The sequence below is a fragment of the Tateyamaria sp. syn59 genome, assembly GCF_007995245.1.
Lineage (GTDB): Bacteria > Pseudomonadota > Alphaproteobacteria > Rhodobacterales > Rhodobacteraceae > Tateyamaria.
Map to the genome: position 1 here is coordinate 55,408 of NZ_VCBA01000002.1, position 57,671 is coordinate 113,078.

General features: G+C 61.8%; 47 protein-coding genes and 1 tRNA gene (2 of these 48 only partly in view). 25 read left to right on the forward strand and 23 right to left on the reverse strand.

The genetic code is table 11. The features are described from left to right. Positions 1 to 201, forward strand: partial view of a translational GTPase TypA gene (typA, locus tag FD715_RS03610; RefSeq protein ID WP_147105393.1) — the end only. The gene continues 1,617 nt to the left of window position 1, outside the view; 201 of the gene's 1,818 nt are visible here — the last part of the coding sequence; the start codon falls outside the window, past its left edge; the stop codon is at positions 199 to 201. A gap of 55 nt (positions 202 to 256) precedes the next feature. Here typA and FD715_RS03615 read toward each other — a convergent pair whose 3' ends face one another. From FD715_RS03615 to recA, 3 genes are all read right to left on the reverse strand, one after another. Beyond that, the gene (locus FD715_RS03615) at positions 257 to 544 is read right to left on the reverse strand and encodes a DUF1330 domain-containing protein (protein ID WP_147105396.1); all 288 of its coding nucleotides are present in this window, start codon (positions 542 to 544) and stop codon (positions 257 to 259) included. Between the two features lies 1 nt (position 545). Beyond that, positions 546 to 3,200, reverse strand: a complete 2,655-nt coding sequence (gene alaS / locus FD715_RS03620) for an alanine--tRNA ligase (RefSeq protein WP_147105399.1) — start codon at positions 3,198 to 3,200, stop codon at positions 546 to 548. A gap of 168 nt (positions 3,201 to 3,368) precedes the next feature. Then, positions 3,369 to 4,448: a recombinase RecA gene (gene recA / locus FD715_RS03625; RefSeq protein WP_039687797.1), complete on the reverse strand. Its 1,080-nt coding sequence runs from the start codon at positions 4,446 to 4,448 to the stop codon at positions 3,369 to 3,371. A gap of 197 nt (positions 4,449 to 4,645) precedes the next feature. Between recA and FD715_RS03630 the strand changes: the two genes are divergently transcribed. Next, a complete protein-coding gene (locus FD715_RS03630) occupies positions 4,646 to 5,245 on the forward strand; it encodes a gamma-glutamyl kinase (RefSeq protein ID WP_147105402.1) in 600 nt (199 codons plus the stop codon). Between the two features lie 2 nt (positions 5,246 to 5,247). On the opposite strand, the gene FD715_RS03635 is transcribed toward FD715_RS03630, so the two are convergent. The 3 genes from FD715_RS03635 to guaB form a co-directional block, all read right to left on the reverse strand. Next, positions 5,248 to 7,452: an ATP-binding protein gene (locus FD715_RS03635; protein ID WP_147106679.1), complete on the reverse strand. Its 2,205-nt coding sequence runs from the start codon at positions 7,450 to 7,452 to the stop codon at positions 5,248 to 5,250. Between the two features lie 251 nt (positions 7,453 to 7,703). Then, positions 7,704 to 8,864: an RsmB/NOP family class I SAM-dependent RNA methyltransferase gene (locus FD715_RS03640; protein WP_147105405.1), complete on the reverse strand. Its 1,161-nt coding sequence runs from the start codon at positions 8,862 to 8,864 to the stop codon at positions 7,704 to 7,706. 44 nt (positions 8,865 to 8,908) lie between these two features. Next, positions 8,909 to 10,357, reverse strand: a complete 1,449-nt coding sequence (guaB, locus tag FD715_RS03645; protein ID WP_147105408.1) for an IMP dehydrogenase — start codon at positions 10,355 to 10,357, stop codon at positions 8,909 to 8,911. 114 nt (positions 10,358 to 10,471) lie between these two features. Between guaB and speB the strand changes: the two genes are divergently transcribed. From speB to FD715_RS03675, 6 genes are all read left to right on the forward strand, one after another. Next, complete coding sequence (speB, locus tag FD715_RS03650) at positions 10,472 to 11,428, forward strand: agmatinase (protein ID WP_147105411.1); 957 nt, start codon at positions 10,472 to 10,474, stop codon at positions 11,426 to 11,428. A gap of 166 nt (positions 11,429 to 11,594) precedes the next feature. After that, complete coding sequence (locus FD715_RS03655) at positions 11,595 to 13,631, forward strand: ASKHA domain-containing protein (protein ID WP_147105414.1); 2,037 nt, start codon at positions 11,595 to 11,597, stop codon at positions 13,629 to 13,631. Further along, positions 13,628 to 14,464 carry a class I SAM-dependent methyltransferase gene (locus FD715_RS03660; RefSeq protein ID WP_147105418.1) on the forward strand — a complete coding sequence of 279 codons (837 nt, stop codon included), beginning with the start codon at positions 13,628 to 13,630 and terminating at the stop codon, positions 14,462 to 14,464. The genes FD715_RS03655 and FD715_RS03660 overlap by 4 nt, the downstream gene beginning before the upstream one ends. A 36-nt stretch (positions 14,465 to 14,500) precedes the next feature. Then, positions 14,501 to 14,574: transfer RNA gene (locus tag FD715_RS03665), tRNA-Gly, on the forward strand. Between the two features lie 87 nt (positions 14,575 to 14,661). Continuing rightward, positions 14,662 to 14,904, forward strand: a complete 243-nt coding sequence (gene nrtS, locus FD715_RS03670; protein WP_147105421.1) for a nitrate/nitrite transporter NrtS — start codon at positions 14,662 to 14,664, stop codon at positions 14,902 to 14,904. A gap of 6 nt (positions 14,905 to 14,910) precedes the next feature. Next, on the forward strand, positions 14,911 to 16,554 hold the full coding sequence (locus FD715_RS03675; RefSeq protein ID WP_147105424.1) for a sulfatase-like hydrolase/transferase: 1,644 nt from the start codon (positions 14,911 to 14,913) through the stop codon (positions 16,552 to 16,554). A gap of 3 nt (positions 16,555 to 16,557) precedes the next feature. Here FD715_RS03675 and FD715_RS03680 read toward each other — a convergent pair whose 3' ends face one another. The 5 genes from FD715_RS03680 to zwf all read right to left on the reverse strand — a co-directional run bounded on the left by FD715_RS03680 (position 16,558) and on the right by zwf (position 23,806). Beyond that, a complete protein-coding gene (locus FD715_RS03680) occupies positions 16,558 to 18,177 on the reverse strand; it encodes a long-chain fatty acid--CoA ligase (RefSeq protein WP_147105426.1) in 1,620 nt (539 codons plus the stop codon). A 187-nt stretch (positions 18,178 to 18,364) separates the two neighbouring features. Beyond that, entirely contained in the window at positions 18,365 to 19,849 is a 1,485-nt protein-coding gene (locus FD715_RS03685) for a peroxidase family protein (protein ID WP_147105429.1), read from the reverse strand. Between the two features lie 258 nt (positions 19,850 to 20,107). Beyond that, the gene (gene pgi, locus FD715_RS03690; protein ID WP_147105432.1) at positions 20,108 to 21,685 is read right to left on the reverse strand and encodes a glucose-6-phosphate isomerase; all 1,578 of its coding nucleotides are present in this window, start codon (positions 21,683 to 21,685) and stop codon (positions 20,108 to 20,110) included. Between the two features lie 4 nt (positions 21,686 to 21,689). Beyond that, positions 21,690 to 22,358, reverse strand: coding sequence for a 6-phosphogluconolactonase (pgl, locus tag FD715_RS03695; RefSeq protein ID WP_147105435.1), 669 nt, complete (start codon positions 22,356 to 22,358; stop codon positions 21,690 to 21,692). Continuing rightward, a complete protein-coding gene (gene zwf / locus FD715_RS03700; RefSeq protein ID WP_147105438.1) occupies positions 22,355 to 23,806 on the reverse strand; it encodes a glucose-6-phosphate dehydrogenase in 1,452 nt (483 codons plus the stop codon). The genes pgl and zwf overlap by 4 nt, the downstream gene beginning before the upstream one ends. 208 nt (positions 23,807 to 24,014) lie before the next feature. On the opposite strand from zwf, the gene FD715_RS03705 reads away from it, so the two are divergent. After that, entirely contained in the window at positions 24,015 to 24,956 is a 942-nt protein-coding gene (locus FD715_RS03705; protein ID WP_147105441.1) for a radical SAM protein, read from the forward strand. A 3-nt stretch (positions 24,957 to 24,959) separates the two neighbouring features. Here the strand turns inward: FD715_RS03705 and FD715_RS03710 are convergent, their stop codons facing one another. Beyond that, the gene (locus FD715_RS03710; RefSeq protein ID WP_147105444.1) at positions 24,960 to 25,229 is read right to left on the reverse strand and encodes an usg protein; all 270 of its coding nucleotides are present in this window, start codon (positions 25,227 to 25,229) and stop codon (positions 24,960 to 24,962) included. Positions 25,230 to 25,420: 191 nt separating this feature from the next. Between FD715_RS03710 and gyrA the strand changes: the two genes are divergently transcribed. Continuing rightward, positions 25,421 to 28,162 carry a DNA gyrase subunit A gene (gene gyrA, locus FD715_RS03715; protein ID WP_223274722.1) on the forward strand — a complete coding sequence of 914 codons (2,742 nt, stop codon included), beginning with the start codon at positions 25,421 to 25,423 and terminating at the stop codon, positions 28,160 to 28,162. Positions 28,163 to 28,164: 2 nt separating this feature from the next. On the opposite strand, the gene FD715_RS03720 is transcribed toward gyrA, so the two are convergent. From FD715_RS03720 to FD715_RS03735, 4 genes are all read right to left on the reverse strand, one after another. Next, entirely contained in the window at positions 28,165 to 29,790 is a 1,626-nt protein-coding gene (locus FD715_RS03720) for a hypothetical protein (protein WP_223274723.1), read from the reverse strand. Between the two features lie 92 nt (positions 29,791 to 29,882). Further along, a complete protein-coding gene (locus FD715_RS03725; protein ID WP_147105449.1) occupies positions 29,883 to 31,358 on the reverse strand; it encodes a carboxypeptidase M32 in 1,476 nt (491 codons plus the stop codon). Beyond that, the gene (ctaA, locus tag FD715_RS03730; RefSeq protein ID WP_147105452.1) at positions 31,358 to 32,503 is read right to left on the reverse strand and encodes a heme A synthase; all 1,146 of its coding nucleotides are present in this window, start codon (positions 32,501 to 32,503) and stop codon (positions 31,358 to 31,360) included. Before ctaA ends, FD715_RS03725 begins: the two co-directional genes overlap by 1 nt. Before the next feature lie 59 nt (positions 32,504 to 32,562). After that, positions 32,563 to 33,291, reverse strand: coding sequence for an RNA methyltransferase (locus FD715_RS03735; protein WP_147105454.1), 729 nt, complete (start codon positions 33,289 to 33,291; stop codon positions 32,563 to 32,565). A gap of 137 nt (positions 33,292 to 33,428) precedes the next feature. Here FD715_RS03735 and FD715_RS03740 point away from each other — a divergent pair, with 137 nt between their 5' ends. Continuing rightward, positions 33,429 to 34,043 carry a thiamine phosphate synthase gene (locus FD715_RS03740; RefSeq protein WP_147105456.1) on the forward strand — a complete coding sequence of 205 codons (615 nt, stop codon included), beginning with the start codon at positions 33,429 to 33,431 and terminating at the stop codon, positions 34,041 to 34,043. Here FD715_RS03740 and FD715_RS03745 read toward each other — a convergent pair. Then, complete coding sequence (locus FD715_RS03745; RefSeq protein ID WP_147105459.1) at positions 34,040 to 35,233, reverse strand: HupE/UreJ family protein; 1,194 nt, start codon at positions 35,231 to 35,233, stop codon at positions 34,040 to 34,042. The genes FD715_RS03740 and FD715_RS03745 overlap by 4 nt on opposite strands. Between FD715_RS03745 and FD715_RS03750 the strand changes: the two genes are divergently transcribed. The 4 genes from FD715_RS03750 to FD715_RS03765 all read left to right on the forward strand — a co-directional run bounded on the left by FD715_RS03750 (position 35,232) and on the right by FD715_RS03765 (position 38,710). Continuing rightward, positions 35,232 to 36,035, forward strand: coding sequence for a DUF4198 domain-containing protein (locus FD715_RS03750; RefSeq protein ID WP_147105462.1), 804 nt, complete (start codon positions 35,232 to 35,234; stop codon positions 36,033 to 36,035). The two genes, FD715_RS03745 and FD715_RS03750, sit on opposite strands and share 2 nt — an antisense overlap. A gap of 45 nt (positions 36,036 to 36,080) precedes the next feature. After that, positions 36,081 to 36,974 carry a PfkB family carbohydrate kinase gene (locus FD715_RS03755; protein ID WP_147105465.1) on the forward strand — a complete coding sequence of 298 codons (894 nt, stop codon included), beginning with the start codon at positions 36,081 to 36,083 and terminating at the stop codon, positions 36,972 to 36,974. Then, a complete protein-coding gene (locus tag FD715_RS03760; RefSeq protein WP_147105468.1) occupies positions 36,971 to 37,891 on the forward strand; it encodes a pseudouridine-5'-phosphate glycosidase in 921 nt (306 codons plus the stop codon). Before FD715_RS03755 ends, FD715_RS03760 begins: the two co-directional genes overlap by 4 nt. Positions 37,892 to 37,963: 72 nt before the next feature. Beyond that, the gene (locus FD715_RS03765; RefSeq protein WP_147105471.1) at positions 37,964 to 38,710 is read left to right on the forward strand and encodes a DUF502 domain-containing protein; all 747 of its coding nucleotides are present in this window, start codon (positions 37,964 to 37,966) and stop codon (positions 38,708 to 38,710) included. Between the two features lie 55 nt (positions 38,711 to 38,765). Here FD715_RS03765 and FD715_RS03770 read toward each other — a convergent pair whose 3' ends face one another. Together FD715_RS03770 and FD715_RS03775 are read right to left on the reverse strand one after the other, a co-directional pair. Beyond that, entirely contained in the window at positions 38,766 to 39,797 is a 1,032-nt protein-coding gene (locus FD715_RS03770; RefSeq protein ID WP_147105474.1) for a patatin-like phospholipase family protein, read from the reverse strand. A gap of 72 nt (positions 39,798 to 39,869) precedes the next feature. Beyond that, positions 39,870 to 40,655, reverse strand: a complete 786-nt coding sequence (locus FD715_RS03775) for a 3-hydroxybutyrate dehydrogenase (protein WP_147105479.1) — start codon at positions 40,653 to 40,655, stop codon at positions 39,870 to 39,872. A 400-nt stretch (positions 40,656 to 41,055) separates the two neighbouring features. On the opposite strand from FD715_RS03775, the gene FD715_RS03780 reads away from it, so the two are divergent. The 3 genes from FD715_RS03780 (at position 41,056) to FD715_RS03790 (ending at position 43,780) form a co-directional block, all read left to right on the forward strand. Continuing rightward, the gene (locus tag FD715_RS03780) at positions 41,056 to 42,789 is read left to right on the forward strand and encodes an extracellular solute-binding protein (protein ID WP_147105482.1); all 1,734 of its coding nucleotides are present in this window, start codon (positions 41,056 to 41,058) and stop codon (positions 42,787 to 42,789) included. 1 nt (position 42,790) lies between these two features. Next, on the forward strand, positions 42,791 to 43,447 hold the full coding sequence (locus FD715_RS03785) for an MIP/aquaporin family protein (RefSeq protein WP_147105485.1): 657 nt from the start codon (positions 42,791 to 42,793) through the stop codon (positions 43,445 to 43,447). 114 nt (positions 43,448 to 43,561) lie between these two features. Beyond that, positions 43,562 to 43,780 carry a hypothetical protein gene (locus FD715_RS03790; protein WP_147105488.1) on the forward strand — a complete coding sequence of 73 codons (219 nt, stop codon included), beginning with the start codon at positions 43,562 to 43,564 and terminating at the stop codon, positions 43,778 to 43,780. A 5-nt stretch (positions 43,781 to 43,785) separates the two neighbouring features. On the opposite strand, the gene FD715_RS03795 is transcribed toward FD715_RS03790, so the two are convergent. Beyond that, entirely contained in the window at positions 43,786 to 44,409 is a 624-nt protein-coding gene (locus tag FD715_RS03795) for a helix-turn-helix domain-containing protein (RefSeq protein ID WP_147105491.1), read from the reverse strand. A 44-nt stretch (positions 44,410 to 44,453) separates the two neighbouring features. Here FD715_RS03795 and FD715_RS03800 point away from each other — a divergent pair, with 44 nt between their 5' ends. From FD715_RS03800 to FD715_RS03810, 3 genes are all read left to right on the forward strand, one after another. Beyond that, entirely contained in the window at positions 44,454 to 45,974 is a 1,521-nt protein-coding gene (locus FD715_RS03800) for a class I adenylate-forming enzyme family protein (RefSeq protein WP_147105494.1), read from the forward strand. 2 nt (positions 45,975 to 45,976) lie between these two features. After that, the gene (locus tag FD715_RS03805) at positions 45,977 to 46,621 is read left to right on the forward strand and encodes a DsbA family oxidoreductase (RefSeq protein ID WP_147105497.1); all 645 of its coding nucleotides are present in this window, start codon (positions 45,977 to 45,979) and stop codon (positions 46,619 to 46,621) included. Between the two features lie 125 nt (positions 46,622 to 46,746). Next, positions 46,747 to 47,958: a multidrug effflux MFS transporter gene (locus FD715_RS03810; RefSeq protein ID WP_223274726.1), complete on the forward strand. Its 1,212-nt coding sequence runs from the start codon at positions 46,747 to 46,749 to the stop codon at positions 47,956 to 47,958. On the opposite strand, the gene mfd is transcribed toward FD715_RS03810, so the two are convergent. Together mfd and FD715_RS03820 are read right to left on the reverse strand one after the other, a co-directional pair. Continuing rightward, complete coding sequence (gene mfd / locus FD715_RS03815; RefSeq protein WP_147105503.1) at positions 47,955 to 51,416, reverse strand: transcription-repair coupling factor; 3,462 nt, start codon at positions 51,414 to 51,416, stop codon at positions 47,955 to 47,957. The genes FD715_RS03810 and mfd overlap by 4 nt on opposite strands. A 57-nt stretch (positions 51,417 to 51,473) precedes the next feature. Then, on the reverse strand, positions 51,474 to 52,001 hold the full coding sequence (locus FD715_RS03820) for a component of SufBCD complex (protein WP_147105506.1): 528 nt from the start codon (positions 51,999 to 52,001) through the stop codon (positions 51,474 to 51,476). Between the two features lie 146 nt (positions 52,002 to 52,147). On the opposite strand from FD715_RS03820, the gene FD715_RS03825 reads away from it, so the two are divergent. From FD715_RS03825 to FD715_RS03835, 3 genes are all read left to right on the forward strand, one after another. After that, complete coding sequence (locus FD715_RS03825; protein ID WP_147105509.1) at positions 52,148 to 52,381, forward strand: hypothetical protein; 234 nt, start codon at positions 52,148 to 52,150, stop codon at positions 52,379 to 52,381. 50 nt (positions 52,382 to 52,431) lie between these two features. Next, on the forward strand, positions 52,432 to 53,442 hold the full coding sequence (gene hemB, locus FD715_RS03830; RefSeq protein ID WP_147105512.1) for a porphobilinogen synthase: 1,011 nt from the start codon (positions 52,432 to 52,434) through the stop codon (positions 53,440 to 53,442). Between the two features lie 242 nt (positions 53,443 to 53,684). Further along, positions 53,685 to 54,251, forward strand: a complete 567-nt coding sequence (locus tag FD715_RS03835; protein ID WP_147105515.1) for a YSC84-related protein — start codon at positions 53,685 to 53,687, stop codon at positions 54,249 to 54,251. A 243-nt stretch (positions 54,252 to 54,494) separates the two neighbouring features. Here FD715_RS03835 and FD715_RS03840 read toward each other — a convergent pair whose 3' ends face one another. Further along, a complete protein-coding gene (locus tag FD715_RS03840) occupies positions 54,495 to 55,367 on the reverse strand; it encodes an NAD(P)-dependent oxidoreductase (RefSeq protein ID WP_147105518.1) in 873 nt (290 codons plus the stop codon). A 108-nt stretch (positions 55,368 to 55,475) separates the two neighbouring features. Here FD715_RS03840 and FD715_RS03845 point away from each other — a divergent pair, with 108 nt between their 5' ends. Next, positions 55,476 to 57,671: the 5' portion of a penicillin acylase family protein gene (locus FD715_RS03845; protein WP_147105523.1), read on the forward strand. The gene runs 270 nt beyond the window's last position; only the first 2,196 of its 2,466 coding nucleotides appear in the window; its start codon is at positions 55,476 to 55,478; its stop codon lies beyond the right edge, outside the window.

The following is a 57,671-nucleotide window of genomic DNA, read 5'->3' on the forward strand; positions in this document are numbered from 1 at the left end:
AAGGGCAAGAAGCTGACCAACGTACGCGCGTCGGGTTCGGACGAAGCCGTACGCCTAACCACACCTGTCACAATGTCGCTGGAAGAGGCGATTGCCTATATTGATGACGACGAGCTGGTCGAAGTCACACCCAACGCAGTGCGGCTGCGTAAGCGGTATCTGGATCCGCATGAACGCAAGCGGATGGCGCGGGCATCATAGGATAGGACTGGGGCCCGCCCCCAGACCCCCGTCGTATTTTTCGTCAGAAGAAGACCTATTCGGTGGTCTCGACGATCAGAAGCTCGCGATCGGATGCGCCGCGGGCGTGTTCGAGTGCGGCCTGATATGCGTCCGAATGGTAGCAACGCTCCGCCGTTTCTACGTCCGGAAAGCGGGCCACGACATTGCGCGGACGGTCTTTGCCCTCAAGCTGTACGTAACGCCCGCCTCGGGCAATAAACGTACCGCCATGCTCGGCTATGGCGACTGTCGCACCGGCGGCGTATTTCTTATACGCCTCTTCGTCCGTTACCGTGACATGCGCAATCCAGAGTGCTGGCATCTTACCCTCCCATTGCGGCTTTGGCCGCCGCGATGGCAGCGTCCGCGTTGCTTGCATCCCTAGCGCCGCCCTGCGCCATATCCGGGCGGCCGCCGCCACCCTTGCCACCCAACTCGACCACGGCGGCCTTGACCAGATCAACCGCATTGACGCTGTCGGTCTTGTCCTGCGTCACACCGGCTGCCACGGCAACTTTACCATCGGCATCCGCGATCAACAGGATTGCGCCAGAACCGATGCGGCCCTTGTGCTCGTCAATGAGCGCAGGCAGGTCCTTGCCCGTCACGCCGTTCAGCACTTGGGCAAGGAAGGGCGTGCCGTTCACGTCCTCCGCCTCGGGCGCGGCCTGACCGCCGCCTGCCATGGCCAGATCACGGCGCAACTGTGCCACCTCGGCTGCCAGGGCTTTGCGTTCATCCATCAGCGCCTTAACGCGGGCCGGTACGTCCTGCGCCTGCGCTTTCAACTCGGCCGCCGTCTCGACCAACAGGTGATCCTGACCGCGCAGATAGTCCATTGCCGCCTGTCCGGTCAGCGCCTCAATCCGGCGGACACCAGCGCTCGACGCGCTGTCTCCCAGCGTGACAAACGCCCCAATATCGCCCGTCTGCCGCACATGCGTGCCGCCGCAAAGCTCCAGCGAATAGGTATCACCGCTCGTACCCTTACCGGACCCAGCCTGCGTGCCCATAGAAACCACGCGCACCTCATCACCGTACTTCTCACCAAACAGCGCCTGTGCCCCGAGCGCGCGCGCATCGTCCGGTGTCATGATCCGCGTCTCAACCGGCGCGTTCTGGCGAATATAGGCGTTTACTTCGGCCTCGACCGTGTTCAGGTCCTCAAGGCTGAGCGCCTTGCCGTGGCTGAAGTCAAAGCGCAGCCGGTCCGGTGCATTGAGCGACCCGCGCTGAGCGACGTGATCCCCCAAGGCGCCCCGCAGCGCCTCATGCAGCAAGTGCGTTGCCGAGTGGTTCGCCCGGATGTTTGTCCGGCGCGCGTGATCTACTTCAAGAACAGCTGCTTCCCCTTTGGAAAGGCTCCCTTTTGTGACCTCAGCCACATGCAGGAACACATCCGCCGTCTTGCGTGTATCAGTCACACGCGCTTCACCACTCTCGGTGCGGATGAGGCCGGTATCACCCACCTGACCACCGCTTTCGGCGTAGAAGGGCGTCTGGTTCAGAGCAATCTGCACTTTCGCGCCTTCACCCGCGCTGTCAGCCTGCGCCCCGTCGACTACAAGCGCAACGATCTGGCCTTCAGCCGTTTCACTGTCATAGCCCAAAAACTCAGTCGTGCCATGGGCCTCAGCAACGTCAAACCAAACAGTCGCGTCCGCCGCCTCGCCGGATCCTGACCAAGCCGCGCGCGCCTTCGCCTTCTGCTCAGCCATGGCGGCATCGAAGCCATCGGTATCGACGCCAAGCCCCTTCTCACGCAGCGCATCCTGCGTCAGATCCAGCGGAAAACCATAGGTGTCATAAAGCTTGAACGCCGCTTCGCCAGGCAGGTCGGCACCCTCACCCAGCCCGGCCACCTCGTCATCAAGCAGCTTCAGACCACGGTCCAGCGTCTGCTTGAACCGCGTCTCCTCCGCCTGCAGCGTTTCTGTGATCAGGGCCTGCGCCTGCCCCAGTTCCGGGTAGGCCGCGCCCATCTGCTGCACAAGCGCGGGCACCAGACGGTACATGACAGGATCCTTGGCCCCCAACAGATGCGCATGGCGCATGGCCCGCCGCATGATCCGGCGCAGCACGTACCCACGGCCGTCATTCGATGGCATCACCCCATCCGCAATCAGGAAAGAGGTCGAGCGCAGGTGATCCGCAATTACCCTATGATGCACGTTCTGATCGCCGTAAGGGTCAACACCCGTCGCATCCGCAGACGCCTCGATCAGCGACTTGAACAGATCAGTGTCATAGTTGTCGTGGCTGCCCTGCAAGAGCGCGCCAATCCGCTCCAGCCCCATACCAGTATCAATGGACTGCATATCCAGATCGACCATCGAGCCATCCTCGAACTGCTCGTTCTGCATGAAAACGATGTTCCAGATCTCGATAAACCGGTCGCCATCTTCCTCAGGCGATCCGGGCGGGCCACCCCAGATATGATCGCCGTGGTCATAGAAAATCTCGGTGCACGGACCGCAGGGCCCTGTCGGTCCCATCTGCCAGAAGTTGTCAGATGTGGCGATACGGATGATCCGATCCTCCGGCACACCAACCTTCTTCCAGATATCGAACGCCTCGTCATCCGTATGGTAGACGGTGACATACAACCGATCCTTCGGGATGCCGAACTCACCCGTGATCAGGTTCCACGCAAAGGGGATTGCCTCATGCTTGAAGTAGTCGCCGAAGCTGAAATTCCCCAGCATCTCAAAAAACGTGTGGTGACGCGCGGTGTAGCCAACATTGTCGAGGTCATTGTGCTTGCCGCCCGCCCGCACACATTTCTGCGCCGTCGTCGCGCGGGTGTAGTCGCGTTTCTCAAGCCCTGTGAACAGGTTCTTGAACTGCACCATCCCGGAGTTGACGAACATCAGCGTCGGGTCGTTGCGCGGCACCAGCGGGCTGGACGGCACAACCGCATGCCCTTGTTTTTCAAAGTAATTCAGAAAGGTCGAGCGGATGTCGTTGAGCGATGGCATGGCCGTGGTCCCGGGCGTCTGATTGGTCGCACTGACATAGCGCTGCGCCGCGGCGCTGTCTACAAACGAAACGGGGTGCCGCCGTCGCGACACCCCGCCTCCGGTATTGTCCGCACCACGTCTGGCGCGCCGGGGACGTTCCGGGCCCAGTCCCCCGTGCAGGACCGATCAGGCCTCCAGGATATCATCATCCTCGGTCTGTTCGTGCTTAGGCATATCGAAATCGAGACCGTGCGCGGCGCGGATCTTATCCTCGATATCCAGTGCGATGCGGCTGTTTTCCTTCAGGAAGGTCTTGGCGTTCTCACGCCCCTGCCCGATCCGTTCATCGCCATAGCTGAACCAAGAGCCCGACTTTTCTACCACGCCCGCCTTGACGCCCAGATCCAGCAGCTCGCCCATTTTCGAGATGCCTTCGCCGTACATTATGTCAAACTCGACCTGCTTGAAGGGCGGCGCCACCTTGTTCTTGACGACCTTCACACGGGTTGCGTTGCCGACGACCTCGTCGCGGTCCTTCAGCGCGCCGATGCGGCGAATATCAAGGCGAACGGACGAGTAGAACTTCAACGCGTTGCCGCCCGTGGTCGTCTCGGGCGAGCCGAACATCACGCCGATCTTCATCCGGATCTGGTTGATGAAGATCACCATGCAGTTCGAACGGCTGATCGAACCCGTCAGCTTGCGCATCGCCTGGCTCATCAGGCGAGCCTGCACACCGACGCTGGAATCACCCATGTCCCCCTCAAGTTCGGATTTAGGCGTCAGTGCCGCGACCGAATCCACGATGACCATATTCACTGCACCGGATCGCACCAGAGTGTCAGTGATCTCAAGGGCCTGCTCACCCGTGTCGGGCTGCGAAATCAGCAATTCATCCAGGTTCACGCCCAGTTTGCGCGCATATTGTGGGTCAAGCGCGTGCTCGGCATCGACAAAGGCGCAGACGCCACCGGCTTTTTGTTGTTCGGCCACGCAATGCAGCGTCAGCGTGGTTTTACCGGAAGATTCAGGGCCATAGATCTCCACGATCCGGCCCATCGGCAACCCGCCAATGCCAAGTGCAATATCCAGACCCAGCGACCCGGTCGAGCTTGCCTTGATATCCTGAATAGCGTTCTCGTCGCCCAGCTTCATGATCGAGCCTTTGCCGAACTGCCGTTCGATCTGGGCCAGCGCGCTGTCGAGCGCCTTTTGTTTGTCTGCCGATTTCTTGTCTGTCATGGTCAAAAGGTCTGCCGTTGCCATTGCTTTGGTCCTTTGTGTCATACCCGCCGGGGGGCGGCAATCACTGCCGCAGCTGCGTCGATGTTCCCCTTGCGTTCCTTATGAGATCAAATGGAGAACATTTCAATAAATTTCTACACACCTACCTTTTGTGATGATGGGTTAAAGAGTAGTTTACGCCGCAACGAGAAGACGCAAAAAATGGATTGGGGCAGGACATGTTGGTGTTTTACAAGGCCAGGCTGGCCTTCCTCTCTGTCCCTAAAACTGGCACATCCGCGTACGAGACGGCACTGCGCCCGCATGCGGATCTGGTGATTTCCGAACCACCCGATCTCAAGCACGCGCCGGTCTACCGCTACAATCGTTTCATCCGGCCGATGTTTGAAAAGGTTTGCGATGTTGAACTTGAGGTGATGGCGGTGATGCGCGAACCCATTAGCTGGTTGGGCAGTTGGTGGCGCTACCGCCAACGGCCCTTTATGCAGGGCAAGCCCAATGCCACACACCACATCAGCTTTGATGAGTTTGTGCTGGCCTATATGAAGGGACGGCGCCCCGGCTTTGCCAATGTAGGCAGCCAATTCAAGTTTCTCGAGCGCCAACCGAATGGCACGGGTGTCACGCACCTTTTCCGCTACGAAGACCAGACGCGGTTGCAGTCGTTTTTATTCGACCGTGTCGGTGTGACTTTTGAGTTGGGCCGCGAAAACGTGTCGCCCGAGCGCGCGGTTGAACTCTCGGAAGATGTCGAGCGTCGGTTCCGCCGCAAGTTTGCTGAAGAGTTTGCGCTGTATGACAGTATCGGTTCCGGCTGACGTTAGTGCAGTTGCTGGTGCACCGTTTCGGCAAGATCGTTCAATGAAAACGGCTTGGGCAGGAATACTGAATTGGGGATTTCGCGCTGCTGATCACTCAACCGGTCCTCTGCATAGCCCGAGACAAAGACGACGCGCACATCCGGTCGGTCCTGCAACGCTTCGCGTACCCAGGACGGGCCATCCTTGCCCGGCATGACGACATCCGTGACAAACAGATCCACGTTCAGCGTAGCATCCTCAAGCGTCTTGAGCGCGGCTTCAGCTGAATCCGCCTCAAGCACAGTATAGCCCCGCAAACGCAGGGCCCTGCTGGCAAAGGCACGCACGGGCGCTTCGTCTTCGACCAAAAGGATCACGCCGTCGCCGTGTTTCGGTTCGGCAAGCTTCGCTGGCGCCTTGGGCGCGGGGGCTTTTGCGGCCGGCGCCTCGAGCACGGGGAAGATGATGGAAAAGCACGTCCCCTGCCCCAAAGTGCTGTCGACAAAAATAAATCCGCCCGTCTGTTTGACGATGCCGTAGGCCGTGGACAGGCCCAAGCCGGTGCCCTCGCCTGTTTTTTTGGTGGTATAGAACGGCTCGAACACCTTCTGCAGCTTGTCAGGCGAGATGCCGACGCCCTGATCAACGACGCGCAGACAAATGTATTCGCCAGCAGGTACGTTGACGCGGTCCCGTTCCAGCGGCTCCGTCAGGGTCATGCTTTCAGTCTGGATCTGAATTTCGCCACCTTCCGGCATCGCGTCGCGGGCATTCACAACCAGGTTCATCAAAACCTGCTCCAACTGGCGCTTGTCGGCCCGGATCGGCTTGAGGATCGGGTCGTGTGATAGGGTCAGAGTCACCTTCTCACCCACCAGACGGTTCAGCAGGTGGGTCAGGTCTGACATCGTGTCGCGCAGGTCCAATTCTTCAGGGCGCAAGGTCTGTTTGCGTGAAAAGGCCAGCAATTGCCCGACAAGGGCCGCGGCGCGGTTGGCATTCTGGTTGATCTGCACAAGGTCGCTGTAGTCTGGGTCGCCTTGGTCGTGCCGCAAGAGCAGCAGGTCACAGTGCCCGGAAATCGCTGTGAGCAGGTTGTTGAAATCATGCGCAACACCGCCCGCAAGCTGTCCAATGGCCTGCATTTTCTGGCTCTGCACGAATTGGGCTTCGAGCGTCTTCAGTTCCGTCGCATCCGCCAGAACCGCGATGACAGATACTTCGCCATCGTCCTGCATCCGGTTTAGCGCCACCTGCACGAACATCTCCTTGTCCGCCCGGCTTAGCCGCAAGAATTCGGATTGCTGGACAGCCCGGTCCGACACCGTTTCCTCAAGCCAATCGGTGATGGGCCGCCCCAACCCGGCCATGAGGTCGGAGATATGCTCGCCCGCGGCCAGTGCCGGGCCGATGAGATCTGCGGCGCTGCGGTTGAAACTGCGCACCTCGCCATCGGGCGAGAAGCGCACCAGCGGGACGGGCAAATCCTCGAAAGAGGCCCAGCTGCCCGTTGTCCCGACACCGTTTTCAGGCGGGGGCAGCAGGTAATAGGCTTGGCGCCCGGCCCCGGCATCAATTTGCGTGACAAGCACGTCAACGGACCCGTCATTCGTGCTGACTGGACTGACCGCGCCCGACGTCACGGGCACGCGGTCAAACACGGACTCAAGTGTTTTGACCCGCGACCCGATCAGTTTACGGGCGCTTTCATTCATATAAAGGATCGCCCCGGTGCGACCGACCATCAGCATTGGCAAGCCTGGACCGTCCGCGCCGCGCCCCTGGCCTGTGTCGGGTGCCGCCTCCAGCCGCCACAGAAGGGTGTCGTCGTCCATATGGTGAACAGCGAGGCGCATATGCCCGCGCCGCGTCACAATATCTTCGCGCGCCGCACCCTCGACAGACGCCTGACCTTTCAATCGGAACAGGATACCGCCCGGGTTTGCAAACGTGTTGCGCAATGTCCCGGCGAGTGTCTCACCACGCCGCGTGGCATAGGCCTGCCGCGCGGCTGCATTGGCGCGCAGCACTTCGCCATCTGCCGTGCAGACAAAACTGGGCGAGGCGTCTTTTTCGATAAACGCCCCAATATTAGAGAGTGCCGCATCCTTCATCGCCTGGGACCTTCGCGCCGACAGTAGAAAGGTGAGGCCCAAGCCAAAAAAGGTAAGCGCAGCGGCGAGCAGTCCGAGCTGGATCAACCGCTCAGGCGCCAACGCACCCATAACGCCCAACAAAGCGGATGCCCCCAACAGGCTGACGGCGCGGTTGGACCCACGCCGTTCGGGACGGATCAAGCTAAAGGGCGTTTGCACGCTGTCGGGCACCAGACACCTCACCGTTGCGATTCGATGTGCCTTTCTGCGAGGAAAACGGTTAATTGCCGCTTAACCGGCACCCCGTCACCTGCATGCGATGTCACCAAATCAAGGCGAAACATCTGGCAGCTATAAACCTGAGGTTGAGTAAAGCCCGCTCAATCGGCTCGCGTCAAGTGCGCGCTGTAAAACCCGTCGCCCCATTGATCGACTGGCTGAGTTTTTTCATGGCGCGCCACAAAAGATGAACCTTGCCCCGCAAACCATTCCATTTGCGCGTTATTTTCACATCCCAAGATCGAGCATGTTGCGTAAACCAGTGTTCCACCGGGCGCGACAAGCGATGCGGCTTTGGTCAGGACATCGCGCTGCATAGCGCAGAATTCTTCAAGCCGCGCGGGCGTAAGCGCCCATTTCGCCTCTGGTGTGCGCCGCCAAGTTCCCGCGCCGGAGCATGGCGCATCGACAAAAACCAAATCAAACGGCGCGTGCGTGTCCACCTCTGATGCCTGGCAGATGTCAATCTTGTGCCGCCCGCGCGCGGCGCGCTCTGGCAGGTCTTTCATCCGATTGGGATCAATATCACTGGCAACGACCGCCCAGCCGCGCGCAGCCAGGGCAAGGGCCTTGCCGCCACCACCCGCGCACAGATCCAGCGCGCGGCCCGGCTGTCCCAAGGCAGCAACGGCGGCCTGGCTCGACGCGTCCTGGATTTCGACCCACCCTTCGCGAAAAGCCGCGCTGTTGCGCAGATGTCGCGCGCCTTCGGTCACGGTCAAGGCCGTGTCGGCGCGCGGGTTTGGTACAGCCTCGATGCCCTCTTGCGCCAAAAGTGCGCGTGCTTCGGACATGTCGCAGACGCCCAGGTTTACGCGCACCGTCACCGGGGCGCGGCCAGTCAATGCAAGCGCCATTGCCTCGGCCCGTGCACCAAGACTGTCCTCGAATAGTGGCACCAGCCAATCGGGCAAATCCCACGCGGTTCCCTGATCGTCCGGCAGGTCATGCACAGCCCGTTCGGCGTCCGACAACGGCGCGGGCGCGTGTCCCTGACCGTCAAAAAGTGAATCGAGGTCAATCTGCTGTGCGCGCAACCTTCCGATCATCCGTGCCCGCCCTGTGCCCGCCCCGCCGCGCGCGGCGTCGCTGCGCCAGTGACGCAGAACATCAAAGACATGGTCCCGCACCGCAGCACGGTCCTTGGACCCGGCAAAGCGGCTGGAACGCGCCCATCGGCTCAGCGCCTGTTCGGCGGCCTGTCCGCCCGCAATGGCATCGAGGATGCCAATAGCTGCGGCCACACGCGCGCCCGGTGTCATGCGGTCATGCCAACATCAACATAGCGCTGCAACATACTGTTTTCTCACATAACGCGGTAGTTAGGCGACTCGCGCGTGATCTGCACATCATGGACATGGCTTTCCTTCAGCCCTGCGCCGGTGATTTTTACGAATGCGCAGTTCTTGCGCATTTGGTCAACGGTTGCGCACCCGGTATATCCCATGGCGGCCCGCAGTCCGCCCACGAGTTGGTGAATGACGGCGCCTGCGGACCCCTTGTATGGCACTTGCCCCTCGATTCCTTCGGGCACCAGCTTGTCGCTGGCGGCATCCTTCTGAAAATAGCGGTCGGCCGACCCGCGCGCCATAGCTCCGAGGGAGCCCATCCCGCGATAGGATTTGAAGCTGCGGCCCTGGTAGAGGATCACTTCGCCGGGGCTTTCATCGGTGCCCGCGATCATGGAGCCAACCATGGCGCAGGACGCCCCGGCGGCAATAGCCTTGGCAAAATCGCCCGAAAACTTGATGCCGCCATCGGCAATCACCGGCACGTCGCCAGCGGCAGCCGCGCAGTCCATGATGGCGGTCAGTTGCGGCACGCCGACACCGGCGACCATGCGCGTCGTGCAGATGGACCCCGGTCCGATGCCCACTTTGACAGCATCCGCACCCGCGTCGATCAGCGCTCGTGTCGCCTCGCCCGTTGCGACGTTGCCCGCCACGATCTGTACCTCGTTCGACAGCCCTTTGGCCCGGCGGACGGCTTCAGCCACGCCTTCGGAGTGCCCATGGGCGGTATCTATCACGATCATGTCGACGCCCGCGTCCACAAGCGCCTCCGCCCGTTCGAACCCGGCATCGCCCACTGTGGAGGCCGCAGCAACCCGCAAACGGCCCAGATCATCCTTGCAGGCCGTCGGGTTGAGCACTGCCTTTTCCGTGTCCTTGAGGGTCAAAAGACCGGTCAGCTTGCCGCTGGCATCAGTGACAAGCAGTTTTTCGATGCGCCGCGCCTTCATTAGGCTGATCGCCTCGTCCCGGTCTGCCGGTTCATGCAGAATGGCGAGATCCTTGGTCGTCATCATCACCGAAACCGGCGTCTTGTCATTCTCGGCAAACCGCATGTCACGATTGGTCACGATCCCCACAACCCGGCGGTTTTCATCCACGACAGGGAAGCCGGAGAACCCATAGACTTCGGATAGCTCGCGCGCATCTGCGAGGGTCTGGTCGGCGCTGAGGGTTATTGGGTTGTACACGATGCCGCTCTCAAACCGCTTCACCCGCCGCACCTCCTGCGCCTGCGCTTCGATATCGAGATTGCGGTGCACGACGCCCATGCCACCCGCCTGCGCCATCGCGATAGCCATTCGCCCCTCTGTCACCGTGTCCATGGCAGAACTGAGCAGTGGAATGTTCAACGCGATGCTGCGTGTCACCCGCGTGCGGGTGTCAGCGGTCGTGGGCAGCACGTTGGACGCGGCCGGAACCAAAAGAACATCATCGAAGGTGAGCGCCTCGCGAATCTCCATGGGTCTCTCCTTGGGAGGGTTCGTTTGACGCTTCCCTATTTCACGGGGCGGCAAAAATGGAAAGGGGCAAATGGGTGGCTTGCGCGTGGCGATGGCGCTGCGCAGAGTGCGCCCATGACCAACAGCTACGACACCGGCCGCCTGAACCTGCCCTTCGTGGGCATCTCCACCTTTGGCAAGAGGCCCTATGTCGAGGATTGGAGCAGCATCGACGCCGATGTCGCCATCCTCGGCGCGCCCTTTGATGCGGGCACGCAATGGCGCGCGGGCGCACGGTTCGGGCCACGTGCGGTGCGCGAGGCCTCGACACTGTTCAGCTTCGGGCACGCGGGCGCCTACGATCACGAAGATGACGCGACCTACCTGCCGGAAACCGTCCGCATCGTGGACATGGGCGACGCAGACATCATCCACACCGATACCGAAGGCTCGCACGCAAACATCGAAACAGGCGTGCGCGCGGCACTTGCCGCCGGTGCCCTGCCCGTCACCATCGGTGGCGACCATTCCGTCAACATTCCCTGCATACGCGCCTTCGACAGCCAGGGTGACATCCACATCCTGCAAATCGACGCGCATCTCGACTTCGTCGATGAAAGACACGGCGTCATGCACGGGCACGGCAACCCGATGCGGCGCGCAGCAGAGCAACCTTACGTCACAGGTCTCACGCAGGTGGGTATCCGAAATGTCAGCTCCACGGCCAAGGAAGGCTACGACGACGCCCGCGCGATGGGCTCCGACATCCTGTCGGTCCGGCAGGCCCGCGCGCTGGGGCCGCAAGGTGTTACCGACCGCATCCCGACAGGTGCGCGGCTTTACATCACCATCGACATCGACGCCTTCTGCCCCTCCATCGCGCCCGGCACCGGCACGCCAAGCCATGGCGGGTTTCTCTACTACGAGGTTCTGGAAATACTGCAAGCGGCGGCCAAGCGGCATGAGGTTGTGGGCATTGACCTGGTCGAGGTGGCACCCGACTACGATCCGACCGGCTCGACCGCCATTCTGGGTGCGCAGGTGCTGATGAACCTGTTGGGCTTTATCTTCCACGCTCGCGCCAGCGGATAGGGTGCAGGGGGCCAGCCCCCTCGGCGCGATGCGCCTCACCCCCGAAGTATTTTCAGCCAGAAGAAAGGGGTAATCTGCCGCCATATGAACGGCTCATGTCGTTTGACACCTTTCCCCTGCCCGCCCGGCCACTATGGTATGCGCAAGCAAGTCATCCGAGGCGTCCATGAGCACCGATCCACTCGTCGTTTTCACCCCATCCGGCAAGCGCGGGCATTTTGCCGTTGGCACTCCTATTCTGACTGCTGCACGGCAGTTGGGCGTGGACCTCGATTCCGTCTGCGGCGGGCGCGGGATCTGTTCGAAATGCCAGATCACACCAAGCTATGGCGAGTTCCCGAAACATGGCGTGACGGTGGCCCAAGACGCGCTGTCAGAGTGGAACAGCGTCGAAGAGCGTTACAAGTCCAAGCGCGGCCTGATTGATGGTCGCCGCCTCGGCTGCCAGGCCACCGTGCAAGGCGACATCGTGATCGACGTCCCCCCCGAAAGCCAGGTGCACAAGCAGGTCGTCCGCAAACGGGCCGAGGCGCGGGACATCGTGATGAACCCCTCGACCAAGCTCTATTATGTTGAGGTGGCCGAGCCGGACATGCACGACCCCTCGGGCGATCTGGAACGGCTGGTCGCCGCCATCGAGGCCGACTGGGGCATCACCAACATCCACGCCGATCTGCACATCCTGCAGGACCTGCAACCGGTGCTGCGCAAGGGCGACTGGAAGGTCACGGTCGCCATTCACCTCGGCGACGATGAAAACGCCCCGCGCATCATGCACACCTGGCCCGGCTACTACGAAGGAGCCGTTTACGGCCTCGCCGTCGATCTTGGCTCTACCACCATCGCGGCGCACCTTTGCGACCTGACCAGTGGCGATGTCGTCGCCTCGTCAGGCATCATGAACCCGCAGATCCGCTTTGGCGAAGACCTTATGAGCCGCGTCAGCTACGGCATGATGAACACCGGCGGCGCAGCAGAGATGACTGCAGCCGTGCGCGAAGGGATGAACGCCCTCTTCACCCAAATCGCGACCGAGGCAGAAATCGACAAGGGGCTGATCGTCGATGCCGTTTTCGTTTGCAACCCGGTCATGCACCACCTGCTGCTGGGCATCGACCCGTTTGAGCTGGGACAAGCACCCTTCGCGCTCGCCACATCCAACGCCCTGCGCCTGCGCGCCGACGACCTTGACCTGAACATCCACCCCTCCGCCCGCATCTACCTGCTGCCCTGCATCGCAGGCCACGTGGGCGCTGACGCCGCTGCTGTGGCGCTAAGCGAAGCACCGGACAAATCAGACGACCTGATGCTGGTCGTAGATGTCGGCACCAACGCGGAAATCCTGCTGGGCAACCGCGAGAAAGTGCTCGCCTGCTCCTCCCCCACCGGCCCCGCCTTCGAAGGGGCACAGATCAGCGCAGGCCAACGCGCCGCCCCCGGTGCTATCGAACGGGTCGAGATTGACCCCGCGACCAAGGAACCCCGCTTCCGCATCATCGGCGTCGATATGTGGTCGGACGAAGACGGCTTCGAACAGGCCGCCGCAGACACCGGCATCACCGGCATTTGCGGTTCGGGCATCATCGAGGCGATTGCCGAGATGCGGCTTGCGGGCGTGCTTGATGCGTCGGGCCTCATCGGCAGCGCCGAGCAAACGGGCACCGCGCGCTGCGTGCCGGACGGACGCACGCACGCCTATATGCTACACGACGGCTCTGCCACTGGCGGGCCACGCATCACCATCACCAACCCCGACATCCGCGCCATCCAGATGGCCAAGGCCGCGCTCTATTCCGGCGCGCGGCTGCTCATGGACAAGTTCGGTGTCGATACCGTGGACCGGGTCGTACTCGCGGGGGCCTTCGGCGCGCATATCTCGTCGAAACACGCCATGGTGCTGGGCATGATCCCGGACGCCCCGCTGAACAAGGTCACCTCCGCCGGCAACGCGGCAGGCACAGGCGCGCGCATCGCGCTTCTGAACCGCGACGCAAGAGGTGAGATCGAGGACACGGTCCGCCGCATCCATAAGATCGAAACAGCGATCGAGCCGCGCTTTCAGGAGCATTTCGTCAACGCCTCCGCCATCCCCAACTCCGCCGATCCGTTCCCGATCCTGAACGGCATCGTCGATCTGCCCGATGTCAGCTTCAATACAGGAGGCGAAGCCGAAGGCGGACGCCGCCGCCGGAGACGCGCATGAGCAATGCAGAGCAGGAGGAGTTCTGGACCTCGGACGCAGGTCCGAACTGGGTGGCCGAGCAGGAAAACATGGACGCCCTGCTGGCACCCGTCCTCGACCTCCTGCTTGACCGCACCCCACTGAAGTCAGGCGACACCGTCCTCGACATCGGCTGCGGAACCGGCGTCAGTGTAGCCGCTGCTGCCCGCATCGTCGGCGCACAAGGGCATGTCACCGGCCTCGACATCTCACAAACCATGCTCGACCTCGCGGCACAACGGACCACGGCAAATAACACTGGTTTCCTGAAGGCCGACGCTCAAAGCCACAGCTTTGACACACCGTTCGACGCCATGATCTCCCGCTTCGGCATCATGTTCTTCGACGACACGGTCGCCGCCCTCGCCAATCTGAACACAGCCCTCGCACCCGGCGGCACGATGACCTTCGCCGCCTGGGGCCCTGCCCCGCAAAACCCTTATTTCATGGTGCCCGCCAAGGCGGCCATCGGCGTGCTAGGCGAGATGCCCAAGGTCGACCGCACCCTGCCCGGCCCCTTCGCGTTCGAAGACAGCGCGCGGGTTCTAGGCATGATGACCCGAGCCGGGCTGAGTGATCCGGGCGTCGAAACGGTCCACCTCGATCTCACCGCTCCGGGCGACGCCACCGAGACAGCCGCCCTGCTGCTCAAGATCGGACCGGCCCAAAGAGCCATCGCACATCACGAGGCCGACGCCGCAGCGACAGCACGTGTGCAGGAGGCTGTCGCCAACGCCATATCGCAATTCGACACCGACCTCGGCCTGCGCATCCCCGCCTGCATCCACATCTATACGGCACGCAAACCCGCTTGACGCCAGCGGCCCCCACGCCTATCCCAACCTCCGAGCGCGGGTATGGTGAAAAGGTATCACGGCAGCTTCCCAAGCTTTAGTTACGGGTTCGATTCCCGTTACCCGCTCCAGTTCTCCTTCACAGTTCCGTGCACCTGCTGACGCACGCCTTGCTCTTCGGAACCAATCGGTCCACCTGTAAGCCGAGGAGACGCTCTATGTCACATCCCAACGCCCTGCAGATCGCCACGGACCGCACAGTTGTCAAACGCGCCGCCAAGATCGCATTCGTGGTGGGCGTCATCATTGCCATGATCAACCACGGCGACCGGATCACCTCCGGCACCATGGACGCGGTGGCATGGGCCAAATGCGCACTGACCTTCCTTGTGCCCTATTCCGTCTCCACCTACTCTTCGGTCATGGCCGTACGGGAGCGGCTGCAAAGCCTCGGGGACTAACCTACCTTGAACATTCTGTTTGTGATGTATGATCAGCTGAGGTTCGACTACCTCAGCTGCGCCGGACATCCGCACCTGCACACCCCCAACTTCGACCAGATCGCGGCCATGGGCGTACGCTTCACCAATGCCTATGTGCAGTCACCCATCTGCGGCGGCTCGCGCATGTGCTTTTACACGGGCCGCTATGCGTCTTCCCACGGCGCCCACTGGAACGGCTTTCCGCTCAAGGTGGGTGAGCAGACGCTCGGCGACCACCTGCGCAAGATCAGCATGTCCTGCCACCTGATCGGCAAGACGCACATGACCGTCGATGGCGAAGGGATGGAACGACTTGGCCTCGACCCGGACAGCCTCATCGGCGTGCGCACCTCCGAATGCGGCTTTGATCCATGGGTGCGCGATGACGGGCTCTGGGCCGAAGGACCGGACGGCTTTTATGACGAAAGACGAAGCCCTTACAACGAATACCTCAAGTCAAAAGGCTACGACGGCACCAACCCCTGGGCCGACTACGCCAATGCCGGGGTCAAGGACGGTCAAATCGCATCGGGCTGGTTCTTCGACAACACCGACCTGCCCGCCAATATCCGCGAGGAAGACAGCGAAACACCCTGGCTCACCACCGAAGCCATCCGCTTCATCGACCAGGCGCAGGGCCCGTGGTGCGCGCACCTGAGCTACATCAAACCGCACTGGCCCTACATCGTCCCGGCACCCTACCACGCCATGTACGGCACCGAACACGTACCACCCGCCACCCGCGCCGATGAGGAAACCGAAGAGGCGCACCCGGTCTACGACGCTTTCATGAACGGCCCCGTCGGCCGCGCCTTCCAAGACGAGGAGGTGCGGAACAAGGTCATCCCCGCCTATATGGGGCTGATCAAGCAATGCGACGACCAACTCGGCCGCCTGCTCCACCACCTCGAGGCGACCGGTCGGATGCAGGACACCATGATTGTGCTCACCTCCGATCATGGCGACTACCTGGGCGACCACTGGCTGGGCGAAAAAAACCTGTTCCACGACCCGTCGGTCAAAGTGCCGATGATCCTCTATGACCCGCGCGAGACGGCAAAGGGCACACGCGGCACCACCTGCGACGCATTGGTCGAATCCATCGACCTCGCCGCAACCTTCATCGACGCAGCGGACGGCACCGTCCCCGACCACATCATCGAAGGGCGCAGCCTCCTGCCCTGGCTGCGCGGCGAAACACCGGAATGGCGCGACTACGCCATCTCCGAATACGACTTCTCAGCAACACCCGTTGCGGTAAAACTCGGACTGGAACCGCGCGACTGCCGCCTCTTCATGGTCTTCGACGGACGCTACAAACTGATGCACTGCGCCGCCCCCGGCTTGCGCAACATGCTCTTCGACCTGGAAACCGACCCCGACGAGCTGCACGACCTCGCCAAAACCGACGCCCACCGCGACATCGAAGCCCGCCTTCTCGCACACCTCCACGACTGGGGCCTGCGCATGTCCCAACGCACCACTCGGTCCGAAGATCAGATCAAAGCCATGCGCGGCGCCTCGACAGGCAAAGGCATCCTCATCCACCTCAAGGACGGGTCAGAAGTCGATGAAAAGCTAACACAAAAATACCGCGGCCCCGCCCGTCAGGACCACCTCAAAGACTAGCGGTTATCCGATCAGCACCCCGCCAAACTCTTCGCGCAGGTTCCGCTTCAGCACCTTGCCGGTCGCATTGCGTGGCAGCACGTCGGTGAACACCACCTTGTCCGGCACCTGCCACTTGGCGATCTTGCCGTCGAACACCTCCAGCACCTCCGCCTCCGACGGGCTCTGCCCCTCGGCCGCAACAGCCACCAGCACGGGCCGTTCGTCCCATTTCTCATGCCGCGCCCCGATCACGGCGGCATCGGCCAAAGCCGGATGCGCAATCGCGATGTTCTCCAGATCGACGGACGAAATCCACTCGCCGCCCGACTTGATGATGTCCTTCGACCGATCCTTGATCGACAGGTAGCCATCGGGGTCCAGCGTCGCCACATCGCCGGTATCAAACCACCCATTCGTCAGCGTCTCGTCCACGCTCTTGTGGAAATAGCTGTCCAGGATCCAATGCCCCCGCACCATCAGCGCCCCCTGCGCCTCCCCATCATGGGGCAGCGGGTTGCCGTCATCATCCATGATCTCCAGCTCGACCCCCCAGGGCGGACGGCCCTGGTTCTCACGCAGCTTGTGCTGCGCATCGATCGGTAGATCGGCGTGCTTGGCCAGAGGCTGATTGGACGAGCCCAAAGGCGACATCTCGGTCATGCCCCAGGCATGGATCAACTCCACATCGTATTTCTCGCGGAAGGCCGCAATCATCGACGGCGGACAGGCCGACCCACCCACAACCGTCCGCTTCAAGGACGCCAGCTGAGACCCCGACGCCTCCGCCTCGCCCAGCAGGCCCAACCAGATCGTCGGCACGCCAAGCGCAATCGACACCTTGCATCCGTCAATCAGTTTCACCAGCGAAGGCCCGTCCAGTCCCGGCCCCGGCAACACCATCCGCGCACCCACCTGCGCACAGGCATAGGGCGTGCCCCAGGCGTTCACATGGAACATCGGCACCACGGGCAAGGCGACATCACGGGCCGAAAATCCGATGCAATCCGGCGTGTTCGACGCAAACGCATGCAAGACAGTCGAGCGGTGGGAATACAAAACCCCCTTCGGGTTCCCGGTCGTCCCGGACGTATAGCATAGCGATGAGGCGGTGTTTTCATCGAACTCAGGCCACGCGAAATCTGGCGCGCCAGAGGCCACCAACTCATCATAGAACTCCAGCCCGTCAATTTCAGCCGCCGCCGCCTCGTCCCGGCCCTCCATCAACACGATATGCTTCACGCCGGGGATCTTGTCCCGGATCGCCTTCACCAGCGGCACGAAAGTGCGGTCGATGAACAGAACCCGATCCTCGGCATGGTTGATGATGTAAATCAGCTGTTCCGGAAACAGGCGCGGATTGATCGTGTGGCACACCAGCCCGGCCCCAGACACGCCAAAGTAGATCTCCAGATGCCGCCGGTTGTTCCACGCGATGGTGGCACAGCGCGCCTGCGGCTCCAGTCCCAGCTTCAACAGCGCATCGCCCAGCCGCCGACTGTTGGCGCCCACCTGCCCCCAGGTCGTCTCCTCAAGGCCGCCGCCGGTATTCACGGACGTGATCACCGTGTCGGCATGATACCGCGCTGCATGGTCGACCAGCGATCCAATGGTCAGGGGATAGTTCATCATTTGGCCAAGCATGGGCGCCTCCCGTTTTTCCTGTCAGAGCAACGCCTTGCCCGCACGCACCCTCCCCGGTGCACGCGCGTTCCTCCCTTGGTCCAACCCTGCCAAGGGGCGGCGCACCTTGCAAGCACGGCGTCACGCGGCTGACGCAAAGAAAAGGGCCGACCACATGGCCGGCCCTCCCTCGTTCAAAGCAATCGGCTCAGCCGCACTGCAAATCCTCGGCATGGGCAATGTGCCCGCGATGCGCTTCGACATAAGCAATCAGCCCGGCCATCACGCTCGGCTGGCCCGTAAACCCGTGCCACGGCTTGAAGTGCGGCACATGCAGGAAGGTCGTGGGATCACGCTTCAGCAGGTTGCCAAAGACCGACGCCACCAGACGGCCCCCTGCCCCGGTCAACTTGCCATGACCCTTCTGCTCCGCCTCCTGCAGGCAGTAGAACCACAGCGGCGTCTTGGTGATGCCCTTGGCCTTCAGGATCGCAGGCGGATCAATGGGATGCGTGCCCAGATGCGCCGCCAGCTGCTGCCCGCTCGCCAGCTGATAGGTGTAGCGATCGCGCACCATGTTGCGCAGGGCGAGGTTGGCGGATTGCGGCTGCGTCAACGTCTCCTCGATCTCTGCCAACTCAATGGGCGCATGCACAAAGGGCAGGTTCAGCAGCGGCATGCCCAGCTTCGGCGCCACAGGCCGCGCCTTTTGCGAGGTCACATCCCCATTCATGCCAAAGAACATGGCGTAGTCGATGTTGCCATCCACAGGCCGCGGGCCAAAACCGGGCAACGCAAACAGCCCCTTGGGAGCCGCCCCATCCGTCAGCGCATATTCAAACTGCGTGGTCGCATGTCCAAAGCGATAGCCAGCACCGGTGAACTCCACTGGCATCACCGGCGCATCCCAGCCAAAGGGATCATTCTGCAACGCCCAGTCCAGGCACTCCTGCTGAACAAAAGCAGGCAACAACTCGCACCACACAATCCACTGGTAATGCAGGCGAATAAAGCGGCGCACTTCTTCAAAGTTCGCCAGCTTCGGGCTCACATGATCGTGCCAGACATGTTTCGGCAGGCCCTCGTGGGCGCAAGCGCTGATGTCCTTGGCATCATCACCACCCTCGACCCGCTTGCTCATCAGGATGTTGTGCAACTCGATGAACACCGACTGCACCTGCGCCACGAGGATATTCTCATCATTGCGCGGATCACCGATCAGTGCCTTGCCCGCACAGGTCCGCGCCAGATCCCGCGGGTTGTCCTTGCGCCCATGGACCAGGAACTGTTCCGCCTCGCCCGCACCATAAAGATGCGGCGACGCCTCCGGCCCCGCGCCATAAACGCAGTCGAGATCCAGGCTCGGCGTGCGCACATTCGGAATGGTCGACGGATCAATCCGTGTCCCAAGGGCCGAGGTCGCGTCCAGCGTGATATCATGATCCACGAACTGCCCAAGGAAGGTCATCCCCGCATCCGCGGGCCCGTCCTCATTCTCGACAGCCCCCATGGACTCCGCCAGCTCGTGCAGGGTGGCAATCACATCCGCATGGGTGATGTTTTTGATGCGAACAGGGTTCGCGGGCAACACCCGCCCCAGAGTTTGCGCAAAGGGCCGCGCCGGTCCTTTGCCATGAATACACGTTTTGAAAAGTTGATCGAGCCGTGTCAGCCCATGTTGTGTGCCAGCCATAATATTGGCCTCCGGTGCATGTTGAAAGAAACAGGACGAAAATATTGAATGCCCTGACGCAACAATGTTGCGTTTTCAACCATAAGTCAGGTCAGATATTCCCGACCAAACGCACCCGCATCGGCAAAAAACCGCGCATACGCACCTCAGCCCTTCTTCTGGCTAAAAATACCTTCGCGGGAGCTCGAGGGGGCAGACAGCCCCCTCGTCAGCAAAAAATAGATCGCGTGCGCCGTCAGGCGCGCCGTTCAACAGCAGTCATGACCGATGCGCATGCAGATAGGCGATCAGGCTGCGTGTCGATCCGTCCTTACCCTCCGCCGATGCCGTCCCTTCGACAACAGGTTGCAACGCTGTCGCCAATTCCTTGCCCAATTCCACACCCCATTGGTCGTAGGAATTGATACCCAGGATCACGCCCTCGACAAACACGCGATGCTCATACAGCGCCACGATCTGGCCCAGGGTGAACGGATCAAGCTTGGGATAAATCAGCGTGGTCGACGGCCGGTTGCCCGCAAACACCCGATGCGCCGCCTGCCGCTCCAGTTCGGCACCTTCGAACTTACCGGCGATCTTGGCCCGCGCCTCATCCAGCGTCCGCCCGCGCAACAGCGCCTCGGATTGCGCCAGACAATTCGCCACCAGCAGTTCGTGATGATGACGCAACTCCGGCTCATGCCCCTCGCAGGCCACCATAAACTCACAGGGGATCACCGACGTGCCCTGATGGATCAACTGATAAAACGCATGCTGCCCGTTTGTGCCCGGCGCGCCCCAGACAACGGGGCCACTCTCAACCGGCACCACGCCGCCATCCATGGTCACGGACTTCCCGTTCGACTCCATCTCAAGCTGCTGGAAGTAATCCGGCAACTGCCCCAACCGCTGATCATAGGGCAGCACGGCGCGCGTCGCATGTCCCAGCACCTGCCGGTGCCAGATGCCGACCAGCGCCAGCATCAAGGGCATGTTCTCCGCCCCTTCGGCGGCACAGAAATGCCGGTCCATCTCCTGCCCACCGCGCAGAAAGGCGCGGAAACCGTCCGGGCCAACGGCCATCATCAACGACAACCCAATCGGCCCCCACATCGAATAACGCCCACCAACCCAATCCTCGAAACCAAAGACGCGCTCGGCCGGAATGCCAAAGTCCGACGTCTTATCAAGGTTCGTGGACAAAGCCGCAAACTGCGCCGACGGATCACCGCCCTGATCCAGCATCCACGCCCGCGCGGTGCGCGCATTGGTCATGGTTTCAATGGTGGTAAAGGTCTTCGACGCCACGACAACAAGCGTCGTTTTGGCATCCAGCCCCCGCAACGTGTCTGCAATATGCGCCCCGTCCACATTGGACACGAAATGCACACGCGGCCCATCATGGTAAGGCGACAGCGCCTGCACCGCCATCGCGGGCCCAAGGTCCGACCCGCCAATCCCGATATTCACCACATCCGTGATGGCACTCCCGCGCACCTCTGCGGCATAGGCTTCCATCCGCCCGAGCGTCTCCAGCACACCAGGCATGACGTCCGCGCCATCCACATGCACCGGCCCGCCATCAAGGTTGCGCAGGGCGGTGTGCAGCACGGACCGCCCCTCGGTCTCATTGATCTTCTCGCCCGCAAACATCGCATCGCGCCGCGCCGCCACATTGGCACTGCCCGCCAACGCCAGCAAAAGCGCGCGGGTGTCGGTATCCAAATTCGTCTTGGAATAATCAAACCGCATGTACTGCGTCTGCACGGCAAATTCATCCGCGCGCGCGTCATCAAACAAGTCCAGAATGGCCCGATCCGCAACCGCATCGGCCTTCGCCTTCAACTCAGTCCACATGAAATCACTCCGCCCAATGCACCGTGAGGCTGCTCATAACCGCCTTAATTGGCGCCTGCGTGACATCCAGGCTCTCCGCCCGTTCCAAAGCGTCCCGCTTCTCAGCCCCATAAATCACCAAATGCTTCGCCATCGCCCCGGCCAGCGCGGGGCCCGAGAACGAGATCCGAGGCTCCTGCCCCTCAACCGACACCGGCACCACCAGTGGCGCATCATCGGCGAGCATCTCAGCCAACCCGACAGCGCCCGGAAACAGCGACGCCGTGTGCATATCCGCCCCCATCCCCAAAAGCAGGATGGAAATTGGCATCTCCTCGGCCAACTGCTCGGACAAAAAAGGTGCCGCCTCATCCGGCGTCTGACCCTCAATATAAAACGGCACGAACTTGGCCACCGCCGCACGGCTCTGAAACAGGTGTTCCTTCAGCAGTTTCGCATTCGACCGCTCGTGATCTTCGGGCACCCACCGCTCATCGCTCAGCATCACATGCACGCGCGACCAATCCACATCCGCAGCACACAGGTTGTCAAAAATCGGCCCCGGCGTCGTGCCACCAGGAACGACGAAAGACGCCCACGGATGGACCAGCAGACAGTTCTTCAACTCGCTCGCAAGCGCATCGGCCAACCCAATGGCCAGCAGATCTCGGTCGGGATACTCGACGATATTCATGGGGCCACTTTCCTCCACACGCGGGTATCGCGTGCCAGAAGCTGTACGGCATCCACCGGCCCCTCGCTACCGGCATCATAGGTCTTGGGCACATCTCCGCGCGCCTCCCAGCCCTGGATGATGGGATCGGTCCAGGCCCAGGCGGCTTCAACCTCGTCACCCCGCATGAACAGGGTCTGGTTGCCCCTGATCACATCCATGATCAGCCGCTCATAGGCATCGGTCTGATCCGCCCCATCCGGCCCCAACGCCTCGGCAAAGGACATGTCGAGCGGCACATTCATCAACCGCATCCCCCCAGGGCCCGGCTCCTTGATGGTCACGCCCAGCGTAATCCCCTCATTCGGCTGCAACCGAATGGACAGCTCATTGCGATGCTCGCCCGCCTCGCCAAATATCGAGTGGTTCAACTCCTTGAACACGACCACAATCTCGCTCGACCGCGCCTTCAGCCGCTTGCCGGTGCGCAGGTAAAACGGCGTGCCCGCCCACCGCCAGTTCGAAATGCCTACCTTCATGGCAATGTAGCTTTCGGTGCGCGACCGCGGATCGCCCACCGCCTCACGATAGCCCGGCGCATCCGCACCCGGCTCGTACTGCCCGCGCACGATATGATGGGGCACCATAGGATCCAGCGCCCGGATCACCTTCAGCTTCTCATCGCGCACCGCATCCGGGTCAAATTTCGACGGCGGCTCCATAGCGATCAGGCACAAAAGCTGCATCAGGTGGTTCTGCACCATGTCGCGCATCGCACCCGACTTGTCATAGTATTCACCACGGCCACCCACGCCGACAGTCTCGGCCACGGTGATCTGGATGTGATCCACGTACTGGCTGTTCCACAAGGGCTCAAACAGCATGTTGCCAAAGCGGACAGCCATCAGGTTCTGCACCGTCTCTTTGCCCAGATAATGGTCGATCCGGTAAATCTGCCGCTCGTCAAAATGCTTGGCCAAATCGCGGTTCAACGCCTTGGCCGTCTCCAGATCACGGCCAAAGGGCTTTTCGACCACGATCCGGCTGCCCGCATCGGTCAGCCCATGCTTGGTCAACCGCTCCGCCAGATCGCCAAACAGGCTCGGGCCAACCGAAAAGTAAAACGCGCGCACCACATCATCGCGCATCAACGCGACCAGATCGGACCACCCGTTCTCGCCCCGCGCGTCAATGGTGACGAACTCCATGCGCTCAAGGAAGCCGTCCAGCGTGCCATCTTCGCAAGCGCTATCACCACCAAACTCCGCAATCGCTTCGGCCACAAACGCACGATATTCCGCGCTGTCCATGTCACCTCGGGCTGCACCAATCACGCGTGCTTCTTTGGGCATCTGGCCAGCACAAAAGCGACGAAACAGTCCTGGCAGGATCTTGCGGCGGGCCAGATCCCCAGTGCCTCCGAAAACCACCAGGTCGAAAGGGTCCACCGGAATGACGCGCGATACCATGGCAAGGGCTCCCTCTTGCGTGCCTGCAAAATGTTTGCGCTACCAGTAGCAGATTCAAACAGATACTCAACGCCCGATGCTGCAGGTGCAGCACCGGACCGCATCTTTCTATCACAAAGCCGTCAGGGAGCCACACCGCGCTTTCCACTTGCTCCTGCGGGTCTTACCTCTAACCTCCGACGACAAAACGAAGAATGGACCGCACGCGATGAAAGACCTGGCCAACCTTGGCAAATTCCAGGACCCCGACTTTACCGCCAAGGGCGAGCCGCGGGCCAAGGTCTCTCTGACCCATCCTGAAACGCTGTGGTTCAACACCGGCACGCTCTGCAACATTGCCTGCGCCAACTGCTACATCGAAAGCTCGCCCACCAACGACGCGCTGGAATACATGACCGCGGACGAGGTCACGGGCTTTCTCGACCAGCTTGAAGAGCGTCAATGGAACGTGCGTGAAATTGGCTTCACCGGGGGCGAGCCCTTCATGAACCCCGAATTCCTCGACATGGTCGAACGGTCGCTCGCGCGCGGCTATGACGTGCTGATCCTCACCAACGCCATGGCCCCGATGATGCGGCCAAAGATCAAGGCAGGCATCGTCCCGCTGGTGGAAAAATACGGCGACAAGCTCACCTTCCGCATCTCCCTCGACCATCACGCCGCTGCCGTCCACGACACAGAACGCGGCGTCGGCACCTTCGCCAGGACCTTGCGGGGCATCGACTGGCTCGCCTCCATCGGCGCACGGCTCGCCGTGGCGGGCCGCATCGAAATGGCAGAAAGCGAGGCCGAAGCCCGCGACGGCTACGCCGCCCTCTACACCAAACACGGCTGGAACATCGACGCGCAAGATCCCGGTATGACCGTCCTCTTCCCCGAAATGGACGACACGGTCGAAGTGCCCGAAATCACCACCGCCTGCTGGGGCATCCTGAACAAGCACCCCGACGCGGTGATGTGCTCCTCCTCCCGCATGGTGGTCAAACGCAAAGGGGCGGCAGCCCCCGCCGTTCTGGCCTGTACCCTCCTGCCCTACGACCCGCAATTCGAACTGGGGACAACGCTGGAACAGGCCGAATCCGAAGTGTCCCTCAACCACCCCCATTGCGCCAAGTTCTGCGTTCTGGGCGGCGCCTCCTGTTCCGCCTGAGTATCACTGCAGGGTGAATTCACCCGTCACGTTGCGCCATTCTCCAGGCGCGATCATTTTTCGGTGGGTGAAGCGCACCGAATGCAACGCCCCTTCGATCTCTGCCCGCCAGAAATCGATGAACTTGAACAGCCGCGGATGATCAGGGGCGAGGTCATAGTCCTGCCAGATGAACGTGTTCAGGACATGGGTATAATCCGGCATGTGGTAAAACATCTCCGCCGTGGTCAGCCCATATCCTTTCAGCATCAATTCGGTCTCGGTTTCAGCCATAACGCACCTCTTTTTTCTGCTCTCAGGCCAGCAGAGCCGATTGGCCCTTAATATTCAATGAAAACAGCGTTCTAGCACCGATCCGGGCCGAGTGCTAACAACCACCTGCCCACAAGCATTGCACCTTATCTGTGGTTTCTGATAGAACCACACGCAAGATATAGAGCACGCGACAGAACGGGCAGAGCCACGTGAACGACACGCCACAACCCCCTGAAAATGATGATGAAATGCGGCCCGAGCGGCCCGAATACGATGGCCCCTCGGTCTCCATCGAAGCCGAAATGCGCACGTCCTATCTGGACTACGCTATGTCGGTCATCGTCTCCCGCGCCATTCCCGATCTGCGCGACGGCCTAAAACCTGTGCACCGGCGCATCCTTTATGCGATGCATGAGACTGGCAATACGCACGACAAATCCTATCGCAAGTCCGCGCGCCCGGTTGGAGACGTCATGGGGAAGTACCACCCACATGGCGACAGCGCGATTTACGACGCACTGGTGCGCATGGCGCAAGACTTTTCCATGTCGCTGCCCTTGCTCGACGGTCAGGGCAACTTTGGCTCCATGGACGGCGACAACCCGGCCGCCATGCGCTACACCGAAGTGCGGATGGACAAACCGGCCGCCTTCGTCCTTGCAGATATCGACAAGGACACGGTCGATTTTCAAGACAACTACGACGGCAAAGACCGCGAACCAACGGTTCTGCCCGCCCGCTTCCCCAACATGCTGGTCAATGGCGCGGGCGGCATCGCCGTCGGCATGGCGACCAACATCCCGCCCCACAACCTGGGCGAAGTGGTCGATGCCTGTCTCGCATTGATCGAAGATCCAGACCTGTCGTCCGAGGCGCTGATTGATTATGTGCCCGGCCCCGACTTTCCGACAGGCGGCATTATGCTGGGCCGTTCCGGTGCACGGAAAGCGTATCTTGAAGGGCGCGGAAGCGTTATTGTCCGCTCCAAAACCCGCGTCGAAGAGCTGCGCAAAGATCGCTACGCGATCATCATCGACGAGATTCCTTACCAGGTGAACAAGGCCACGATGATCGAACGGATCGCCGAAGCCGCGCGCGAAAAACGCATCGAAGGGATCAGCCACGTTCAGGACGAATCCGACCGCAATGGCGTCCGCGTGGTCATCGAGTTGAAGCGCGACGCGACTGCAGAAGTCGTGCTTAACCAACTCTTCCGCTTCACGCCGATGCAGACGTCATTCGGTTGCAACATGCTTGCGCTGAACGGCGGACGACCAGAGCAGCTCACACTGCGCCGCTTCCTGACGTCCTTCCTGGATTTCCGCGAAGAAGTTGTCATCCGCCGCACCGCGTTTGACCTGCGCAAGGCGCGCGACCGGTCGCATATCCTATGCGGTCTGGCAGTTGCTGTGTCCAACGTCGACGAAGTGGTCGCCACCATCCGCGCCTCTGCTGACGCGGCAGAGGCACGCGCCAAGCTGATGGAACGCCGCTGGCCTGCCGCCGAGATTGAAAGCTATCTGCGCCTGATCGACGATCCGCTGTCGAAAATGCACGATGACGGCACCTACAATCTGACCGAAGTCCAGGCCCGCGCCATCCTTGATCTGCGTCTTCAACGCCTGACCCAGATCGGGGTCAAGGAGGTCACGGACGAACTTGAAGAACTCGCCGCAAAGATCAAGGAATACTTGGAGATTCTCGGGTCGCGCGAACGCATCATGGGCATCATCTCGGACGAATTGACCGAGGTGAAGGACCAGTTCGCCGTGCCCCGCCGCACCGAGATCGTCGACTGGTCCGGCGACATGGAAGACGAGGACCTGATCGAGCGCGAGGATATGGTCGTGACCGTCACCTCCGGCGGCTATATCAAGCGCACGCCGCTTGCCGACTTCCGTAGCCAAAAGCGCGGCGGCAAGGGTGTGTCGGGTATGCAGACCAAGGAAGAGGATGTGATCACCACCCTCTTCGTGGCCAACACGCACACCCAGCTTCTGTTCTTTACGACCGACGGTATGGTCTACAAGCTCAAGACCTGGCGCCTGCCGCAAGGGGGGCGGACCTCCAAGGGCAAGGCCATCGTCAACATCCTGCCGATCCCGCAAGGGGTCAGCATCGCCGCCATCATGCCGGTGGATCGCGATGAAAAAGAGTGGGACGACCTGCAGGTGGTCTTTGCCACGTCGGCAGGAACGGTCCGGCGCAACAAGCTCAGCGACTTCACCAATGTCATGCGCAACGGCAAAATTGCGATGAAGTTCGAAGATGAGCACGCCGACACGACCCTCATCAACGCTCGGATTGCGTCAAACGACGACGACGTGATGCTTGTCACCAACTCCGGTCGCGCCATCCGCTTTCCGGCCACAGACGTGCGGGTGTTCAACAGCCGGTCGTCGGTCGGGGTGCGGGGCATCAAGCTAAACGGATCGGACAAGGTTGTCTCCATGTCCATCATCCGCCACTTCGATGCGACCAGCGAGGAACGGACAGCCTATCTGAAAATGCGTCGCGCCATGGCAGGCATCGCCGACGACAGCGAGGCAGACGAGGACGAGGCACCCGCCGATCCGAACTTCTCGAACGCGCGCTATGTCGAGATGTCGGCGGCAGAAAACTTGGTGCTGACGATCACGTCGCAAGGCGCCGGTAAGCTCAGTTCGTCGCATGACTATCCGGTGCGCGGACGCGGCGGCCTTGGGGTGACCGCAATGGACAAGGCCATGCGCGGCGGCGAAATTGTCGCCTCCTTCCCGGTGGAGTTGGACGACCAGATCATGCTGGCCACGTCCAAAGGTCAGTCGATCCGCGTGCCCGTGGATGGCATCAGTTTCCGCTCCCGCAGCGCTGGCGGTGTGCGGGTGTTCAACACCGGTAAAGGCGAAGAAGTTGTCAGCGTAGCGTGGATCGCCGATCAGGGCGACGCGGACGCAGACGACGAAAGCTGAGCCTACTTCAACGGCTGCAATACATCCTCCAACGGGATCGGCGTGTACCAAAGCGCGTCGATCTTGGCATGACGGATCGCGTCACATTGGCGTGCATCGCGCGCCATATTGACGACAATGGCATGACTTTCATCCATCAATGGCACCTCTTCGGCACAGCGTGGGAAATGGTCCGCCTCATGGGTGCAGATACCGGACCGCAGTCGTTCGGCACGCACAAACGGGCACAGAATGTCCGTGGCCAGATCAACGCCATCCGTGGCTGCAACCCACTGTAGGCCCGCAGGGTTATCTTCCGCCTCATGGTACATTTGAAGCTGTCGCGTCTTGAACAGCAGGTATAGATCCAGCGCCAGCACGACGTCATCCGCATAGACGATGGCGTTAATCTGCGCGTCCTCGAAGGCGAAGTACTGCGCGACATCGCCACTGATATGCACCTGCGCGTACTTATGCCAGAGGTCGCCGGAATATGGAGACGCGTACAGCCTGCGGATGGAAAAGTCGCGCTTTTGCTGCATCAGGGCCGTCAGCCGGGCCGCCTTTTCCGCCTCCGTTTCACCAATGCCGGCGCGCTGTGTTCTGACCCTGCCATCGTCAAGCACAGTGCTGACCCAGGGCAGTTCGTATTGCGACGATTCCACCATGTCCAAAAGGTGCGGATTGAACGGATCCATCTCGAGGAATGCTTTGCTGCGTTCCAGATGCGCGCGACGTGTCTTGTGGACCATGTAGCGGCGCTGTTTGTACACACCGATGAAGTTGTCAAAAGCTGACGCCCACCGATCAAGGTCCATTAACCCGTACAGGTCCGGTTCCATCGTGACAAAGGTCTGCTCCATCCAATCAAGCTGAGCGTCGGTCAATGCATCGGGTTGAAAATTGTTGATCAGGTTCAAAAGCCGATAGTCGACCATGACCGGGTTGTCCGGATTGTAGTCCGGCCAATCGGCAAGATCGCTGTTGCGCGTATCGCCATAAGCTGTATGGCCGTACATCAGACACTGCGTCACAGTTTCCTCGGAAATGCGCCCGGCATAGTCCTCACAAAACGGCTCGAACGCGGCTGGCCCATGCCGCCCGACAAAGGGAAAAGCGCGCTGGATCGTGCCCCAGTTCGGATGGGTGTCCATAACCCGGTTCACAGCGCTGATCGGATCCCCGACATCGCGATCATAGCCGTACATTCGGATCACCGCGTCCGATGCAGGGATCAGATCCGGTGCGGCGGCGTAAGCGAAGCGTGCGTGCTGGGTCGCCTCCAAGCGCATGTCATCCGCCGCCATCGCAGCCCAGCCGTTGCGCCCAGCACCGACGTTTTGTGCCGCGTTCCACAAGCTCCAAGCCCGCGCGATGCGGGCATAGGGATTGCCGGTGTCTTCTGACACCCACTCTTTTACAAACGCCGTCGTTTTGGGATGGCTGCGCGACAAAACGATAAAGAGATCGCGTATGTCGTCCGCGCTGAGGGTGCCGTTCAAAAACTCACGGTGAGAGGCGTCGACAAGTACATGCACCGCCTCCGAGCGCCCCTCGAGAACGAGATCGAAGAGTGCCCTCTCCCGGGATGTTTCAGCCAGTGACGCCGTGGACCAGAGAAACAGTAAAAGACAATAAAAAACGCGCATTTATAGAACCCCGAATGCTATCCAGGGTAGCATCAGGATGCTTTGCGACGCCTTGCAGCCCGCACTGTGACCTTAGTGTGGCACGCGTCGATCTAAAGCGCGTAGAGGGCGCCGAACTTGTCTTTGAGATAGCCCAAGAGCGGCTCAGGTCCCGGTGCCCTGCCACTCGCGTGCTCGATCACCTCGCGCGGCTCGTAGAGACCGCCGTGGACCTGCAGGTTGTCCCGCAGCCATCCAGTTGCTGCCGACGTGTCGCCTTGCGCCAATTGCGCATCCAAGTCCGGAACCGCAGCGCGCAATGCGTCGTGCAAACATCCGGCGTAGACATTGCCCAATGAGTAGGTCGGGAAATAGCCGAACAGGCCAACGGACCAATGCACATCCTGCAGCACTCCGTTTGACGGCATGTCGACCGCATACCCGAAATCCGCTTCGAACCGGTCATTCCACGCCGCTTCCAGATCGCCGACGGTAAGGTCGCCTGACATCAGCGCTCGCTCCAGATCAAAGCGCAGAAGCACATGAAGGTTGTACTGCACCTCATCCGCTTCGGTCCGGATGTAGCCATTCGACACGCGATTGACAGCTGCATAGAACGCGTCTTCATCCGCGATCCCGAAATCACCGAACGCATCCCGCATCTGCCCGTAAAGCCAGCCGGTAAACGCACGGCTGCGCCCCAACTGGTTCTCGTAAATCCGGCTCTGGCTTTCGTGCACGCCCATTGACACACCGCGCCCCAACGGGCTCAGCAGGTAGGCGTCGTCGATGTTCTGCTCGTAACAGGCGTGCCCGACCTCGTGGATCGTTGAGTAAAAGCAATTGAACGGATCATCCGGGTTTGTGCGTGTGGTGATGCGTACGTCATTGCCGGACCCGGATGAGAACGGATGCACGGCCTTGTCGATGCGCCCGTGCACCAGATCATAGCCAAATGTCTTGGCCAGCAGCGTACTGAGTTTCAATTGCGCCACTTCATCGAACGGCCCGGTCACGCCCGCAGGCGCTGGTTTTTCGAGAATGGCGGCACGCAATTCGGTCAGCGCCGGGCGCAACGCTCCAAACATCGCTTCGAGATCGGCGCTGGTCGTACCGGGTTCATAGTCCTCGAGCATGGCGTCATAGATGTCGCCGCCATTGGCCAGCGCCGCCCCTTCTTCGCGCTTCAGCGCAATGACTTCGGCCAAGACCGGCGCAAAGGCTGCGTAATCATCAGCCTCGCGCGCCTCAGCCCATTTGCCTTGGGCGTTGGACGTCACACGCGCGATCTGTGCCGCCAGATTTGCAGGCACCTTGGAGGCGCGATCGTAGCTGCGCTTGATCTCGCGCAGCTTGGCTGCATCCACAGCACCCAGGGCGCCTGCGTCAATTGCCGCCAGCCAGTCACCCACCTTGGGATCCGTGCGGCGCGCGTGCAGCACACTTTCCATTGCCGCCATCTCTTCGCCCCGTTGCGCGGCCGCACCACGGGGCATCATCGTCTCCTGGTCCCAACCCAGACGCCCGGCCACCTGGCCCAAGGCCTGCGTGGTGTGGTCGTGGGCGAGAAGGTCGTCAAAGGCACTCATCACGCGGTCCCCCGGATGGATATTGCAATTGGGTAGGCCGCGAGAAAGCGCGCCCGCAGGATCAGCGCCCAGAGGATAACGGCCAGAAACTGGTGCAAGATCGCAATTTGCCATGGGGCACCATAGAGGACGGTGACGATCCCCAGCACAATTTGCAGGCTCATTGCCGCGAAAACCGCGTTGAAGGCAAAGCGCGTATTGGCATGGGCGGACTTGCGCCCGCGCAGCCAGACCACGACGGCAAAAATTGCCAGCAGATATCCCGTCACCCGGTGGATGAACTGCACGAGGCCGGGGCTTTCAAAGAAGTTCCGCCACCACGGCTCGAAAACAAAGGCGGTCGCAGGAAACACCTGCCCGCCCATGAGCGGCCAGTCCGTATAGGTCCGCCCGGCGTCAATGCCCGCCACCAGTGCACCGATAAGGATCTGGAGAAATGCAAAGTGCATCAGGCCGGTGGACATCGAAAAGAGCTTCGCCTCTTTGTCCCGCCGCGCCTGCATCAGATCACGCTCGGGGCGGCCCAGAAGGTAGGTGTACCAGGCAATGAAGCCCAGAATGACAAAGGCCAAACCCAGATGGGTGGCCAGCCGATAGCTCGCGACATCGAGCATGCCTTCGCCCTGCGTCACGCCACTGGCGACCATCCACCAGCCAATTGCGCCCTGCAGCCCGCCAAGTACACCCAGGCCCAGCAGACGCGGTGTCCAACCGGCCGGGATCTGGCGGCGGATCAGGAACCAGAAGAAACCAATGGCCCATACAAGGCCGATCACCCGGCCAAGCTGCCGGTGCCCCCATTCCCACCAATAGATAACCTTGAAGTCGGCCATGGTCATCCAGGCGTTCTGCAGCCGAAACTCGTCGATCTGCTGGTAGAGGGCGAATTCCGCCTCCCAGTCCGCCTGGTTCAGTGGCGGGATGGCCCCGGTAAAGGGCCGCCATTCCGTGATGGACAGCCCGCTGTCGGTCAGCCGGGTCAGACCGCCCACGGCAATCATCACGACCACGAGGGCAAACAGCATCATCAGCCACACGCGGATCGCGCCGCGCGCGCCACCTCTACCCCTGTCTATCACCCCGGTCTCAACCACCTGCTTTTCAGTGGTCCCAACCTCTTCGAAAATACTACGGTTCTTTGCCATCTTGGCTCCGGTCTACACTCACCGCGCAACCTATGTCTGCCGCACGGGGTCGTCCATAGTCACTGGCGGCTGGCCCAGCGGACCATCTGACGCAGCATGCCGTGCAGGGTCTGCACATCTGCGCGGGTCAGAGGCATCCGGCTCCAGAAATTGCGCAGGTTCATCTTCATGCTGGGGGCCTTGTGCTCGGGGAAGAAAAACCCCGCCTGCTCCAACCGCTCCTCGAAATGCCGCGCGAGGTGCTCGATTTCGTTGCCGTCGGCCCATTCGGTGCCCGCCATCTCGGTCACGCGATGCTCAATCTCGGCACTGGCACGCCGCCACTCATAGCCGACCAGCAGCACACATTGCGCCAAGTTCAGAGACGGAAATTCAGGGTTCACCGGCACAGTAATCAGCGCGTTGGCTTGCGCCAGATCCTCGTTCTCCAGCCCAGCCCGCTCCGGCCCGAACATCACGGCGACATGCTGGCCTTCTGCGATGCGACGTGCGGCGTCTTGCATGGCGGCTTCGGGGCTCAGCACATCCTTGGTCATATCGCGCATCCGGGCCGTCGTAGCATAGACATAGGTGCAGTCACTGACGCTGCCTGCCACATCCGGGTGCACCGTTGCGGCATCCAGCACCCGCCCCGCGCCGCTGGCCATCGCCACTGCTGCAGGATTGGGCCAGCCGTCACGTGGGTCCACGATGCGCATCCGGTCCACGCCAAAATTCAGCATCGCGCGGGCAGCCGCTCCGATGTTCTCGCCCATCTGGGGGCGCGTCAGCACAAATGTCGGTGTCATGGCGCGCCGTCTACCGCGACACAGAACGCCCGACAATCCCCTTCCCTGTTTCAAAAAAATCCCCGCCGGAGGCATAAATCTTTTCAAGCACTGCCTTTTCCGGCTAGAGCGACTCCCAGAACAAAGGACACCCCAGAATGAGTGCACCCGAGCAGCCGCAGATCTACCTCATCACCCCGCCTGTCTTTGAGCTCTCCGTGTTCCCAGGACAGCTGAACGCCGTGCTCGAAGCACACGACGTGGCGTGCATTCGACTGGCCCTGGCTACGCGGGAAGAGGACCGGATGTCACGGGCCGCCGACGCATGCCGCGAAGTGGCCCATGCCCATGACGTCGCGCTTGTTCTGAACGATCACGTCAGCCTTGCCGAACGGCTGGGCCTTGATGGCGTGCATCTCAGCGATGCCGCCAAATCGGTGCGCGACGCCCGCAAGGCCCTGGGGCCGGACGCAATCGTGGGCAGCTTTTGCAGCACCTCGCGGCATGATGGCATGACGGCCGGTGAAGCGGGCGCCGACTACATCGCCTTCGGCCCGCTCACCGGCATGGCGGACGAGGCAACGGCCGAGGACGACCTTTTTGCCTGGTGGTCCGAGATGATCGAAGTGCCCGTGGTGGCCGAGGGCGGCCTGACGCTCGACACAGTCAAGCGCCTTGCCCCAATCACTGACTTTTTCGGCGTTGGCGAAGAAATCTGGGGCGACGACGACCCAGCCGCCGCCCTCGCCCGCCTAATGGACCCGATCGGTTAAAGCAGCGTCCGCTCGATCACCCAGTAGATCGCAATCACCGCAATCAGCAGCGAACCGGTCAGTGACCAGGCCCGGAACATCACATTGTAATCGGTGATCGTCTCTTCCTGCCCTTCAAGGTCAGACATCCGCGCCGCCCGCACGCCCAGCCACAACAGGATCGCCGCGAGCGCGATGACTGTCAGCTGCCCAATCTCGACTCCGACATTGAAGCCGATCAGCGCCGGGATAAACTGACCCTCGGGCAAGCCGAACTCGCCCAGGACCGAGGCAAAACCAAGCCCGTGCAGCAAACCAAAGCCAAAGATGATCGCAGGCCGCCACGGGTTCAGCCCACGGGCAAAGATGTTTTCGATGGCCACATAGACAATGGATGCTGCAATCAAAGGCTCCACAATGCTGCCCGGCAGCTTGACGATGCCAAGCGCACCAAGCGCAAGGGTGACCGTGTGCGCAAGGGTAAAGGCCGTGACCTGCCACAACAGGGGCGCCAGCCGCGTTGACAGAAAAAACAGGCCCAGCACAAACAGGATATGATCGAGCCCTTTGGGCAGGATGTGGTCGAAACCAACCGGGATATACGCACCAAAGGTCTGCCAGCCAGAGGCGGCATTGCCACCGGCCAAGGCAATCGGACCACTAGCCTCTCCACCGGATACAAGCCCGGTATAGGGCGCCTCGACCCCCTGCTGCCGCAGGATCAGATCGCCCGCACCTTGGGGCCAGGCCACTTCGACAGCATCTGTCCCCGCGGGGACAGATCCGGTCAACACGATGTCCGTGATCCGCGCAAGCTCTGCATTGGCCACCTGCTGGACATTCACATCGTCGATGGCCATGGGCACCGCCGCTGCACCCGCCGCCACCAGCGGGACGTTGTTCATCGCGTCGACAAGATCAGGCACCCGCGCCGCGACCGCCGCGCCACTCAGGGCGCGCAGAACGTCGTAATCGGCGGCATTCTCTGCATCGTCCGTGTCCGAGATGGCATCCAGGTCGATCCCGGACAGCTGTGCTTCGACGTTCACTTTCAACTCAAGCCGGACGTTGCCGTCTGACACAGTCAGATCCGCAATGGTCGGCACAACCTCGTGCGCGGCCGCCATACTGGCCCAGACGCCCCAGCAAACAGTTGACAACACTGCCCAAAGCCGCAGCTTGAAAGGCACTCGAAAAAAGGCAGCACTCATGTTTCTCACCCGCTTAGTCGTCGTGCTTTGGTGCGCCATATGCGCCACAATCGCAACCGCCCATGAGTTCTGGATCGAACCGGAGCGCTTTCAAGTGCCCCCATCGGCACAGGTCGTGGCGCACCTCAAGAACGGAGAAGAGTTTGAGGGCGTGAACCTCGCATACTTCGAGAAGCGTATCGCGCGGTTTGATGTGGTGATCGGCGACACCGTGCGCCCCGTGCAAGCCCGTATGGGCGACAGTCCAGCCCTGGACGTGCCCGGACCAGTCGGCGGGCTTGTGATCGTGGTGCACGAAACCGAACCTTCACTTCTGACCTACCGGGATTGGGCAAAATTCCAGAAATTCGCAGATCACAAGGATTTCCCGGACATTTCGGACCACCACGCGGCCAACGGTTTCCCCGACCCGCCTTTCAAGGAACGTTATACGCGCCATGCCAAGGCGTTGGTCGCGGTGGGCGAAGGCGTCGGTCTCGACCGCGCGCTTGGCCTGAAAACCGAATTCATCGCGCTGACAAACCCGTATGAGCCCTCTTTCGATGGCACCATGCGTGTGCAGCTCACGCTGGACGGTGAAGCTCGAACCGATGCGCAGGTCGAAGTCTTTGATCGCGCGCCCGATGACAGCGTCACCGTGACCCTGCACCGCACGGATGACGCTGGTATCGCCGCGATCCCCGTCACCTCCGGACATGACTACCTGTTCGACGCGGTTGCACTCGCGCGCACGGCGGACGGCACGACTGACGCTGTCTGGGACACGTATTGGGCGGCGCTGACCTTTGGCGTACCGGAGTAACGGGCGCCCTTGCCTCTTTCCGCGCGCAGCGGCACAACACGGGCCATGAAACCTACGCCTGACATTCTGTGCATCGGATCGGTCCTCTGGGATGTGATTGGGCGTGCGCCGCTCGCGATGCGAAAAGGCTCCGACGTGCCGGGGCGGATCACGCGCCTGCCAGGCGGGGTTGCCATGAACATCGCGATGACGCTGGCGCGCTTCGGTTTGACGCCTGCCTTGCTCACAGCCATCGGCCGCGATGCCGAAGGGGACGAGTTGATTGCCGCCTGCACCGCGCGCGGCATGATCACCGACACCGTGTACCGCTCCGAAGACCTGCCAACCGACCAGTACATGGCCGTTGAGGGCGCCAACGGGTTGATTGCCGCCATCGCAGACGCACACTCGCTGGAAAGCGCGGGCGCAAAGATCCTGCGCCCCCTGACCGACGGAACGCTTGCGACGCCGGAGGCGCCCTATGCGGGCTTGGCTGCGCTGGACGGGAACCTGACGCTTGACCTGCTGAACAAGATCGCCACCAGCCCCGTGCTGGCGCAGGCAGATTTGCGCGTCGCGCCGGCCTCGCCGGGCAAGGCCGAACGGCTGAGCCCGTTTCTCAACCACAACCGCGGCACGCTTTACGTGAACATCGAAGAGGCCGGGCTTTTGTGTCAGCGCGGGTTCGACAATTCGGTCGAGGCCGCGGACGGGCTGCTTGCACGCGGCGCCGCGCGGGTCCTGGTCACCGACGGCGGCAAAACCGCGACCGAAGGATCGGTCGAAGGGCTGGTCAGTGAAACACCACCGCAGGTCCTCGTCACCCGTATAACGGGCGCGGGCGACACCTTTATGGCCGCCCATATCGCTGCCGAGCTGCGCGGCGCCAATCGCGCCGACGCCCTGCACGCCGCACTTGAGGCGGCCGCCATCTATGTTTCAGGAAAGACGCCCACATGACGCTCTTCACCCCTTCACCCGACGTGGCGGCCGCGCTGCAAGACGGCACACCCGTGGTCGCGCTGGAAAGCACGATCATCACTCACGGCATGCCCTTTCCGCAGAACCTTGAAGTCGCACGGCGGGTCGAGGGTGACATCCGCGCGGGCGGCGCCGTGCCAGCCACGATGGCGGTGATCGACGGGGTGCTGCACGCGGGCCTCACGGACCCGCAGCTTGAAAGTCTGGCGCAGTCCAAAAACGTGGCCAAGCTCAGCCGCGCCGACATGGCGGTGTGCATGTCGAGCGGCGGCACGGGGGCCACGACGGTGGCCGCCACGATGATCGCCGCGCGCATTGCTGGTATTTCCGTTTTCGCCACCGGCGGCATCGGCGGCGTGCATAAGGGGGCGGAGCACAGCTTTGATATCTCCGCCGACTTGCTGGAACTGGCGCAAACGCCCGTCACTGTGGTGGCCGCCGGGGCCAAGGCAATCCTCGACATCCCCAAGACACTAGAAGTGCTGGAAACGCAAGGCGTGCCGGTCATTGCCTATGGTCAGGACGACATGCCCGCCTTCTGGTCGCGCAGCGCCGGTATCCCTGCGCCGCTGCGCATGGACACTGCCGCAGACATTGCCGGGGCCCATGTCCAGCGCACGGCCATGGGCCTGCCTGGCGGACAACTGGTGGTAAATCCGATCCCGGAGGCAGACGAGATTGACCGCGCGTCCCTCGCCCCAATCATCGCGCAGGCCACTCAGGATGCCGACACGCACGGGATCAGCGGCAAGGGCGTGACGCCCTACCTTCTGCAACGCATCTTTGAGCTGACAAATGGACGCTCGCTGACTGCGAACATCGCCCTTGTGCGCAACAATGCCCGGCTCGCCGCGCAAATCGCCGCCGAATTGGGCACGCAAACACGCCATGCCTGAACAAAGGGCACAAAGCATTGTAGTGCCGAAAGCGTTGCCTTACGTAACCTGTGAAGATGTGCCGGGACCACGATGAATACCCCATTTGACCCAGAAACGCCCCGGCGCCCCGGATTGTTTTCCCGGCTGCGCGCTTCGTTTTTGACCGGTATTGTCGTGATCGCCCCCGTCGGGCTGACCGTATGGCTGATCTGGACGGTGATCGGTTGGGTCGACGGCTTTGTCTGGCCGCTTGTCCCTTCGGCTTGGCAGCCCGATGCCCTGGTCAATTACTGGCTGAACCACCCGCGCTTTATCGACCAGAACGGAACGCGTGTCCCGAACCCCGACTGGATCAATGTGAACGTGCGCGGCGTGGGCGTGATCGTTTTCCTGCTGTTCACCGTATTCGTGGGCTGGATCGCGAAAGGATTCATCGGACGGTCGTTGATCCGCTGGGCGGAAAGCCTCGTAGAGCGGACGCCGGTTGTCCGGTCGATCTATTCCGGGATCAAGCAGATCTCGGAGACGATCTTTGCCCAATCCGAACGGTCTTTTGAGAAGGCGTGTCTGATCGAGTATCCACGCAAAGGGATCTGGGCCATCGGTTTTATCTCGACCACGGCCAAGGGCGAGATCAGCGATCGGGCGGGCAGCACCGGGGCGTTGCTCAGCATATTTGTGCCCACGACCCCGAACCCGACATCGGGCTTCCTGCTGTTCTTTCCGGCGGAAGACGTCATGGAATTGGACATGACCGTCGAGGACGCGGCGAAACTGGTGATCTCCGCGGGACTTGTTTATCCCAACGGCAAGGATCCGACGAAGCCGAAGTCGTGACACACCAAGATTTTGTACAAAAATCTTGCCAAAATCCGGTTCGGATTTTTGGGCCCTAGCCGAACATCTCGCGCAAGTTGACGCTGTCGCAGATGCCGATCTGATCGAAATGTGTATCCAGGAACTGCCTGGCCGCCCGTGCGCCTGCGTCGCGCAGCCTGCCCATGACAAAGCCGTTTGGCACGACTTTGGTTGCGACACTCAGATCGTTCATGAGCGCGTCATCGGCGATCATGTGCATATTGATCCGCCGCATCTGCCCTTCCTTGATCGTGCCCTCATCAATAAGGCGCTTCACAAACGAGATCGCCCGCATCTCGCGCAGCAGCGACGAGTTGAAACTGATCTCGTTGATCCGGTTCTGAATTTGTTGTGGCGTGCGCGGAAGGTGCTCGCGTTCGAGCGGGTTGACATTGATGACCACGATGTCATCCGGCAGCGACGCGTCAAAGAGCGGAAAGAGCGCTGGATTACCGGTATAGCCGCCGTCCCAAAACTCTTCCTCCTGTCCGGTCTCGTCATCATGGATCGCAACGGCCTGAAACAGCGTCGGCAGACAGGCGGACGCCATAATCACATCCGGTGTCACCTCTGCCTGTTTGAACACGCGCAGCTTGCCGTTGCGCACCCGTGTTGCGTTGATAAAGAGTTGCGGGCCGTCGTCACAGCACACCTTCTCCATGTTGAACTTTGACACGATGTCGGTGAGCGGATTGCGGTAGAACGGTCCGTAGCTATAGGGCGACACCATGCGCCCGACTGCGTCGCCAATGGCGTAAGGCAGCGAGTATTCCAGCGCTTGAGACACCTGGGCAGGTCCAAATGGCGCCATCCAAGTCGCCATGCGCATGTCCTGCACACCCGCAACCTGGTCCCACAACCAATCCAGGTTGGCGCGCGCGTCCGGCTCACCGCCGAGCGCGAGGCCTGCCTTTATCGCCGCACCGTTCAGCGCGCCTGCAGATGTGCCGGACACGCCCGCAATCTCGATCCGGTCATCGGCTAGCAACACGTCCAGCGCGCCCCAGGTGAAGGCACCGTGTGCGCCGCCTCCCTGCAGGGCCACGTTGATCTTTTTGCGCATCATAAGCTGACCTCAGGACTGAATGGAGGGTGCGGGAGCCTCCGGCGGCGGTTTATTTGGCGAAATGAAGGTGGATCAGAGCGCGGTCCAGCCGCCGTCCACGCTGATTGTCGTACCAGTGATCTGGTCGGCGGCGGACGAACAAAGGAAGACCGCAGTTCCGCCCATCTGCTCGGTGGTTGCGAACTCCTTGGAGGGCTGGCGCTTGAGCATGACGTTCTTGATCACCTCCTCACGTCCCATGTCGTATTCCTTCATCGTGTCTGGGATCTGGCTTTCGACAAGCGGCGTCAGCACATATCCGGGACAGATAGCGTTGGCCGTGATCGGTTCTTCGGCCGTTTCCAGCGCCGTGGTCTTGGTCAGGCCGACGATGCCGTGTTTGGCCGCGATATAGGCGGACTTGTACGGTGACGCCGTCAGGCCATGGGCAGAAGAGACGTTGATGACCCGACCCCAGCCCGCGTCTCGCATCATCGGGAGCGCAGCAGCCGTGGTGTGAAAGGCGGAACTGAGATTGATCGCGATGATGGCGTCCCACTTCTCGACCGGGAACTCGGGGATGCCTGCGACGTGCTGGATGCCTGCGTTGTTGATCAGGATGTCACAGGCGCCCGCCTGTTCGACCAGCGCGCGGCATTCATCGCCCTTGGACATGTCCGCTTTGATATAGCGTGCGTTCGTGCCCGTCTCATCCGCGATCTCCTTGGCGATGGCGTGGTCTTCGTCGGTGTCGCTGAACGAGTTCAAAACGACGTCGGCCCCCGCGCGGGCAAGTTCCCACGCCATGCCCAGACCGATGCCCGAGTTCGAGCCCGTAATGACGGCCGTCTTGCCGCCCAGAGAGATTTCAAAAGCCATTGCGAAGGTCCTTTCGTCAGAGCTGTGCACATCCTGTCATGCTGCACCTGCGAAAGGAATGGTTCTCACCGTAGAACGGTTGCGCGCGAGCCAAAAAAAACGCCAGCACGAAGCTGGCGTTAAGTTATTGAGGCAGGTTTCATACAGGCAAGAAACCTATCGAGCAGTGACTTCGTTATACGCAAACCCGCCCGAAGAGTCCAAGCTAAAAGTTTGATAATGCGTAAATGTCCGGGGGCCGCTATTGTTAACAAAACAAGGGCAATCGAGGATTGTTTACAAAATGAGCAGGCATTTTTTCCAAAGAGCGCACATCCAAAAACACGCCATGTGGGCGATTCTCGCGGGCCTTGTTGGCGTGTCCGCAATGGCACAAGCAGAGCCACGACATGGCATAGCTATGTATGGAGACCCTGCCCTGCCACCGGATTTTGTGGCCCTTCCGCACGCGAATCCCGACGCGCCCAAGGGTGGCACCATCACGCTTGCCAATACCGGCAGCTTCGATTCGCTCAATCCCTACATCCAGAAAGGCAACGTGCCCTGGCAGTTGCGCTTCCTGACACATGAAAGCCTGATGGGTCGCAACCGCAATGAACCCTTCGCGCTTTACGGTCTGTTGGCCGAATCGATTGAGACCGATCCCGACCGCACTTGGGTTGAATTCACCCTGCGCGAAGGTGCTACCTTTTCCGATGGCAGCCCGGTGACTGTCGAAGATGTGCTGTGGTCCTACGAGACCCTCGGCACGCAAGGACACGGGCGGTATCGCAGCCTGTGGTCGCAGATCGAAACGATGGAGCAGACCGGACCGCGCAGAATCCGCTTCACCTTCAACTCAGAAAACCGCGAACTGGCCTTGCTGGCCGGGATGCGGCCCATCCTGCAAAAGGCGCAGTGGGAGGGGCGGGATTTCGCAAACGCGTCAATCAATGAGGTCCCGATCGGGTCCGGCCCCTATGTCGTCAGCGATTTCGAGGCTGCGCGGTCTGTCACTCTGACCCGCAACCCCGACTATTGGGGAAACGACCTGAGTTTTCGCCGCGGCACGTTCAATTTCGACGAGATCACCATCGACTTCTACGGCGACGGTGACGTGGTCGGCGAAGCATTCAAGGCAGGCGACGTATCTGCCGTACGTGAATTCAACGCCGAGAACTGGACCAACGGGTACGACTTTCCGCGTGTGCAATCGGGCGACGTGATCAAAACCGAAGTGGAGCACCAAAAGCCGTCAGGCATCACCGGCTTTGTGATGAACACACGCCGCGCGCCTTTTGATGACTGGCGCGTGCGCGAGGCGCTGATCACCGCCTTCAACTTCGAATACATCAACGACACGCTGACCGGCGGGGCGCAGCCGCGCATCACCTCATACTTCTCGAACTCGCCGCTGGCGATGGAACAAGGTGCTGCCAAGGGCCGCGTGGCCGAACTGCTGGCGCCGTTCAACGGCAGGCTGCTGCCAGGGGTGATGGAGGGCTACGCACTCCCCGAAAGCGACGGATCGCTGCGCAACCGCAAGGGCCTGCGCCGCGCCATCGGCCTTTTGGAAGAGGCCGGGTGGACCACCCAGGACGGCAAGATGCGCAATGCCGACGGACAGGCGATGACCTTTACCATCCTGCTGGATCAGCAACGGACCGAAGACCGCGCCATCGCCGATCTTTACATTCAGGCGCTGGAACGTCTTGGCATTGACGTGAACATCGATCTGGTCGACGGCGCCCAGTTTACGGCGCGCGAAGATACATTTGACTTTGACATGACCTATCACCGCCGTGCGCTATCACTCAGCCCCGGCAACGAACAGTGGTTCTATTGGGGGTCTGCGGCGGCGGAACAGGAAGGCTCGGCCAACCTGATGGGGGCAGAAGACCCAGCAATTGACGCGATGATCACCGCAATGCTGACCGCCACGAGCCAAGAAGACAGCCTCGCGGCCACCCGCGCGCTCGACCGTTTGCTGACGGCCGGTCGCTATGTGGTGCCCTTCTGGCAATTCACGACGGGTCGCATCGCACATGTATCCGAGATGCAGCACCCGGATGTGATCCCGCTTTATGGTGATGGACCGGACTGGATGCCCCAGTTCTGGTGGTGGGACGCGAACGCGCAGCAAACGGACGGGTAAGATGATCCAGAAACTCTGGGCCGAGGGGCTAGGCACTGCCTTGCTTCTTGTGGGCGTGGTCGGCTCGGGCATCATGGGCGAGGCACTGGCGGACGGGAACGTGGCCATCGCCTTGCTCGCAAACGCCATTGCGACGGGTTGCATGCTTTACGTGATCATCACGGTACTCGGACCCATTTCGGGCGCGCATTTCAATCCGGCGGTGACCCTCGCCTTTTTCGTTCGGCGCGAGATGTCTGCCCATCTGGCGCTGCTTTACGTCGTGGTGCAGGTCGCTGGCGGGATACTGGGCGTCTGGGCGACGCATGCCATGTTTGACCTGCCGATTCTGCAAGGGTCGACCACCATGCACCGCACCGGGATCGCGCAATGGTGGTCAGAGGCAATTGCAACCTATGGTTTGCTTTTTGTCATTTTCGGTGGGTTGCGCAGCCGTCCGGAGGCGGTACCTACGCTGGTTGCACTATACATAACAGGTGCCTACTGGTTCACGGCGTCGACCAGTTTCGCGAACCCTGCCGTGACGATAGCACGTGGATTTTCTGACACGTTTGCAGGTATTTACCCTGGTCACGCACCCGCGTTCATCGCGTTTCAGCTGGCGGCTGTGGTTGTCGCACATGCGACCTTACGTCGGCTGTTTGCGGTCAAAGGTTGATCTGTCAAGAAAATGCAATATTGTTTGCCGCGTGGTGGATGTCTGACCCGCTGTGGGAGGCGGAAGCGGACATGCGTTCAGCACATCGGACAAGCCGCAACCTCGGGGGTACGCATGAACTGGAATGACCTGACCCGCAACTGGGCGGAAAACTACCGTGCGCTTCGACAAGAATTCCCACAACTCGAACCCAGCGCGATGCCGTTTCTCAAGGCAGATCAGGACCGGTTCGAAAGCTATTTGGCAGCCACGCACGACATGTCTCTGAAAGAGGCCCAGGACGCCTTTGACGCCTTTCTGTCGCGCCACGCCAAGGAGCTGCGCACCGCCTGACACCCTCAGGCGAGGGACGTGACCCACAGGATCAGCGCGTCCTCATCCGTGACGGAAACGACATTGTGCCCCATCGTGGCATCATAATAGGCGCTGTCACCACGCCGCATGTCGACGGGTTCGTAAAACTCGGTATAGAGGCGAATACCCCCGGTCAGCACATACAGGAACTCTTCGCCGTCGTGCCGTACCCAGCCGTCAAATTCGTCCATAGACCGCGCACGCACTCGGGCGCGGTAGGGCAGCATCTGTTTCTTGGTCAGCGTCTCTGCCAGCAACTCGTGTTCGTATGTAACAGTGGCCTGCGCGTTGCCCTGCCCGGACTGCGTCACGACCATGCGCCCGTTGATCTGCCCCTTTTCCGGCGGCGTGAACAGCTGCGGAACGCTGATCTCAAGCCCCACGGCCAGCTTCTTGAGCGCCTCATAGGTCGGCGACATCTGCCCGTTTTCGATCTTCGACAGGGTCGAGCGGGCAAGACCCGCCTGGCTGGCCGCCTGTTCCAGGGTCCAGTCGCGCGCCTTGCGCAATTCGCGCACGCGCGCGCCCAGATCAAGCGGTTCCGCGGTCTCATCCCGGCCCGTAGAGCGGGCGATCTGGATCAGTGTTTTGGGGTCTTTGCCTTGCATGACGACCTCTATAGGACGCGTGGTGCAACCATGCAACGCCGCCCATGCTGAGCGTTGTGCACAGCGCGCCCTTACAGCCCTGCCCCAGCCCGTTCAATATGGCGGCCCATGTGCTGGCCCACGCGGATGCGATACCGGACAAGATCGCCGTTTCGGTGGTAGACGGCGCGCGCGCCGACACACTCAGCTATAGCGCCTTAAAGCGTGCCGTCCTTGGCACCGGCGGCGGATTGCTCGCCACAGGCTGTGTGCCCGGCGATATCGTGCTGCTGCGGCTGGGCAATACCATCGACTTTCCCATCGCCTATCTCGGCGCTCTGGCTGCAGGGCTCGTACCGGTGCCGACCTCTGCGGCGCTGACCGAACCGGAGGTGGCGCAGATCGTCGCCGATCTGGAGCCCCGGCTGATCCTGCGAGATCCCGATGTCGCCTCCGCGCCCGGTGCGCCGGAAATCGGGCCCGCGACCCTGGCCGCTCTGCGCAGCCATCCCCCCGCCGACTGGCACATGGGAGATCCCGACCGTCTGGGATACATCATCTACACGTCTGGCACCTCGGGCCAGCCCCGCGCGGTCGCCCATGCCCACCGCGCCATCTGGGCCCGTCAGATGATGCATGAGGGCTGGTATGGGCTGCGCCCTGACGACAGGCTAATGCATGCAGGCGCCTTCAATTGGACCTATACCCTTGGGACGGGGCTGATGGACCCATGGTCAATCGGGGCAACCGCGCTGATCCCCACGCCCGGAACAACACCAGACGCTCTTGGCGATCTCCTATCCCAGCACTGTGCGACAATTTTCGCCGCCGCACCAGGGGTTTATCGCCAGATGCTCGCGCGCGCCGATATGCCGGACCTGCCCCGCCTCCGCCACGGTCTCAGCGCCGGGGAAAAACTACCGGACACCACGCTGACCGCGTGGCGCAGCGCCACCGGCACCGACATCTTCGAAGCCTACGGGATGTCGGAATGCTCCACCTTCATCTCCTCCAGCCCTGCGCATCCCGCCAAACACGGCGCGCTTGGACAGCCGCAAACCGGGCGGCACATCGCCATCCTGGCCGACGGCGCACCGACGCCGCGCGGCGCGCCTGGCACCATCGCCGTCCACCGTTCCGACCCCGGCCTGATGCGCGAATACCTGAATGCGCCCGATGAAACCGCTGCCAGGTTTGCAGGCGACTGGTTCCTCACAGGCGACATGGGCGTCATGGATGAGGACGGTCAGATCACCTATCTGGGCCGCGACGACGACATGATGAACGCGGGCGGCTACCGCGTGTCCCCGATCGAGGTCGAAGCGGCGTTGGCCGACGCGCCAGGCATCACCGGGGTGGGCGCCACGCAGATCGAGGTCAAGAAAGGCGTCTACATCATTGCGGCCTTCTACACAGCGGCGGCCCCACTGGACGAGGACAGCTTGCGTGCCTATGTCGAGCCGAAGCTGGCGCAATACAAACACCCCCGCGCCTATGTTCACGTGCCGATGCTGCCCGCGGGCGCAAATGGCAAGCTGGTCCGGCGGCGTCTGCCCCTGTTCTGGCCCAAACAAACGAAAGCCTGACAATGCCAGACCCCATCAAACTCGACATCATGTCCGATCCGATCTGCCCTTGGTGTTATATCGGCAAGGCGCATCTGGACCGTGCGCTTGAGGCGAACCCGGACCACCCATTTGTGATTGAATGGCATCCGTTCCAGCTGAACCCCGACATGCCTGCCGAAGGCATGGACCGCCGCGCGTACCTTGAGGCGAAGTTCGGCGGCAAGGACGGCGCGGTCCGGGCCTATGCGCCTGTTATCGAAAACGCCGAAAAGGCCGGGCTCAAGATCGACTTCGAAGGGATGGAGCGCACACCCAACACGATGGACGCGCACCGGCTGATCCACTGGGCCGGGATTGAGGGCAAGCAGACGGCGGCAGTGTCCGCTCTGTTCAAGGCCTACTTCGTTGATGCCCGAGACATCGGCGACCATGAGGTGCTGGCAGATATCGCGGACAGCATAGCCATGGATGCCAGCGTAGTTCTCCGCCTGCTCGCCTCGGATGCGGACAAAGAGGACATCGCAGCGCGCGACGCGCACAGCCGTCAGATGGGAATCGGGTCTGTCCCGACCTTTATCGTCGCCAATCAACACGCCGTGCCGGGTGCTCAGCCGCCCGAGCTCTGGTCAAAGGTCATCGAAGAGCTGCGGCAGGGCGCGGCCTAACGCACACAAATGATCACAATTTAACCATTTGGTCGGATTTCAACCTTAAGTCGTTGCCAATCTCAATCTGCAACGGCAATGTGCTGCGCAATAGCGTCACTTAGCCGAGCAAAGCCAAGCACACCTTGACCGAACCAGAGGGACAAAGACTGGGCAAACCAGAATTCATCGCCCTCATGGCGATGATGTTTGCGACCATTGCGTTCTCCATTGACGCAATGCTGCCGGCGCTGCCTGCAATCGCGAACGACATCGCACCGGGCGGCGTGGCGCAAGCTGCGCTGGTGATGACCTTTTTCGTCATCGGCATGGGGGCTGGTACGTTTTTTACCGGTCCGCTGTCGGATGCCATAGGTCGCAAGCCCGTCGTCTACCTGGGTCTCGCCGTCTATGCGGTAGGTGCCGTGCTGAGCTGGTTGGCGCCCACGCTCGAATTGATGCTCGCCGCGCGCGTGTTGCAGGGTCTGGGTGCGGCTGGGCCGCGTGTCGTGTCTGCTGCGATCATCCGTGACCTCTATTCCGGGCGGGCCATGGCCAGCATCCTGTCGCTGACGATGATGGTGTTCCTGCTGGTGCCTGCCATTGCGCCACTTCTGGGCAAAATCATCATGGACGCCGCCGGATGGCGCGCCATCTTCCCGGCCTTCCTGATCTTTGCACTGGTTTTGTTGGTCTGGTTTGGCGTCCGCGTGTCCGAAACACTGCCAAGGCAACACCGTCGCCCCCTGCGCTGGCCGCTGATGGTCGACGCCGTGCGCCAGATGTTCGCCAACCGGACGGTTCGGCTGTCGATCTATGTGCAGACCTTGATGCTGATGATCCTGTTTTCGATCCTGACAATGGTCCAGCCGATCTTCGAAGTCTCGTTTGACCGGGCTGAAACCTTCCCGATGTGGTTTGGCGCGATTGCACTGGCGTCGGGCATTTCCAGCCTGCTCAATGCCGCTATCGTTGGGCGGTTCGGCATGCGCAGACTGGTGACATGGGCGCTCACAGCGCAGGTTGTCATCTCGACCGTTTTCGTGATGTGGATGGTCGCTGATATGCCGGGATTGTTCTGGTTCTACATCTTCTGGCAGTGGGGCGTTATGTTCCAAGGCGGGCTTACGGTGGCGAACCTGAACGCTATCGCGATGGAGCCGATGGGCCACATCGCAGGCATGGCCGCTTCCGTCATTGGTGCCGTGTCGACTGTGCTGGGCGCCGCCCTCGCCTCGCCCATCGGGCTGATGTTTGACGGCACGCCGATGGCGCTTGTCGCGACAGTGCTGATTGCCTGCATCATCGCATCCGTGCTCATGCAACAGATGCGCCGCGCGGAAGAGGCCGTGGCCTAGCCCACCTGCGCCTTTGCCCTTTTCTTCTGCGCGACTACCTTCTCTGCCAGATCGCGCGCAATCGCGAACGCGCCTTTGATCTTGTCGCTGTCCTTGGCCCAATCCCGGCGCACGACGATCTTGTTGTCCTTGACCTTGGCCATGCCGCGCTGATCCTGGATGAATTCGACCAGACCCTGCGGCGAGGCAAACTTATCATTGTGGAATTGAAGCGTCGCGCCCTTTGGCCCGCCATCCAGCTTCGCGATCCCGGCCCGCTTGCACATCGCCTTGATGCGCACGACCAGCATCAGCGTGTTCACCTCCTTGGGCAACTTGCCAAACCGGTCGATCAACTCAGCCGCAAAGCCCTCCAGCTCCACCTTCGTGCTCAATTCCGACAGACGCCGGTACAGACCCAGCCGCACGTCCAGATCGGGCACGTAATCTTCCGGGATCAGCACCGGCACACCCAGATTGATCTGCGGCGCCCACTGACCGTCATCGTCCGTGAGGCCTTCCATCTCGCCCGCCTTGATCTTGCCAATCGCCTCTTCGAGCATCGATTGGTAGAGCTCAAAGCCCACATCCCGCATCTGACCCGACTGCTCTTCGCCCAGCAAGTTCCCGGCCCCGCGAATGTCCAGATCCTGCGACGCCAGCGTAAACCCAGCCCCCAGCGTATCGAGCGAACCGAGCACACGCAGCCGCTTCTCCGCCGTCGTGGTCAGCTTGGCGCGCGGCTTCGTCGTCAGATAGGCATACGCCCGCGTCTTCGACCGCCCCACACGCCCCCGTATCTGGTAAAGCTGCGCCAGACCAAACATATCAGCCCGATGCACGACCATCGTGTTCGCCGTCGGAATATCCAGACCACTTTCCACAATGGTCGTCGCCAATAGCACATCGAACTTGCCGTCATAAAAGGCGTTCATGCGGTCATCCAACTCACCCGCCGCCATCTGCCCATGGGCCACGACATAAGTCAGCTCCGGCAACTGCTCCTTCAGGAACTCCTCGATCTCCGGCAGGTCGCTGATGCGCGGCACGACATAAAAACTCTGCCCACCACGATAATGCTCGCGCAACAAAGCCTCGCGAATAGTCACCGCATCAAATTCGGACACATATGTCCGGATCGCCAACCGATCCACGGGCGGTGTGCCGATGATCGACAGATCGCGCACGCCCGTCAGGCTCAATTGCAAAGTCCGCGGAATGGGGGTCGCCGTCAGCGTCAGCACATGCACGTCCGACCGCATCTGCTTCAGACGCTCCTTGTGGCCCACACCAAACTTCTGTTCCTCATCAATCACAAGCAAGCCGAGGTTCTGAAACCGTACGCCCTTGGCCAGCAGCGCATGGGTGCCCACAACAATATCCGCCGTCCCCCTCGCCATGCCATCGCGCGCGGACGCCGCCTCCTTCGCGCTGACAAAACGGCTGAGTTGCCGCACCTCGATGGGAAAGCCACGGAACCGCTCGGCAAAACTCTTGTAATGCTGCCGCGCAAGCAAGGTCGTGGGCGCAATGACCGCCACCTGCACGCCCGACATCGCCGCAACAAAGGCCGCGCGCATCGCCACCTCGGTCTTGCCGAAACCCACATCGCCACAAATCAGCCGGTCCATCGGCTGACCCGCGGTCAGATCCTCCATAACGGCGGCAATGGCGTTCAACTGATCATCGGTCTCCTGATACGGGAACCGCGCGGCAAAGGCGTCCCACATCCCCGGCGGCGGCTCCAGAATGGGCGCCTTGCGCAAGGCACGCTCCGCCGCGATACGGATCAACCGATCCGCCATCTCGCGAATGCGCTCTTTCAGCTTGGCTTTCTTGGCCTGCCACGCACCACCGCCCAACCGATCGAGCAAGCCCTCTTCATGGCCATACTTCGACAGCAGCTCGATATTCTCGACCGGCAGGTACAGCTTCGACCGTTCCGCATATTCCAGCAGCAGGCACTCGTGGGCTGCACCGGCAGCGGTGACCACCTCCATCCCCTGATACCGGCCAATCCCGTGATCCACATGAACCACCAGATCGCCCGGAGACAGCGACTGCGTCTCGGTCAGAAAGTTTTCAGCCCGGCGCTTCTTCTTCGGCTGACGGATCAACCGATCCCCCAATACGTCCTGCTCGGAAATCACCGTCAGGCCCGGCGCTTCAAACCCGTGTTCCAGCGCCCAGACCGCCAGATGCAGACCCCGTTTGCCGATGCGGGTCGCGTTCGGGATCGGAATGACCTCGGCCAACCCCTCATCCTCAATCAGCCCCGTCAGCCGCTCGCGCGCACCTTCTGAATAGCTGGCGATGACAACCGGCCCACTCGCCATCTTCGCTTTAACATGCGACGCCAAAGCACCGAAAAGGCTTATGGATTCCTGTTGTCGTTCGGGCGAAAAATTGCGCCCGATCCGCCCGCCCGCATCGGTGACACCCAGCCCGGTCGCCTGCGGCAACTGGGCAAGGGACAGCACGCGGAACCCGGCCACGGCAGCCTCCCACGCGGCATCGTCCAGATACAGACCTTGCGGCTTCGCCGGCTTGTACACCGTGTCCATCTTGGACCGATTTTCCATGGCGAGCCGCCGGGTTTCATACTGGTCTTCAATGCTCTCCCACCGCGCCAGCCGCGCAGGTGTGACCTGATCATCCAGCGTGATCGTTGCACCGGGCAAATAGTCAAACAGCGTATCAAGCCCATCATGGAACAACGGCAACCAGTGCTCGGCCCCCTGGTGCTTGCGCCCCGCACTCACTGCCTCATACAGCGGATCATCCGTGCCCGCCGCGCCAAACTCCAACCGGTAATTCTGCCGAAACCGCGTGATCGCCGCCTCGTCCAAAATAACCTCGGACACGGGCGCCAGTTCGATCACATCCAGCTTCTCGGTCGTCCGCTGGGTCGCAGGATCAAACCGCCGCGCGCCGTCCAGCACATCGCCAAACAGATCGAGGCGCACCGGGCCCAGATCACCGGGGGGGTAGATGTCGATGATCCCGCCGCGAATGGCGTAATCCCCAGGCTCCATCACTGTCGGGCTTTGCACAAACCCCATGCGCACTAGGAAATTGCGCAAGCCCGCCTCGTCCACCCTGTTGCCCACGGTGGCCGAAAACGCGGCCTCCCGCAGCAGCGCCCGCGCCGGAACGCGCTGCGTCGCTGCATTCAGCGTGGTCAGCAGCACGAACTGTTCGGGCATCCCATGCACGAGTGCCGCCAGCGTTGCCATCCGCTGGGCCGAGATGTCGGCATTGGGCGAGACGCGATCGTATGGCAGGCAATCCCAGCCCGGAAACACGAGAACCGGCATGTCCGGCGCGAAAAACCGCAAGGCGGCCTGCATCGCCGCCAGCCGTTTGTCATCACGGGCCACGTGGCAGACGGCGCTGCCCTTGGCGATCTCGTCAAGGATCAGGCGGGCGTCAAACCCTTCGGGCGCGCCGGATACGGTGATGTGTTGGGCGTTCGGCATAGATCAGCAGATGTTCGGGAACCAAGGACGCGTAACTTGGCCCTTTCGCCCCGACTGTCAACCGGCGAAGGGTCCGACAGCGAGGTTTTGGTACATCCCCCACAGCGCAGTGACAAAGATCGACACCATCCCGATGGCCTGCACAATGGTGCGGTGCCGGGTCAGGCGGCGCCACAGCGCCTCTCCGGTGGCGTCCTCGTCCCGGATCAGCCGCGCCGTGGACAGGTTCAGCACACCCACGATGCTCATAGGAAAGCCCAACAGGAACACAGCCTGCGCAAATTCGACCCCATAGACAAAGCCCAGCAGGATCAGCCCGGTCATCAGGAAACAGCCGATGCCCAGCAGCCAAAGCCCCGACACCGCGCCGATAAACAGCAACCGGTTCGTGTTGATGCGGATCAGGTCCTCAAGGTCCTCCGCCGCCTGCCCTCCATGCCGTCGCGCCCGCGCCACCATGTCATAGGGCACACCCAGCACCCAATGGCTGGCCGTCGACCACACCACGGCGAGCGCAATCCAGAACCACAAGTTCGAGAACGAGCGCATGTCGATCAGCTCGAAAATGGTGTCGTACCAGTCCACGCCTGTCCTGTCGCCCGTCCGCGGGGTCGTCTTGCCTCGGTTGGCGCCCCTCTTAGCGCGCGCACATCGCAGTGCCTAGACACCTCCTACCGAAAAAAATTAGCGTCAACATGTGCAGCACGCAAAACACGATGGAACCGACGACCATGAAAGAGATTTCACCGGGTTTCTTTGAGAAGATTGGCCATCTGCGATCCGGGATAAGATCAATGTACCGGGTATCGGCCGGTGTCGATCTGATCCACAGCGGTGACAAAGACTTGCCCATCGCGCTGAAATTGCAGTCCACTGCCGGTGCGCAATACCACCTATTGAGGCGAGAGGAGGCGCTGGCACTCGCAGCCGCTCTGGTGGAGCTAGCTGAACGAGACCTTGCCTGACCGCAAGGTTCATGCCACCCATGCACTGTCACTCAAACTGGACACCTGCCATGCGCCCGACCCAAGCCTCGTTCCCCGCCACCCGCCTGCGCCGCACCCGTCAAAGCCCTGCGGTGCGCGGCATGGTCCGGCAAAACACGCTGACGGTCGATGACTTCATCTGGCCTGTGTTTGTCCGCAGCGGCGAAGGGATCGAAGAGCCCATCCCCTCCATGCCTGGCGTCGTCCGCCGCTCGGTCGACAAGGTGGTTGAAGCCGCGCGCGAAGCCGCCGATCTAGGCATCCCCGCCATCTGCATCTTCCCCTATACCGGGCTCGAGGACCGGACCGAGGATTGCGCAGGCGCTTGGGACCCCGAAAACCACGCCAACCGCGCCATCCGCGCCATCAAAGAGGCCGTGCCAGAGATCGCGATCATGACCGACGTCGCCCTCGACACTTACAACATCAACGGCCACGACGGCTTTGTCGAAAATGGCGAGATCGTAAATGACCGCTCGGTCGAGGCACTGGTCAAAATGGCGCTCAGCCAGGCCGAGGCAGGCGCCGACATCATCGGCCCCTCTGACATGATGGACGGCCGCATCGGCGCCATCCGCACCGCACTGGAAGGCGCAGGCCACCAGAACGTCATGATCCTCAGCTACGCCGCCAAATACGCTTCGGCCTTCTACGGCCCGTTCCGCGACGCGGTGGGCGCATCGGGCGCACTGACGGGCGACAAGAAAACCTACCAGATGGATCCGGCCAACTCCGACGAAGCCCTGCGGCTCATCGAACGGGACCTCACCGAAGGCGCCGACATGGTCATGGTCAAACCCGGCCTGCCCTATCTCGACATCTGCCGCCTGGTGAAGGACACGTTCGGAGCGCCCACCTTCGCCTACCAGGTGTCGGGTGAATACGCGATGATCGAAGCGGCCAGCGCCAACGGCTGGGTCGACCACGACCGGGTAATGATGGAAAGCCTGATGGCGTTCAAACGGGCCGGGTGTGACGGGATCCTGACCTATTTCGCGCCAGCGGCGGCGAGGTTGCTGCACGCGGGCAAGTCCGCCTAAACGCCGAGGGCTCCGCCCATTCGCAGGCGAAACGCCGCCCCACGGCGTTTCCGGGAAGCCTGCGAATTCCCTGTTTCAAAAAAATCCCGGGGGAGGCGCAGCCGGGGGCAGAGCCCCCAAAAACCACGGCAGAAACCCGCGCAGCCCATCCTCCATAGTGACAGATCGCCCCAATCGGCGTATATCTGCCCACGAGGCCCGGAGAAACCGGGCACAAACAAGAGCAACACAGGCGGTTCAAAATGAAATCGAACGGAATCTCGCGGCGTGCCTTCGCCGCAGGGGCGCTTGCTGGCACGGGGCTGCTGGCAGCATGTGGGAATGGCGTGGGCAGCAGCGGCGGGTCCGTGATCGACGCGCGCGTCGATGCCACGCTGGACGAGATGTTTCGCAGCTACCCCAACACGGTGCAGCTCGCCGAAAAGGCAAATGGCATGCTCATCATGCCGCTGGTGACCGAAGCCGGGTTCGTCTTCGGTGGCTCCTACGGGCGCGGTGCCCTGCGGGTCAACAACGTCACGGTTGACTACTATTCCGTGGTCAAGGGCTCCGGCGGTCTGCAAATTGGTGCCCAGCAATCGGCCCATGTCCTGTTCTTCATGACCGAAGAAGCACTGAGCGAGTTCCGCCGCAGCCCCGGTTGGGCCGCAGGGGCGGACCTGGAATATGTCGTGTCGGGCGAAGGCGACAGCGTGGCAGCGGACACCACAACGGCCCTGTCGCCAGTCTTGGCAGCGGTTTTCGCCCGCGCGGGCTTGCGCATCGGCGCAACGCTCGAAGGGACGAAGTACACCCGCATCATTCCCTAGTGCGGCTGCGCAGGCAGACGCACGAAGTGGCAAAGGTAGCTTTTTCAAAGAAAAAGCTGCCAGCCACACCGTGGAGCACCTGGGCGCAGCACGAGAACGGCTGCGCATTTAGGCGCGCTGCGGAAAGACAGCCATTTCCCACAAAAGCTATCAGCCACGCCCCAAAGCACCTGGGCGCAACCCCAAATGGGTCGGTGGGCGGGCGCCTTTGCGCAGCAAACAGAGCCGCCCACCGACAAAACCCTACCCGATGGTCCGCAACCGCTTGAACAGGCTCGACGTATCCCAGCGCCCGCCGCCCATCTTCTGCACATCCTTGTAGAACTGATCGACCAGCGCCGTCACCGGCAGGCTCGCGCCGTTCTCGTCAGCGGTATCCAGACAAATCCCCAGATCCTTGCGCATCCAGTCCGTGGCAAAGCCGTGATCAAAATGATCGTCCAGCATCGTCTCATACCGGTTCGACATCTGCCACGACCCGGCAGCACCTTGGCTGATCACCTCAACCACCGCACGCCCGTCCAGACCCGCTTTCTCGGCAAAATGCAGCGCCTCGGCCAAGCCCTGAACAACACCCGCAATGGCAATCTGGTTGCACATCTTGGTCATCTGCCCCGCACCGCTCTCGCCAATGCGACGGCACAGCTTGGCATAGGCCTGCATGATCGGCTCAGCGCGGGCATACGCGCCCTGATCCCCACCACACATGATCGACAACTGGCCGTTCTCGGCTCCCGCCTGCCCACCTGAAATCGGCGCATCCACAAAACTGATCTGCGCCGCATCCGCCGCGGCATAAAGCTCGGCCGTCACCTTGGCCGACACCGTGGTATGGTCCACGAAAACAGTGCCGCTGCCCATCCCGGCAAAGGCACCGTCTTCGCCCAGGCAGACCGAGCGCAGATCATCATCATTGCCCACACAGGCCATCACGAAATCGGCACCTTCAGCCGCCGCACGCGGGGTGCGGGCCATCGCACCGCCATGCTCGCTGACCCAGTCCTGCGCCTTGGCCGCCGTGCGGTTGTAAACCGTCACCTCGTGGCCCGCCTTCAACAGATGCCCCGCCATGGGTGCGCCCATCACACCCATCCCCAGAAATGCCAGCTTTGCCATCCGTGATCGCTCCTCGTGTTTTGCGCTGCCTCTGGCTTGCGCTTCCGTCTCCGCCTACCTAACAGTCGTGGCCCAAGGGTCAACGCGCGACGATAAGGGCGACACGGCATGGCAGTAGTCTTTCAATGGCTGGTACGGCTCACGGCGGCATTGATCGTGCTGGCCGTGCTGGCAGTTGGCATGGTCTACTATCTCGCCTCCCGCTCGCTGCCCAATTACGACGCCCGCGTGCGCGTGCCAGCCATCTCCGCCCCGGTCGAGATCGTGCGCGATAACGCCAACGTCCCCCACATCTTTGGGCAAACGGACACCGATGTGTTCCACGGCCTCGGCTTCGCCCACGCCCAAGACCGGCTGTGGCAAATGATGATGCTGCGGCGCACCGCACAAGGGCGGTTGAGCGAGCTTTTCGGCACCACTACGGTCGATGTCGATAGTTTCATCCGCCGCCTCGACATCTACCGCCTGTCGGTCCAATCGGTAGACGCCCAAGACGCTGACTCCCGCGCCGCGCTCGAGGCTTACGCCTCCGGCGTGAACGCCCGCCTCGACCAGATCAATGCCGAGGCACTGGGGCGCGGTGCGCCGGAAATGTTCCTCTTCAACACGCCGCTCGCCCCCTGGCGCCCCGCCGACAGCATCGCGGTGGCCAAGCTCATGGGCCTGCAACTCTCCGGCCATCTGAGCGAAGAGGTGCTGCGCGCCCGCATGTCGCTCGCACTCGACGATCCCGCGCGGCTCGCCGACATCCTGCCGGATGTCCCGGGCGAAGGCGTCGCCAGCCTGCCTGAATACGCATCTCTGGTGCCGGGCGTTGAGACTGACTTTGCCGCTGTTGAGCCCGAACCGCACCCGCTTTCGCCCTTCCGCCCGCGCGGCTTTGCAGGGGCCTCCAACGCCTGGGCCGCCGCCGCTGCCCGCTCGGCCTCGGGCGGCACACTTCTGGCCAATGACCCGCATCTGGGCTTTTCCGCCCCCGCCATCTGGTATCTCGCCCGGCTCGAACTGCAAACGGGCGGCGTCATCGGCGGCACGATCCCAGGCATGCCAGTGGTGCTGACAGGCCGCTCCGACCTGCTCGGCTGGGGGCTGACCACGGCCTATGTCGATGATCAGGACGTGTTCATCGAGGAACTGAACCCCGACAATATCGGACAGTACCGCACGCCAACGGGCTGGAAGGATTTTGAGACCCGTGACTCCATCCTAGAAATCGCGGATCAGGACCCGGTCACGCTCACCCTGCGCTGGACGGACAACGGCCCCGTCCTGCCGGGCAGCGTCCGCAGTCTCGGCACGGTCACACCGCCCGGCCACGTCGCCGCACTCAGCTGGACGGTGCTCAGCCCCAACGACACCTCACTCAGCGCGGCCCTCGGGATCATGAAAGCCCAGAACGTGGCAGAGGCGATCACCGCAGGTGAACGCTACATCGCCCCGGCCCAGAACATCACCCTCGTCGATCGCAGTTCGATCGCCATGAAAACCATCGGCGCGGTGCCCAACCGCAACACCGCACATCAAAGCCAGGGGCGCATGCCATCACTGGGCTGGCGGCCCGAGAACCGCTGGCAGGGCCGTATGCCCTACACCTCGAACCCCGGCTTTGTGTCACCGGTGGGCGGCATCCTCGGCAACACCAACAACAAGACGGTCGACCGCCCCTTCCCCAACCACATCAGCTTCACCTGGGGCGACACCCAGCGAGTGCAACGCTGGCGCAGGCTGATGCAGGCGCGCGAGGTCCACACCCGCGACAGCTTCATCGAAGCACAGCTCGACACGGTCAGCTTCACCGCCCGCTCGCTCCTGCCCCTCATCGGGGCCGAGCTGTGGTTCACCGGCGAAGCCGCCCCCGCAGGCACGCCCGAACGCCAGCGCCAGCGCGCGCTTGCCCTGCTCGCTGAATGGAATGGCGAGATGAACGAACACTGGCCCGAACCGCTGATCTACGCCGCCTGGCTGCGCAAGCTGCAAGACCGGCTCATCCGGGACGAACTCGGCCCCATGGCCGACACGCTCACCCACCCCGAACCGCTCTTCATCGAACGTGTGTTCCGCAATGTCGACGGGGCCGCGATCTGGTGCGACGTCCGCCAATCGGCCCCGGTAGAGACCTGCGCCGACATGGCCCGCCTCGCCCTCGATGACGCGCTCCTCGACATCAACGAAACCTGGGGCAGCCAACTGGAAAGCCTGCGCTGGGGGGACGCACACCAGGCCACCCACGACCACCAGGTGCTGGGCGACGTGCCGATCCTGCGCTACTTCGTCAACATCCGCCAAAGCACATCGGGCGGCGAC

Coding starts and splice junctions, on each gene's coding strand:
- FD715_RS03615 (WP_147105396.1), bottom strand. CDS start 544: ATGCCAGCACTCTGGATTGCGCATGTCACGGTAACGGACGAAGAGGCG.
- alaS (WP_147105399.1), bottom strand. CDS start 3,200: ATGCCATCGCTCAACGACATCCGCTCGACCTTTCTGAATTACTTTGAA.
- recA (WP_039687797.1), bottom strand. CDS start 4,448: ATGGCAACGGCAGACCTTTTGACCATGACAGACAAGAAATCGGCAGAC.
- FD715_RS03630 (WP_147105402.1), top strand. CDS start 4,646: ATGTTGGTGTTTTACAAGGCCAGGCTGGCCTTCCTCTCTGTCCCTAAA.
- FD715_RS03635 (WP_147106679.1), bottom strand. CDS start 7,452: ATGGGTGCGTTGGCGCCTGAGCGGTTGATCCAGCTCGGACTGCTCGCC.
- FD715_RS03640 (WP_147105405.1), bottom strand. CDS start 8,864: ATGACACCGGGCGCGCGTGTGGCCGCAGCTATTGGCATCCTCGATGCC.
- guaB (WP_147105408.1), bottom strand. CDS start 10,357: ATGGAGATTCGCGAGGCGCTCACCTTCGATGATGTTCTTTTGGTTCCG.
- speB (WP_147105411.1), top strand. CDS start 10,472: ATGACCAACAGCTACGACACCGGCCGCCTGAACCTGCCCTTCGTGGGC.
- FD715_RS03655 (WP_147105414.1), top strand. CDS start 11,595: ATGAGCACCGATCCACTCGTCGTTTTCACCCCATCCGGCAAGCGCGGG.
- FD715_RS03660 (WP_147105418.1), top strand. CDS start 13,628: ATGAGCAATGCAGAGCAGGAGGAGTTCTGGACCTCGGACGCAGGTCCG.
- nrtS (WP_147105421.1), top strand. CDS start 14,662: ATGTCACATCCCAACGCCCTGCAGATCGCCACGGACCGCACAGTTGTC.
- FD715_RS03680 (WP_147105426.1), bottom strand. CDS start 18,177: ATGCTTGGCCAAATGATGAACTATCCCCTGACCATTGGATCGCTGGTC.
- FD715_RS03685 (WP_147105429.1), bottom strand. CDS start 19,849: ATGGCTGGCACACAACATGGGCTGACACGGCTCGATCAACTTTTCAAA.
- pgi (WP_147105432.1), bottom strand. CDS start 21,685: ATGTGGACTGAGTTGAAGGCGAAGGCCGATGCGGTTGCGGATCGGGCC.
- pgl (WP_147105435.1), bottom strand. CDS start 22,358: ATGAATATCGTCGAGTATCCCGACCGAGATCTGCTGGCCATTGGGTTG.
- zwf (WP_147105438.1), bottom strand. CDS start 23,806: ATGGTATCGCGCGTCATTCCGGTGGACCCTTTCGACCTGGTGGTTTTC.
- FD715_RS03705 (WP_147105441.1), top strand. CDS start 24,015: ATGAAAGACCTGGCCAACCTTGGCAAATTCCAGGACCCCGACTTTACC.
- FD715_RS03710 (WP_147105444.1), bottom strand. CDS start 25,229: ATGGCTGAAACCGAGACCGAATTGATGCTGAAAGGATATGGGCTGACC.
- FD715_RS03720 (WP_223274723.1), bottom strand. CDS start 29,790: ATGCGCGTTTTTTATTGTCTTTTACTGTTTCTCTGGTCCACGGCGTCA.
- FD715_RS03725 (WP_147105449.1), bottom strand. CDS start 31,358: ATGAGTGCCTTTGACGACCTTCTCGCCCACGACCACACCACGCAGGCC.
- ctaA (WP_147105452.1), bottom strand. CDS start 32,503: ATGGCAAAGAACCGTAGTATTTTCGAAGAGGTTGGGACCACTGAAAAG.
- FD715_RS03735 (WP_147105454.1), bottom strand. CDS start 33,291: ATGACACCGACATTTGTGCTGACGCGCCCCCAGATGGGCGAGAACATC.
- FD715_RS03740 (WP_147105456.1), top strand. CDS start 33,429: ATGAGTGCACCCGAGCAGCCGCAGATCTACCTCATCACCCCGCCTGTC.
- FD715_RS03750 (WP_147105462.1), top strand. CDS start 35,232: ATGTTTCTCACCCGCTTAGTCGTCGTGCTTTGGTGCGCCATATGCGCC.
- FD715_RS03745 (WP_147105459.1), bottom strand. CDS start 35,233: ATGAGTGCTGCCTTTTTTCGAGTGCCTTTCAAGCTGCGGCTTTGGGCA.
- FD715_RS03755 (WP_147105465.1), top strand. CDS start 36,081: ATGAAACCTACGCCTGACATTCTGTGCATCGGATCGGTCCTCTGGGAT.
- FD715_RS03760 (WP_147105468.1), top strand. CDS start 36,971: ATGACGCTCTTCACCCCTTCACCCGACGTGGCGGCCGCGCTGCAAGAC.
- FD715_RS03765 (WP_147105471.1), top strand. CDS start 37,964: ATGAATACCCCATTTGACCCAGAAACGCCCCGGCGCCCCGGATTGTTT.
- FD715_RS03770 (WP_147105474.1), bottom strand. CDS start 39,797: ATGATGCGCAAAAAGATCAACGTGGCCCTGCAGGGAGGCGGCGCACAC.
- FD715_RS03775 (WP_147105479.1), bottom strand. CDS start 40,655: ATGGCTTTTGAAATCTCTCTGGGCGGCAAGACGGCCGTCATTACGGGC.
- FD715_RS03780 (WP_147105482.1), top strand. CDS start 41,056: ATGTATGGAGACCCTGCCCTGCCACCGGATTTTGTGGCCCTTCCGCAC.
- FD715_RS03785 (WP_147105485.1), top strand. CDS start 42,791: ATGATCCAGAAACTCTGGGCCGAGGGGCTAGGCACTGCCTTGCTTCTT.
- FD715_RS03790 (WP_147105488.1), top strand. CDS start 43,562: ATGAACTGGAATGACCTGACCCGCAACTGGGCGGAAAACTACCGTGCG.
- FD715_RS03795 (WP_147105491.1), bottom strand. CDS start 44,409: ATGCAAGGCAAAGACCCCAAAACACTGATCCAGATCGCCCGCTCTACG.
- FD715_RS03800 (WP_147105494.1), top strand. CDS start 44,454: ATGCTGAGCGTTGTGCACAGCGCGCCCTTACAGCCCTGCCCCAGCCCG.
- FD715_RS03805 (WP_147105497.1), top strand. CDS start 45,977: ATGCCAGACCCCATCAAACTCGACATCATGTCCGATCCGATCTGCCCT.
- mfd (WP_147105503.1), bottom strand. CDS start 51,416: ATGCCGAACGCCCAACACATCACCGTATCCGGCGCGCCCGAAGGGTTT.
- FD715_RS03825 (WP_147105509.1), top strand. CDS start 52,148: ATGAAAGAGATTTCACCGGGTTTCTTTGAGAAGATTGGCCATCTGCGA.
- hemB (WP_147105512.1), top strand. CDS start 52,432: ATGCGCCCGACCCAAGCCTCGTTCCCCGCCACCCGCCTGCGCCGCACC.
- FD715_RS03835 (WP_147105515.1), top strand. CDS start 53,685: ATGAAATCGAACGGAATCTCGCGGCGTGCCTTCGCCGCAGGGGCGCTT.
- FD715_RS03840 (WP_147105518.1), bottom strand. CDS start 55,367: ATGGCAAAGCTGGCATTTCTGGGGATGGGTGTGATGGGCGCACCCATG.